Genomic DNA, 57,671 nt, shown 5'->3' with positions numbered 1-57,671 from the left:
ATGTTTAAAGTATCTGATACCCATTATGCAGCTACTTGGTTATTGCATGAAAATGCTCCAAAAATGGAAATTCCAGAGGCTGTAAGGAAACGGACACAAGGAGTGGCTAGTACTGGTGCATTCGGTGAAAATAGGGAAGGTGATACCAAATGAGCCAACCAAAAGAAAAGTTACTAGAAATTAAGGAATTAAAACAGCATTTTGGATCACGAGACAATGTAGTTAAAGCTGTGGACGGATTGACATTTGACATCTATAAGGGAGAAACCTTTGGGTTAGTTGGAGAATCTGGCTGTGGTAAATCAACAACAGGTCGGACTATCATCCGTCTTTATGATGCAACAGATGGTGAAGTCCTTTACGATGGTGAAAATGTGCATGGTAAGAAAAATAAGCAGGATATGAAGAAATTCAACCGTAAAATGCAAATGATTTTCCAAGATCCATATGCATCTCTTAATCCGCGTATGAAAGTAATGGATACCATTGCAGAGGGAATTGACATTCATGGTCTTGCAAAGGATTCAAGTGAGCGCCAGAAGATGGTAGAAGATTTACTTGTCACGGTTGGTTTAAATAAGGAGCATGCTAACCGGTATCCACACGAATTCAGTGGCGGGCAAAGACAGCGTATCGGAATTGCAAGGGCGCTAGCAGTAGATCCAGACTTTATCATTGCTGATGAGCCGATTTCTGCCTTAGACGTTTCTATCCAAGCACAGGTTGTTAATCTAATGAAGAAGCTTCAGCGTGATAAAGAATTGACCTATTTGTTTATTGCACACGATTTATCTATGGTCAAGTATATTAGTGACCGTATTGGTGTAATGTATTTTGGGAAGCTTGTAGAACTTGCTGATAGTGAAGAGCTATACAAAAACCCTCTACATCCATATACTCAATCCTTACTTTCAGCGATTCCATTACCAGATCCAGATTATGAGCGTAATCGTCAACGTAAAACGTATGATCCGTCGCAACATGATACTAGCGAAGAACCAGAATTTCGTGAGGTAACTCCTGGTCATTATGTATTATGCACAACGAAAGAATTGGAGCAATACAAAAAGCAAGTGAAATAGACCATAACAATCCTAGTGCACTGTTACAGTGGCTAGGATTTTTTTCAATGAGAAAGAACTAATACATTAAAGATGCTTTATGGGTAAGTTGATTGGACGTTAGGTAAATTCCTATTCATGTCTTCCAGTTGAGAATCTATCTTATTGAAACAACATGTAATAATGAGAGCTAAACTTAAGCCAGTTGATAGTACTTAATATGTTTCGCTTTGCTATAAATTTCATGCATAAGACAATCGTCTCAAAAATACAAATTAATAGGAAAAAATTTATAAAAATTTCCCATAAGCGAAAAGAAGTCTTTTATAATAGAGGTATAACATAAATAGGAGTCGATGCGTATATGGAGAAGAGACAACTTAAGAACATACTCGTGATAGGATTTCTCCTAATGAGTTTGAGTTTCCCGTTACATAATGTAGTTTCTGCTGAAGAAGGATCGCAGTCCGTTTCCTTCCATTCTGAGAATCAATTGTCGTTAGGGGAGCGACAACTTCCTGATCGAGTTGCTCGTTTTGTGTATGATTCTGGTCTGGATTTTGAGTATCCGGATGCTGTCAGAGGTATTTATGTGACTGGCCCGAGCGCAGGAGGAAGTCGCTTTGAAAAGCTGACTAAGTTTGTAAAGGACACAGAATTAAATAGTATGGTCATTGATATTAAAGAAGATGCAGGTATTTTGACTTTTCAACCACCTGAGGATTCTCCATACAAGGATATCGGGCGAAATTATATCAAGGATCCTCGAAAAATGTTGGAGAAGCTAGAGAAAGAGCAAATCTATCCAATTGCCAGAGTCGTTGTTTTTAAAGATAATGAATTAGCGAAAAAGCGTCCAGAACTTTCCTTTAAGAAAAACGGCAAGGTGTGGACTAATGGGAAGGGCGAAGCATTTGTAAATCCATTTATGAAGGAAGTCTGGGAATACAATTTAGAGATTGCGAAACAGGCAGCCGAGATGGGCTTCCAGGAAATACAATTTGATTATGTTCGTTTTCCAGAAGGTTTTGAGCGTAGAGATGAAGAGCTGACTTATAACGAAGGCAAATATAAGGAGCAGGACTCTAACAACATTCAGAAGAGGGTTACTGCAGTTACAGATTTTGTGGAATTTGCGAGAGAAGGACTGTCTGATTATGATGTAGATGTTTCGGTTGATATCTTTGGATATTCCGCAACGATTCCAGAAGCGCCAGGGATTGGGCAGAATTTCAGTAAAATATCTAGTAATGTAGATGTCATTTCGTCAATGATTTACCCGTCTCACTGGACATCTTATTTTGGTATCACTAAGCCGGACACAGAGCCTTATAAACTAGTGAAGGAATACGCCAAGGTTGAAAATGAAAGGTTAGGAGAATTGGAAGATCCTCCAACCTCAAGACCGTGGATTCAAGATTTTGAGGCACCATGGCTATACAGCGGTGCGACGAAACAATATGGTAAAGCTGAAGTAGAAGCACAAATTAAGGCATTGAATGAGCAAGGAATTAACGAATTTTTACTTTGGAATTCTGGCAATTCCTACACTGAGAATGTGGATTATACACCTTTAGATTAACTAAAAACGAATCAAAAAGCATGAAGGGGGCACGGTAAAGCAACCGTGCCCCCTTTTTTGTTGATGTTTTTTTACCAATATTTTTTTGTAGAGGCTTTTCCTACTTTTCGCCATGTAAACTGCATCTTTCTTGAAAAATCCTTATAATAAGTACGTTGCTTCCCACCTGTAATAAACGTCATAATTCCCTGTACAATACTAGCAAGGAATGCTGTAAGGATAATGATTCCACTGCCAACAAATAACATGTCCACTAGAAAAGAATGCATAAGTATCCCTCTCCTTTCTTTCCAGTCTATGTACTGCATGTTTAAATATATGCAACTTGGGAAAAGTATGGATTGTAAAAAAGCCCAACACCAAAATTTCACAAAACGTAGAATTTTCGTTATAATTAAATGGACTACACTAAAAGGAGTAGATCAATGAATTGGTATGAGAAGTTAAATGAATATTTCCCTATTGAGGAAATGAAATCCAGAGAGCACATGGAGTTGCTCTTAAAGGAAAAAAGTGATGTGTATATTAAGGATGAAAGTCCCGTACACGTTATGATGTATGCAGAGTTCGATACCTTTATCTTTATTGATTACGTGTGGGTATCTGCAAAAACACGTGGTCAGGGCCTTGGACATCAGCTTATGGAAAAGTTGAAAGAGAAAGGGAAGCCGATTATTTTAGAGGTAGAGCCTGTTGATTATGATGACACAGACACCGAAAAACGCCTCAAATTCTATCAAAAAGAAGGATTCGAGCATGCCAAATCCATTGGTTATTCCAGAAGATCACTTGCTACAAATGAATTGAACCAAATGGAAATCCTCTATTGGTCCCCAGAACACGAATCCGAAGAATCCATTTATGACAAGATGAAAGAAATGTACGTTAATATTCACGCTTATAAAGATAAAGAGTTGTATGGGAAGTCCTATCAACATGTTGATGAAGTTTTATCCATTGATGAGGATAGAGGAATAGATGACATTCTGGAAGCATTGCACGAAGAAGAAAAGGCATAATTTCAAATTTGGCAAGCAGGGAGTCTAGGAAGGAAGGTTCCCTGTTTGTATATGCTACGAAATGCACATGACAAAAAGGAAAAAATATTTTTATTGAAACCTTTCGTCTATACATTCGTATAAAAGGTAACGAAAAAAGATGTTTAACTTTCTCAATGAGTGGAATGGTACATATGTAAATGAATAATTGCATAGAATGATATTTGTTCTGCTTTCAAGCAAATTTATGTTAGCATCTACCCATTTAGGAAACTTTGTAGTATACTTAATTTAAGCGCTCTAGTTTAAAGTGATTTTAATTTAATAAGTATTTAAAAGAATTCTTGTTATAAATATGGATTGAGGAGTGAAGATTGGATGGTTACACTTTATACTTCTCCAAGTTGTACATCTTGTCGTAAGGCGAAAGCTTGGTTGGAGGAACACGACATTCCATTTGCTGAACGTAATATTTTCTCTGAACCATTATCGACTGACGAGGTTAAAGAAGTACTTCGTATGACGGAAGACGGAACGGATGAGATTATCTCTACTCGTTCTAAAGTTTTTCAAAGTATGGAAATGGAATTGGACCAGCTTCCGATGAAAGATTTGCTGAACATGATTACAGCTAATCCTGGGCTGCTTCGTCGTCCCATTATAGTAGATGATAAGCGACTGCAGGTCGGTTACAATGAAGATGAAATCCGCCGTTTCTTACCTAGAAAAGTTCGCACTTTCCAGCTTCAAGAAGCTCAACGTCTTGTAAACTAAACCATATAACATAGGGAAAGCCTTCTGCATAAGAAAAGCAGAAGGTTTTTGTTTAAAAAAGAAACTTTCCTATACCAGAAAGTTTCTTTTCTTTAATCATTATGCTGCTTGTCGTTTAGTTCGATTGAGAAAATATCCTGCTGCTAGCACTCCAACAATTGCTGCAATTGGCATGACCCATTCGAGGTATGCATAGGTATGAAAGAAGGACTCTAAGTTACCTTCACTTAATATCATTTCTGCAGCAGTGTAAGCTAGAATACCAGAGCCGATGTAGATGAGAAATGGAAATTTTTCCATTAGTGTTAGGATTAATTTACTTCCCCAAATTATAATGGGAACAGATACCAATAGACCAATAACCACCAGTAAGATGTTTCCGTGTGCTGCTCCAGCGATGGCGAGCACGTTATCAAAACCCATCACGATGTCTGCAAAAACAATGGTTTTAATAGCAGCTGCGAGGCTATCTTTGGCTTCAATCTCGGGTTCTTCCTCATTGTCCGATAGCAGCTTAACTGCGATATAAATGAGTAGTAACCCACCGATAAGTTGTAAAAAAGGAATTTTAAGTAAATAGACGGCGACGGCAGTTAATACCACTCGTATGCCAACTGCAAGGCCGGTTCCCCAGAAGATCGCTTTGTTACGCTGCTTATCAGGCAAATTACGACTAGCCAAAGCAATAACAATAGCGTTATCTCCGCCTAATACGATGTCAATTCCGATGATGACGAGTATATCCTTAATTAACTCCAGCTCCAAGGAAAAAAACCTCCTACTACCTAGTGACAAGGGTTACAAAATTCGCTAAAATAAGAAATTAACCTAAGATATTATTTTATCATTCCTGACTAAAACAATCTTAGTCGAAGGCATTACCATTGTCAAGAACTGGGTCATTCGTTTGTTTTTGACTTTTTGAGCAATTCTATTTTCAATATACCCTCAAGTATCATAAAATAGTAGTACATCACAAGAGGTTACAAACACATCCAGTGGTTATAAATACTCAATTCAGGGTATGTTGTTAGAAAGAACTCTTCTAAAGGGTTAAGTTATCCCTTCCACCAAAAAAATTATCTTGAAGGGAGCGAAGATTTATGGAAATAGAACGCATTAATGAAAATACGGTTAAATTCTATGTTACGTACATGGATATTGAAAATCGAGGGTTTGACCGAGAAGAGATATGGTACAACAGAGAAAGAAGCGAACAGCTCTTCTGGCAAATGATGGATGAAGTTAATGACGAAGCAGATTTTAATATAGACGGACCGTTATGGATACAAGTACAGGCTATGGAAAAAGGTCTGGAGATTGTCGTAACGAAGGCCCAAATTTCTAAGGATGGACACAAGTTGGAGCTTCCAACAGAAGATGGGAAAACCATTGATATGCCAGTTGATGAAAAACTGGAGTCCATGCTTGACGATGAAACGGCGAACAATAAAGAAGGCGAGGAAGACCAAACTGATGGTGCAGCTTCCTCAAGCGGTAGCTTAACCTTTGTTATCCGCTTTCAGGACTTCGAAGACGTTATTCAGTTAAGCCATTACTTCGATACTCCTGAGGGTGTTTCTGATCAACTTTACCACTTTGAAGATTCTTATTTCTTGTATATTGAGTTCACAGATGAAGAGATGCCTGATGAATATCAGGAAAACGTCCTTAGTCAGTTACTTGAGTTCGGACATGAATCTCCAGTTACGGTTTACCGTTTAGCTGAATATGGAAAGACTATCTTTAATGAGGATGCATTAGAACAAATAGCTTCCTATTTCCCAGAACAATAATAAGGATGTGTAGCGGCAACGAACTATCGGTTGTCGCTTTTTTACATAATTTATAGTGGGAATGTATCTACTACCTTTATCGTTCGTGGTATAGGGAATGGAAATAGTGAAACGGAAAGAGTCCCTTTATCGTACAATAGGTTAGACTCCCCGTTAGCAGAAAACGGTAAGAGAAGTAACGAACGAGAAAGGAACAGTACATATGTTTAAACGGATACAAATACTGGTGTTCTTAACCATAGTAGGCATCATTTTATTCCTAACGAAGGAGTATTGGCAAGGCTGGTTATTAGGAAGCGCCTCTATTCTATTTACTATTTCTGCTGTGTTTATAGGAATTGTCATTTTCTTTGAGAACCGACACCCATCCCAAACACTAACCTGGCTTGTAGTGTTAGCAGCCGTACCGATTATAGGCTTCTTTTTTTATATTATCTTTGGACAAAACTATCGAAAAAGAAGAATGTTCCAGCAGAAAGGGGAGCTGGATGAACAAGCTTTTCAAAAAATTGAGGGTGCTAGAAATCATCATCCATATGAAATGGAGCAGATGGGCGATCATCAGAAAATGTTATTTCAATTGGCACAGCGCCTGGCTCATTCGCCAATAACCTTTAATACGGATACGAAAGTACTGACAGATGGAAGAGAGAAATTTGATACGCTCCTGTCTCAGCTACGACAGGCAGCGCATCATATTCATATGGAATACTATATCGTTCGGCATGATGAAATAGGAAACGAGATAAAAGAAATATTAATGGAAAAAGCTCGCAGCGGAGTAGAGGTTAGATTTTTGTATGATGATGTAGGGAGCTGGAAACTATCTGGTCGATATAAGCGAGAGCTTCGGGAAGCAGGTGTAGAGGTAGTGCCATTTTCCCCAGTTCGCTTACCGTTTCTTAATAATAAAATAAATTTCCGCAATCATCGTAAAATCGTAGTCGTCGATGGTAACTCTGCATTAGTAGGTGGATTAAATATTGGTGATGAATATCTTGGTAGAGATGCCTATTACGGCTACTGGCGTGATACTCATCTATATGTGAAAGGAGAATCAGTAAGAAGCTTACAGCTTATCTTTTTGCAGGATTGGTATTACATGACAGGAGACGCCTATTTAACTAGTGAATATTTATCCCCTGATTTATCAGCATCTGAAAATATGGGGGGCGTCCAAATGATTGCGAGCGGTCCAGATAATGAGTGGGAGGTTATCAAGAACGTCTTTTTCTCTATGATTGTTTCTGCGAAAAAATCGATTTGGCTTGCATCCCCTTACTTTATTCCGGATGAAGATATCTTAACTGCATTGAAGGTAGCTGCCTTGAGTGGGGTGGACGTGCGAATTCTTGTTCCAAGCAAACCTGATAAACGAATTGTCTTTCATGCTTCTCGCTCTTATTTTCCAGAGTTGTTACAAGCAGGTGTTAAAATACATGCTTACCACAAAGGCTTTATGCACAGTAAGCTCATGATCGTGGATGAGGAATTGGCTTCCATTGGGACTTCCAACATGGATATGAGGAGTTTTCACTTAAACTTTGAAGTAAATGCCTTTCTATACAGGACGCAAAGTACCACTACGTTAGTAGAGGACTTTAAACGAGATTTACACCACGCTAAGGAAATAGACCTGGCCTCCTTTCGCAAGAGACCTATCTGGAAACGGATGCTGGAATCGACTGCACGGTTACTTTCCCCATTATTATAAACCCTCGATTAACAATCGGGGGTTTTGGGGAGGAATTTAGAGAAAGTTGTCGTATTTATAGTAGGAATAGATTTTAGGAGGTGCAGCATTCCATTGTTAAAAGCTCTAGACGAACAAGGGGAAGCAATTACTTTGTTCCAGCTCCCCCGTAGAAGTATCGATTTACTTCGCTCCACTTTATTCTTCTGTCCAGTTTGTGAACAGCCTTTAGTAATTAAAGCTGGATCTACGATGGTACCGCATTTTGCTCACAGAAGGGGAGCTTTCTGCACTGAATCATTAGGAGGTGAAGGACCCTATCACGAACAAGGGAAAATCCAACTCTATCAATGGCTGAAGAAACAGGGCTATAGTGTAGAGTTAGAGGTCTATCTTCCACAGCTGCAGCAAAGAACAGACCTACTTCTAACACTAAACGGTCGAAGAATAGCGATAGAATACCAATGCTGTCGTATTTCCCCGGAAATAATGTTAGCTAGAACAAAAGGGTATAAAAATGCAGGCATCACACCTCTTTGGATTCTCGGAGGGAATCGCTTAAAACCTAAAGGTGAAAATGCCATCTCTCTCTCATCATTTGAAAACCTCTTTTTCCACCAATTTCAATCTTCTGATTCACCTGCCGTATTTTTTTATTGCTCCCAGCAACAAACCTTTGCCACCTTTCAGCATCCTTACTATTATGGGAAACAGAAGGCTGTTGGAAGTTTACGTTATTTTCCTATGAAGCATTGCAGTCTACCTCAATTATTACAGTCTGTACAGCCCCCTTCTAGTCCCTTCCTTCACTCCTTTTGGCTACGTCAAAAGAAGCAGTTCCGAGGTAAACCTCATACTATCTTTAAACGAAGTCCCTCTTATTCTTTTTACCAATTTTTATATCTTAGAGGATATCATGCTAGCTTTCTTCCATCACTAGTCTATGTTCCCGTATATGGTTTATTAGACGGTAATGAGGCGCCTTATAGCTGGCAAGGGAAATGGATTGTGGAAACAGTTATACCGATGTCAATAATGGGAACGATAACAATAGAGTCCCATACGATTTCAACCTCGCCGCTACTTATGGAAGAGGGGCGGAGGAGTAATATTGCACAATACGCCCATGTATTAACCAAGCTTGGAGTACTAAGAAAAGTAAGTCATAATGTGTTTCAAAAATGTAAGGATATCTCTATACCTAAGACGATAGAAGAGGGATTAAAGGAGGATGAAATAGTACTTCAGAAACTATTTAGAGAACAATAGGAAGAAAGTTATCAAAAATGGCATTTCTTTCTGTAAATACGATATAATAAACGTATAAATAGTATGATATTTCAGAATAAACAGAAGGAGTCCTACTTTCTTCGAGAGGGGACAACTTCTGTTTAAACGGTTGACAAATAGGATGAAACAAGTGAACAAAAGGAGGAACAAGCTATGGCAAAGGAACTACCAAAGCGTGATGATATACCAGTAGAAAAGACTTGGAGACTAGAGGATATATTTGAAAATGATGAAGTGTGGAATAAAGAACTTCAAGCTATCAAGGAAAAAATACCTGAAATAACAGCATTTCAAGGAAAAATCAATGAATCTGCAGAGACGCTATACCAATTGTTGAAGCTGCAGGATGAAGTGGCCAATCGTGCTGGTAAGTTATTTACATACGCTCATATGAGATACGATCAAGACACGACTAATTCTTATTACCAAGATATGAATACGAGAGCAGAGTCGCTGCTTACTCAAGTTGGCAGTGCAATGAGCTTTATTGATCCAGAGATTTTGGCAATGGAAGAGGGAACGATTGATAAATTTTTAGCTGAGAAGGAAGAACTTAAATTATATCGGAAGGCGTTAAACGATGTAACCCGTCAACGACCGCATACGCTGAGTGAAAAAGAAGAGGAGCTGCTAGCTAAATCCTCCGAGGTTATGTCCAACCCTTCTCAAACTTTTGGCATGCTGAATAATGCTGACCTTTCGTTTCCTACTATTCAAGACGAAGAGGGGAATGATGTTGATTTAACTCATGGTCGTTACGTTCGATATTTACAATCAAAGGACAGGTCTGTAAGAAAGCAAGCTTTTGAGGCGATGTATGATACTTTTGGTCAATTTAAAAATACCTTTTCCTCCACCCTTAGCGGATCAGTGAAAAAGCACAATTTTACCGCATCCGTGCGAAATTATGATTCTGCTCGTCAAGCAGCACTTGATAGCAATAAAATTCCTGAAAAGGTGTATGACAACCTTATTGAAGCTGTACATGACCGTTTACCAGCCCTTCAGCGCTATGTGGACTTGCGTAAGGAGGTATTAGGTCTGGATGAATTGCACATGTATGATTTATATGCAGATTTGGTTCAGGATGTGGAGATGGAAATTCCATATGAAGAAGCTCAACAACTTGTCTTAAAGGGACTCGCTCCTTTAGGGGATGAATATGTAAATATTATTAAAGAAGGATATGAAAATCGCTGGATTGATGTCGAGGAAAACAAAGGGAAACGAAGTGGAGCATATTCTTCAGGGACGTATGGTACCAATCCATATATTCTGCTGAATTGGCAAAACAACTTGAACAATTTATTTACGCTAGCCCACGAGCTGGGGCATTCCCTACACAGTTACTATTCTCAGGCTAATCAAGCATTCCGTTATGGCAACTACTCAATCTTTGTGGCAGAAGTAGCATCTACATGTAATGAGGCACTATTAAATGATTATCTACTTCAAGAAACAAATGATGAGAAAAAGAAGCTCTATTTATTAAATCATTTTCTTGAAGGCTTCAGAGGCACTGTATTCCGTCAAACGATGTTTGCTGAATTTGAGCATGATATCCATAAACGTGCGCAAGAGGGCGAATCTTTAACGGCAGACAAACTCACAGAACTGTACCATGATTTAAATAAGAAATATTTCGGCAGCAATATCGTGGTAGATGATGAAATAGGGTTAGAATGGGCGCGCATCCCGCATTTTTATTACAACTATTACGTTTATCAGTATGCAACTGGCTACGCTGCAGCAACAGCTTTAGCAGCGCAAATTCAAAAGGAAGGGGACAGCGCTGTGGAACGCTATAAAGATTTCTTGAAGGCTGGAAGCAGTGATTACCCTATCGAAGTATTGAAGCATGCTGGTGTTGATATGAACTCTAAGCAAGTGATTGAAGAAGCGTTGGATGTATTTGAAGAGAAATTAGCAGAATTTGAAAAGCTAATTAAAGCATAAGAAAAGAGGCTATCTCCACTCGGAGATAGCCTTTATATATTATCGAATCCCTTTAAAGGATCGGCGGTGGGTAAGGGTGAATATAGTAAAGTATAGGGATACAAATAAAAGCGGCATGGTAAAGAACATAGGTATGAGGCGCATGAGTCCAAATAGATTTAACACAAGCGCAATAAGTGTGACAATCAACCAGAATATAGGCATCAACCTCATATAATCCCAATCCTCCCTGTGCTTTACTATTAGTATATGACGAGCCCGTGGATATATTGCATGGTATTCAAGAAAGGTCAGTGATATAGCATTTATGAATCAGGATTATATGGATAACCTAGAATCAACATTGGTCATTAACAAGAAGGCTTATATATAGGGTGGTGAAATAAGGAAAAGCTATGAATATTTTGTGACGTTATTCACAACCAATTGAAATGATAATTCTTCGACTGGTATAGTAGGGTTGTGAGATAATCACCAAACAAGTAAACTCTCTTTGTTTGAAAGGTGACGTTCTCCATCCCCCTTTGTCTAATAATGGTATAGACAATAATAAAAAACCAGGCTCTTTTGGGCCTGGTTTATTTTTGATTTATTTGCACGACAGAAAAGGACAGCTTTCAAAGTGACCAATTCTTTGGAAGCTGTCCTTACCTTCATATTATGATCGCTGGTATCGCCAGAACATATCATATTTAGCTGGATGCTGTTCTACCTTTTGCTTCAGCATGAGCTTTTTCATTTCGCAATTCGTTTTTTGCTCAGACCAATCATATACTTCAGAGATTTCTCTTGTTCCAACAAGTCCATAATGCTCGAGAAAGGATTCAAGCTCTGGTTTGGCTGCTGGTCTTGGTTTTCTCTGCAGCATCTCCTGGAGGACTTGCACGTAAATCTCATATGGGTAGAGACCAGTGATTTTAATTCCTTCATCCTCTTCTTCCTGGTTGAACAACACGATGGCAGGAATTTGCTCTACGTCCATTTCGCGAGTTAATTTCAAGTCGCATTGCAATGCGCGTTTGGCAGAATCGGAATGAATGTCATTATGAAATTCTTCCACATCTAAACTCACTTGTTTAGCACAGGATATGAGTATTTCTTCGTTTGAAATGTTTTCTTTGTTCAGAAATAATTGTTCTTGTACTTTTCTTAAAAATCTCATCCCAGCTTTACGACCTTGTAATTCAGCTGCTTTTATTGCTAGAGCAGTGATCCATGGAGAATTAATCGGATTCTCCAGCCATAAATCCCCATCACAACTCATGCCTGTTCTAGAAGCCACTTTCTCCCAGCCCTTTGCCAAATCTTCTGGCTTTTGCAGGGATTGGGTATGAAGCGATGTAAGTTTACCGCTAATAATCGGACGGATTGTAAAGAATCTTCCGTATTCAACTGTCAGCTTCTTTATAAAGGGCTCTAGTGACCAGCATTCTGGGCAAAGAGGATCTATAAATACATAGATCTCAATTGGCTTTTTTAACAGGTCGGAAAAACCATGCTGGGATGTTGTCGTCTGCTTCATGTTGGATGATTCCCCAGTCATATTCCAGCTCAAGTGGATTCTCCTTTCCTGTCTTCAGGTGTATTCATCATATGATGTGCTGTATGAGTTAAACGTTCCAAAATGGCGCTGTAATAAGGCTCTTCTATATTTACTTCACGAAGAGCCTCTTGCATGCAAGCCAGCCAGGCGTCTTTACGGGAAGGAGTTATTTCGAATGGTAAATGCCTTGCTCGTAACATAGGGTGTCCATGTTCTTCCGTATAATACGGGGGACCTCCTAAGAATTGAGATAAGAACTGTTCTTGTTTGCGCGCTGTTTCTGTTAAATCGTCTGGAAAGATCGGTATTAAATCGGGATGCTGTCCTACCCGCTTATAAAATGCTTGGACCAATTGGTGAACAGTTTCTCTGCCACCAATGGCATCATACACTGTTGCTCTGTTTTCATTCATGCATAACACTCTCTCGTTCGTTTCTCAACCGCATTGAACCAATTAAAGGCAACTTGGTGGGTCGAAAGCGCCAATCAATAAAGAAGACGTCTTTCATTTACTGTTATAGCACTGTATAGGTTTGTGGTGCAAGCTGTTTGCATCAGTCTTTCCACTTACCAAAGGATTATTACTATTACCAAGTTTCCTATATTGTAGCAACCTCTTTGTCTTAAACTCAACAAATCTGTTTAGGAGAAAGATTGGAAGAAGCGTTTAATTTTATTGGGTGTTTCTCTCTCTATGATATGAAAGTCCTGTAACAGCTGTTGAAACACCTGTTCACCGTGCTGCTTTTCTTTTGCTTCCAGCTCTAGTTCATAGTCTGTTTCATTATTATAATGGCTGCGGTCCAATACGATAAGCGTATCCTCATATTCTGTTTCCATCCGTTCGGTTACAAGTGCGCCTTTGAAGCGTAGTTCAGAATACATTATGCCAATGTTGGCTAATCGCTGCTCAATGTTTGGGGCACCAGCTATTTCATCGTTCATCCATTCATGAGCCTGTTCTTCTGTTAATATATCGTGTGTTTCTAATAGTCCATCCGTGTGGGGCTCCTTTAGTGTAGCTGTCCATGTATCCTCTTTTTTTCTTATACGAAGGGCACTGCCTTCTTCTCTTAAATCAAACTCGTCCGTCTCGAAATAATAATTAGTTTGTGTAAATCTATCTTCTGTTTGAAAGGGGAGGTCTTTTGTTAGTTGTTCATATTCCAGTTCTGTTAACAAATTTTTAAATTCGATTTCGATTTCCTGTGACATGTTTTGTCCTCCATTCGGTACGGTATCAGCTTATTCCTATTATTAGGGACAAAGGAAGAGATTGCAAACGTTGGTCATTATACCCGTTAGCAGCGGCTATAGAATCGCAATGCTTTACATATTTATGGTACAATATTATACGCAGGTAGACATGTTGTAAGTCTAAAGGTTTAGGCTCTGGTGTCACAATAAAAGGTGGTGCTTAGTTTTGATGAATTGGGAAATGTTTATGGCGCCTTATAATCAAGCTGTTGATGAATTAAAAGTCAAATTAAAGGGAATTCGAGCTCAGTATGAATATGGTTCGATGCATTCTCCTATTGAATTTGTTACAGGCAGGGTAAAGCCCATTAAAAGTATTCTGGCAAAAGCAAGGAAACGGAATGTACCGTACCATGCATTAGAAGAAGAGATTCAGGATATTGCAGGCTTGCGTGTCGTATGTCCGTTTGTAGATGATATCTACACGGTTGTCGGAATGATAAGGCAGCGTGAAGATTTTAATATACTGGAAGAGAAAGATTATATTACTAAGAAGAAAGAAAGCGGTTACCGCTCTTATCATGTCATCATTGAATACCCTGTGGAAACAATCCAGGGAGTTAAAAAATTATTAGCAGAAATTCAAATTAGGACGTTGGCGATGAATTTCTGGGCCACTAACGAACATTCCCTAAATTATAAATATAGCGGGCAAATCCCGATGGAAGTAAAAGCTCGGTTAAAGAAAGCAGCAGAAGCAGCATTTCAGCTTGACGAGGAAATGTCAAAGATTCGTAATGAAATACAAGAAGCACAGGCAATTTTTCGAAACAGGAATGATAGTGAAGCAACAAAGGACGATAACTAGAGTGAATGCAGAGGAGGTCTACATATTATGAAATTTGCCCTAACCTCAAAAGGGGACACTGTATCAGATGAAATTTTGGCAAAGATGAAAAATTACCTGACTGAATTTAATTTGATTCTGGACGATGAGGAACCAGATTTGGTCATTTCCATTGGGGGAGATGGTACATTATTGGAGGCATTCCATACATATATACACCGTCTCGATAAAACTGCCTTTATTGGCGTTCACACTGGGCACCTCGGATTTTATGCTGACTGGATGCCAAAGGAATTGGAGAAATTAATCATTGAAGTCGCTCGTACACCATTCCAAGTTGTAGAATATCCACTTTTGGAAATTACCATTCGCCCGAAAGGTGATGGACCAGAGGATCGGTACCTAGCCTTGAATGAGTGTTCTGTGAAAACGGCGGAAGGCTCTGTTGTATTGGATGTAGAAATTAAGGGAGAGCATTTCGAGACCTTTAGGGGAGATGGGTTATGTATCTCTACTCCTTCTGGAAGTACTGCATACAATAAAGCTCTAGGCGGTGCGATTATCCATCCATCTCTAGAAGCGATTCAAATAGCAGAAATGGCTTCTATCAATAATCGTGTTTTCCGGACAATTGGCTCCCCCCTTATTCTGCCAAAGCATCATACGTGTATGCTTAAGCCGAAAAATGAGAAAAGCTTCTTGATTACATTGGACCATATAACTCGCCGTTACTCTGATGTTAAATCCATTCAGTGTCGAGTGGCGAAGGAAAAAGTACGATTTGCACGCTTTCGTCCATTCCCGTTCTGGAAACGAGTACATGATTCCTTCGTAGCGGATGACCAGTAGAAAGAGGTGCAATGGTAAGTGAAATGGAAGATAGAGAAGCAACATGAAGGCATGCTCGTACGCGACTATTTACGTTACGTACGAGCATTTTCACGCACTATTCTAGTCGCAGTGAAAACGGAGGGGGGAATCTTTCTAAATGGAGAACCCATTCGAGTACGTGCTATGCTTTCAGAAGGCGATGAGTTGCACATTGTTTTTCCAAAGGAGGAGCGAGGTGTCCATTTAGAGCCCTCCTATAAGCCGATAGAGATTTTGTATGAGGATGAAGCTGTATTAGTGATTAATAAACCTCCTTATTTAGCTACCATTCCCTCTGTCCACCACCTTGAAGATACATTGGCCAACCGCATTATCGCCTATTATGAGGAAAAGGGAATTCCTTACACAACACATATTGTCACGAGGCTCGATGCAAATAGTTCTGGCATCGTCTTAGTCGCAAAGCACCGGCTCGCCCATTCCATCTTATCTACCCAGCAGGAGGCGAAGGAAGTGCAGAGGACTTATGTCGCACTTGTGGAAGGGAAGCTCAATCAAAAAAAGGGAAGCATAATAGCTCCTATCGGAAGAAAAGATACCTCCATTATTGAGCGTATAGTTCGGGAGGACGGTCAGCGAGCTGTCACGCATTATGAAGTAATGGAGGAGCAGCCAGAATACACTTTGGTACAGTTAAAGCTGGAAACTGGCCGCACACATCAAATTCGTGTACATTTATCTTCCATTGGCCATCCTCTTCTTGGAGACGATTTGTATGGTGGAAATCACAAAGTAATAGAACGCCAAGCACTTCATTGTAGCTCCATTACGTTTTCTCATCCTTTTACTAGAGAAAACATGGAGGTGCAAGTGGAGATAGCAGAGGATATGAGGAAGTACACAAAGGGTCTCTTTTCATAGAAAAGAGACCCTTACGTATTATAGATCGTAATAAGGAGGAGCGGTTAGGGGAATTTCCATATTCATAGAGAAGTAATTCAGCGTTTACTGGAAAGCTTGCTCCTGTTGCTTTAATCCTCAAACGTTCGAAATTTCTCTGGTACTTTCTCCTGATAGGACGGAACGGAAACAATGTCTTCTTCCGGAAGACGGAAGGAGGAGAGTGCCCCGCCAAAAATACAACCTGTATCAATGTTCACTGTCTTGTTTTTGAAGCGGGGTTTTTCAACAGGAGTGTGGCCATATATAATCCAGCGCCTGCCTGCGTAGTGAGCGGCCCAGTCTCGTCGAACGGGCATGCCGTTTGCATGAACTTCTCCAGTGACATCCCCATAGAGAACGAAGGTACGAGCTTCTTTGTTATGTTTTCCTATTAGATCTTCTCGAATACCAGCATGCGCGATGACTGCGTTTACTTTTGGCAGCTCAAGATATAGAGGGGATTGTTCATATAACTCCATGAATTTCCCTCGCACCTTTTCCTGCTCCTGAGCTGTTAATGCTTCGTATTCTGCTACAGTAGTTTCGAGCCCGTGAGTCTGCTGGACGTTGTTACCTTTAAAAAAGCGATAAAGCTTGTTGCAGTGATTGCCAGGCACATAATAGCCTTTTTGCTGAACCATAACTAGCTCATGAACGAGGTGAATGACTTCTAGTGAGTTAGGACCTCGGTCTGTTAAATCTCCTACAAAGGCTGGGAGTCTTCCATCTGGATGGATAGGTATCTCCTTCCTCCATTCATACCCAAGCTTTTGGAAGAGCTCCTTCAGCTCCTTCATACAACCATGCACATCTCCAATACAATCTATTTTCATTTTATTTCCTCCTTTTTGCAGCAATTATTTTCTTGGGAAAGGGTATATGTACATCTGACCGATTAAATAAAAAGGGTGGATGCTAATGATTAGCTTATCCACCCGGTGTCTTAATCAAACATATAGGTCCTTGTACGAGAGCGTACGTTTAAAATAATCCCTACTGCCAGCATATAGGTGATGAGGGAGCTTCCTCCATAGCTGAGGAAGGGGAGGGGAAGCCCGGTGATTGGCAGCAGCTTAATGCTCATGCCAATGTTTTGGAATACTTGAAAGGTAAATAAACCGATAATTCCTACACACAAATAGCTGCCAAATTGATCATTGCTTTCTAGTGCTGTGTGAATCATCCGATATATTAATAGGAAGAATAACGTCACCACGACACTTGCTCCAAGGAACCCAAATTGTTCAGCGATAGCAGTGAAAATCATGTCTGTGTGTCTCTCAGGAATATAGACTTCCATATCCATATAGCCCTTACCAAGCAATTGACCGGAGCCGATAGACATCATGGCTCTCGTCAGCTGATAGCCATAATCCTCATATTTTTCCGGCTGCAGCCAACCATAAAAGCGTTCTGATACGTGTCCAAAGGAGGATTCAGTTAAGAATTGCTCCATAGCTGTTGGAAACACGAGGTATATAGCGACGAAGGTAACCGCAGCGACGACGATGGCACCTACAATAGAAAGCAGAATACGCCAGCGAATACCAGACACGAGAATTAATGCACCGGTAATGGCGGCTAGCACTAGAAAGGTCCCAAGGTCAGGCTGCATGGCGATAAGAGCCATGGGAGGTAATGCGACACCAACTATTTTGGTTAATAGCCACACGTCATCTTTGATGGTCTTGGATGTTGGTCTTTTTTCAAAATGTCGTACGATAATGTGCGATTGAATGATAACAAGGAATACTTTCATGAACTCCCCTGGCTGGACGGTTCCGAATGGGAACTTAAACCAGCTGACCGCACCATTATTCCCATGAACTAGGTTTGGAGGAATATTGAGTTCCAGCATTAATAACGTCAGCACTCCAAATCCGTATATCCACCATGCAAATTGACGGAAGCGGTCATAATCAATGAGCATCACAACTGCTACCACTATGGATCCGAGAATGTACCACATAATTTGTTTTTCAAAAAAGTTTGAGCCGTCATACTTAGAAGGTAAAGAGGGCTCAATTGTATATAGAGCAAATAAACTTGCACTAGCCATAAGTAATATGATGAATATTAACGTTACGTCTATGTTGAAACCTTGATTTTTTTCGTTCATAGAGGATTCCTTTCTCGTATGTGTTAAGCAAGATGACTACAGTTGTTAGTAGTTCAGTTAGGTTAAGTATATACCTCTTTATTATCAATGCGTAGCAAAAAGAAAGTACAATGAAAAGTGTACACTATTCGAAGGGTTTTTTTAAGAATTTTCATGCCCATCTTTAAAATAAATGTTCTTTTTTATCGGGTGCTACTACCGATCAGAATATGCAGGAGAAGACATGTTTATTTAACATAATAAAGTTAATGATAAATGCCTCTAGTACCCACGAAGATTCGTTGACAAAACAGGATGTGACCATTACGATTAAACGGTCAAAAGACAAAATAGGTTGGACTCGTTTGTACACAGACGATAAAATAGAGTGTTAGCTTCGATTGGCGATAAGGAGGGATTTCCATGGAATACCTTGAAGAACATGAAAGAAGAGAGCTTTGGGGAAAGATACAGGACGCATTGTTTCAGGATAAGATTGATCAATTCCGGGCTGAATTTCTAGAAATGCACCCGTATGATCAAGCAAAAATATTCGAAGAACAAAGCACGGATGTGCGAATGCAAATCTATACGTACTTATCGCCCGAAGAAATAGCAGAAGTCATGGAGCATATTGATATTGAGGAAGTGGAGCATTATTTCACAGAAATGGACCCCCGCTTTGCCGCCCAAGTGCTAGCGGAAATTTCCACAGATGACGCTGCTGACATACTGAATGAGTTAGACAAGAATCAGGTTGCAAGCTATTTAACCATCATGGATGATGAAGCAGCCTCTGATATAAAAGAACTTCTATATTATGAAGAAAAAACAGCTGGAAGTATAATGACTACAGAATTTATTGTCATTCATGCTAACCAGACGGTGCGCGAGGCGATGCTGCATATAAAAAGGGAAGCTCCGGACGCTGAAACCATTTATTATTTGTTCGTAATAGATGAGGATAAGCATTTAGTTGGTGTTATCTCCCTCAGAGACATTATCATTGCAGAGGAAGATTGGCTGATAGCAGAAGTAATGAGTGACCGGGTTGTCTCTGTACAGGTTGGGGAAGATCAGGAAGAAGTCGCTCGTATGATGCGTGACTATGATTTTCTTGCCCTTCCCGTTGTAGACTTTCAAAATCATCTGCTCGGAATTATTACGGTCGATGACATTATGGACGTTATGGAAGAAGAAGCAAGCGATGACTATTCTAAGCTAGCCGGTGTCTCCGACATGGACCGTCCTGATGAGAACGCATTCGCCGCCGCAAGAAAAAGATTACCTTGGCTAGTGATCCTTCTCTTTCTTGGTATGGTGACGGCTACGCTAATGGGGCGCTTTGAAGCGACACTTAATCAGGTAGCTATTTTAGCCGTATTTATTCCACTAATTGCAGGAATGGCTGGAAATACAGGAACTCAAGCACTAGCTGTAGCCGTACGTGGATTAGCGACAGGGGAGCATGAGAAGGAGAACATGGCAAAGCTTGTATTACGTGAAGCTGGAACTGGTCTTATTACTGGAGCCACCTGTGGCTTGCTCATAACCGGCATAGTCTTTCTATGGCAGGGCAACATTTTCTTAGGTATTTTAGTCGGCATATCTATTATGTCCACCCTTATTGTAGCGACCATTGCTGGTGCTCTGGTACCTCTTATTATGCATAGATTGAACGTTGATCCAGCTGTTGCATCAGGACCATTTATTACTACCATTAACGATATCATTTCGATTTTAATCTATTTAGGTATGGCTACGACCTTCCTAAGCTTACATTTATTGAATTCATAGTTTTACAAAGGAGGGTCAGTATATGGAACACGGTTCAGCATCCGTAACATCCCTCGTCATTGTTATACTTGCTGCCTTTATAACACCAATATTACTGCATCGATTCAAGCTAAGAACCGTTCCTATCGTAGTTGCAGAAATTATTGTTGGTCTTATAATTGGAAAAAGCGGTTTTGACCTGATTGAATCTGGTATGTGGTTAGAAACGCTATCAACGCTCGGGTTTATTTTCTTGATGTTCTTGAGTGGACTTGAAATTGATTTCTCTGCCTTTGCTGGTGGACAAAAGAAAGAAAAAACATCAACAGGAGAGCTTACTCCAAACCCATTGAAGATAGCCTCCATCATGTTCGGCATCGTATTAGGGTTATCGCTTGGGTTATCCGCCATATTCGTATGGTTGGGCTTCATTGATAACGTATTTCTTATGACATTGATTATTTCAACCATTTCTTTAGGAGTAGTTGTACCAACACTTAAAGATGCAAACATGATGAAGACACACATTGGACAAATCATCTTACTTGTAACCGTAATCGCTGATTTATCCACCATGATCCTGCTTGCTGTGTTTGTGTCTATTTATGGGGGAGAAGACAGTGGAAGTATGTGGCTACTGCTCATATTGTTCGGAGCTGGTGTGATTATATACTTCCTTGGGAAGAAATTTCGTGATCAATCCTTTGTTCAAACTATGTCTAAAGGTACTGTACAAATTGATACACGTGCTATATTCACCATTATCATGGTGCTAGTCGGCATCTCGGAAACGGTAGGGGCAGAGAACATTCTCGGTGCTTTCCTTGCCGGAGTAATTGTAGCCTTACTATCCCCAAATCAGGAAATGGTCAAACGTCTCGACAGCTTTGGGTATGGATTCCTCATCCCGATATTCTTCGTAATGGTCGGTGTAGGGATTAATATTCCAGAGTTATTCCAGGATCCGCAAATCTTAATATTAATGCCATTGTTATTCGCAGCACTAGTCATTGCCAAAATGGTGCCTTCCCTCATACTGAAGCGCTGGTACTCGTGGAAGGAAGTATTTGCGAGCGGTTCTATTTTGACTGCTAAGCTTTCTCTTGTTATTGCTGCTGCCACAATCGGCGAAGAGATGGGACTCATATCAGCTCGAATGGAAGGAGCGCTTATTCTTGTTTCTGTCATTTCCTGCCTTGTAGCACCAGTTGTGTTTAAAAAGCTATACGATGAGTCTGATGAAGAGCAGGAGCATAAGTACACTGTTTCCTTTATAGGCTCCAATCAAATGACATTACCTGTTGTACGAGAATTGGACTCAAGCTTATATGAAACGTACCTCTATCATACAAAAGTGGAGAAAATCGACGAACGTATTTCAAGCTCCTGCTTTGAAATCAACGATGTCGAAAGCTATGATGTGGAAAGCCTGCATGGACAAGGTATTTTTGAGGTAGATATACTCGTTGTATCCACAGGAGATGAAAGGCAGAACGCCGACATCGCTAAATACGCAAAAGAGCGTGGAGTGGAACGTGTAATTGCCCGAGTGGAAACAGCAGATTTAGATCAGGAGCTGAAGGCAATAAATGTAGAAGTGTTCTCTGTCTATCTCTCGTCTAAGGCGCTGCTCAAATCGATGATTGTTGCACCAAGCTCAGTTGAGCTGTACACAAATCAAGAAAGCCAGCTGTATCAAATTAACATGAACAACCCAGAGTATGATAACGTGCATATTCGCAACTTCCCATTTACAGGGGATGTCATCATGGTTCGTATCTTTAGAGGGAATGATTCCATTGTCCCTCATGGGGATACTGAATTAAAAAGAGACGATCATCTCATTGTGACCGGCTCTCCGGAATATGTTCACGATCTTCGCAACATACTGGAATTTTGTGAATACTGCTAAGTACTAACCACGCCTGATTGGGCGTGGTTTTTTTCGTATAAGGGTATGAGCCTGAAGAGTTTGTGAGCTATCATGAAAATGCAGGACAATGTAACCGAATAGTACACATACTAGATGGATATACATTCCTTTCTCTGCATATGCTACATCTGTCCCATCACACGTGGTACTTGTATTTCGTTAGAAGTTCGTATAAAATAGTATCAGGTACTAATAACAAGTATTAAAAATAAAATCTATGATATGATGAATAGGACAAAAACCATGAGGAGGTAGAATGATGAATTTTTCATTAGAAGGACGTACATATGTAGTAATGGGCGTAGCGAATAAACGTAGTATTGCCTGGGGAATTGCTCAATCCCTTCATAATGCTGGAGCTCGTCTCATTTTCACCTACGCTGCCGAGCGTTTTGAAAAGTCTGTTCGTGATCTTGCAGCAACGCTTGAAGGTGGGGAAGAATCTCTCTTTTATCAGTGTGATGTAACCGATGATGAGAGCATCATGGAAACGTTTGAGCATATCCAAAAGGATGTAGGAATAATTCATGGACTAGCTCACTGTATTGCATTTGCGAACAAAGAAGAGCTAAAAGGTGATTTCCTTAACACAAGCCGAGATGGTTTTCTAACAGCACACAACATCAGCTCTTATTCTTTAACAGCCGTTGCCCGTGCTGCACAGCCTCTAATGGCTGAAGGTGGCGGGATTGTAACACTGACTTATCTTGGCGGCGAGCGCGTAGTGCCGAACTACAACGTAATGGGTGTAGCGAAAGCTAGTCTAGACGCCAGTGTCAAATATCTTGCGGAAAGTCTTGGTCAGCACAGTATTCGCGTGAATGCTATTTCTGCTGGACCAATTCGTACATTATCGGCTAAAGGAGTTGGCGATTTCAATTCCATTCTAAAGGATATTGAAGAACGTGCACCTCTGCGCCGACCTACCACGCAAGAAGAGGTGGGCGATACAGCCTACTTCCTATTAAGTGACTTTTCTCGTGGAGTGACTGGAGAAATTATCCACGTAGACTCCGGCTTCCACATTATTGGACGTTAATCCTACACCTTTCTCCCCCTGACTCCGTGCTGAGTGCAGGGGGTTTTTTGTGGTAATTCGCTCTGCTGCTTCATGGTGTATTTATTGGCTCTCTTTGGTGTATAAAAAAAGCACCCATGTTTGTAGCATTCGTGACTGCTTCTGTAAAAATAGGCACATATGGACTCTTCTATGCATATAGTAAAAAGAAGGATTATGTATAGGGGAGTGTGTTCAATGGCGAGAAAAGATGATAAAGCAAGAAAGCCGATGCTATATATCACTCAACCTGAATTTCAATCTAACGAACCTACCATGCAGTCCACTTATCGATCGGAACGTCCGAAAAAAATGTCGGCAAAGCGGGATACCAATAAGGAAGCAACAAACAAAGAGGAAAGTCCATCTCAAACAGAAACTGCCACTCATACAGTAGAACGGAAAAAGAGAAGAAGGTTTGATGGATATTTTGACCAGCCGGACCAGGGGAATAGCTTTTTCGATAATCCACCTGAGCAAACAAATCACGACCATAGAGATGTATTTGATGATTTCGATGTGACACCACCTACTATTGATTCTGAAGTGGAGCATGACGAAGAAGCGGAAGAGGAGTACGAGGCTGACGAAAGAAGAAAAGTCTCCTTCTCCAATCGAAAAAGACGAAGCAAGTTTAAAGAAATGGACTTGGAAGAGAAGATTGATTACTTCGTTAACCTACCTTCTCAAGTACCGAGAATGAAATGTGAAGTTGCTACAAGCGACAAAAACTACCGTGGTTGGATACAAGACTACCAGGATGGTGTCGTTCATATGAAAATCCTCCATCGTCCCTTCCGGATAGAGGTGCCTTTTGAGGAAATTAAAGATATTGAGTTAAAGGGATTTTAGCTGCAAATAAGCCAGTCTCCGCTAGATGGGAGGCTGGCTTTTTCCATTGATGAGTACATTCTAGTGCGCCTCATCCGGTAGGACAATGCGCCTTGTCTTGGTACTAAGATGTTTAGCATTAGCGTTCTCCGCCGTTCGATTAAGCGCGAGCGTTAATAGCTGGAAGGCAAGTGATATGGCAGAAGCAGCTTAGATCTACTGTAATGCAGATGCCTGTTGCACGAAGGTTATCTGTTTTTTGTTTGCTTGGAGATTTTGGATCGTCATCTTTAGCATCTGGATCGATTAGCAGCTCAAGAAGCGCACATTCGCAATCTTCGTCTACTTCTTTCACACGGAAGTAGAAGCTTTCTAATACGTCACCGATGTTATTACGACGTGCACCGAACCCTTTGAAAGGTTTGCAGTCTTTGCAGTATAGAAGCACTGGTACTGTGTCTTTGTTAGAACCTCCAGTGTCACCTAGCAAGTCATTGATTGATTGCTCACAGCTTGAGTTACAATCATCAGATACGTCGTTTTGTGCATCTACGATCTCTTTAAGGATGTCACATACGCAGCCTTCAGAATCAAACTTTTTGCCACAACCCATGTGTCATTTCCCCTTTCTTGTGTAATTGACTTATTGTCTTTAATAGAATATGTGCTACTACCCCTTTTGTGTGGGCGAAAGCCTGTATTTTTTCACGGTATCGGGCGAATGTAATACTTTTTTTTAGGGAGATGTCCAGCGCCATCCACTCGGGCTCTTTTTTCTGCTTATTCCGCAATGAAGCATACATAATGAAAAAAAGAGGCACGCGCCCATACCATAGCTGGGTTATTTACATAGGATAGTATCGATTAAGTCATCAAAAGGAGTGATATGGCATGTCTGAGAAAAAAAGAGTCATTAAAGTAGATGAAGTTATCATTCAAGCGGATAATGTTGTAATAGAGCCAACGCGTAAGCGGTATGATCGGGAAGAAGAAGCAGAAGACGATCGAGAATATCGTCGTGGCCCGTTTGATAACTTATTTGGACCTGGACCACGTAGCGTAGAAGCAGCAGAAGCTGAGGAAGAAGAGAAGGATGAAGTGGAAGAGGTTGAAGAAGACAAAGGAGACGACGAAGAGCCAGAGCGCCGTCCGTTTTCCTGGATATAACCCCCTAACATCTATCGTGTTTCGGACGTCCTGCTATCCATCCAATAGCAGGATTTTTTACATATCCCCTTAAAAAAAGCTATCAAGTTCTTTCTATATAAGACATACACTACAAGGAAAGGAGGATTACCCTTTTGGTATTTACGTGGATGGAGCTAGTTATATTAATCTTGGCAAGCTACCGGGTTACCAATCTCTTAGTCTATGACACCATAATGGACTGGATGAGACGTCCTTTTCATAACACCATTCGAAAAGAAAACGCTCAAGGTGAAATAGAGGAATACATTGAAGTGAAAGGGGCAGGCCTTCAAGCATTCATAGGGGAGTTGTTAAGTTGTCATTGGTGTACAGGCTTCTGGGTGTCTGTTGTCATCCTGTTGACCTTCCTATATGCTCCCCCTATACAGCCCCTAGTGGTAATTTTTGCTGTTGCTGGCGGTGCCTCGTTATTAGCGCATATTTTTCCGAGGGAGTAGGAAAGCAACCCAGACATAGAGAGGAACGGAGACATACACTAGAAGCGTAGGATTTTTCTTTGTGAAAGGATGTGGGGACCATGAGAGTCAACAGGAAGGTACTGACGAAGAACGCTACTCATTCTGCAAACCAAACACAGGAGCGGCCAAATGCGAATGCACCGAAACCACTAAAGAAGAAAAGTGGCTGCGGTTGTGGAAAGAGGCGGAAGTAATTCACTATGGGACGCATAAGAATTTTCGAACCTCGTTGGATGAAGCCGTTTCATGACATTAATAAACATCTTGGGGAAAAGGAAAGCTGGCTCCAATTTCCTGAACGAAAGCACCAGAAGTTCGAAAAGGACTTTGATCAATGGCATGAGGATTGGCACCCTGATTTTGATAAAGCCATGAACAATATTGAAAAGAGTATGCAGGAGTTAGAGAAAAAGATGGAAGAATAACGCTTCTTGAGCTAAGGCTTAGGAAGCTCTTTTGTGTTGGCTCTATTCTGAAATGCGACTTTGACTTCAAATTTGAAAAAAATGATTACTTGGAGGGGTCAGCTCAACACTAGGGCTTTCAGTCTTAACAAAGACCTCTATGTTAAATTTTTTAGCAGCAGAGCAGGACTTTCCTACAGGATAGAGTATTAAATATAGTATAAAAGTGTTGTAAGCGCTTCATACGAAAGTTCTGTTTTTCGGGTATTGCCCATTTTGAGTAGGGATTACCGAATGAAAGAAGAATAGATAATACAGGAAACGGGTATTAGAAAGATAGTAGGAAAGATGAGGAGGAGAAGGTATGGGATACATTCTACCAATTACACATCAACAGTATAATGACTATCGAAATCGTATGGAGCCTGTAAAGCCTGATCGTTTTTACATTGATCCTCTTGTACGGCTAGACCTGCAGGAGTACTTGCGTGATAAAGAGCCAAGAGAAGAGGATAGGAAGGAATATCAGCATTTTAGCGAACAAATTAGTCACCACAAACCGAAACCAGAAGCAGCAGAGAATCGAATTTTCACTCCAAATAGCTCCCATGCTGGTAAATCTCACAAAATTTACGCAGACTTAACAGGAATCGGTCGGCATTTTAACGAAAGTGTGTAACAGTGGGATGGACAGCGCTTCTACCACGGTCAGATGCGCTGAACACACATACTTTCAAACATGTCGAAGGGGTTGTTTAGCCTATGGAACTAAAACAAATTAATGATTATTGTTATTATTTCAAGGGTGCTGTGAACATAGGCTATGTCCGTAAAGGTGATTCGGGTATGCTTGTCGATGCCGGAATTGATACCCAAACGATGAAAAAAGTATTAAGACAGCTTGATGAGCAATCACTGCCGGTAACGCATCTCTTTATCACCCATGCTCATTCCGATCACTATGGGGGAGGCTCTTACCTGCAGCAGGACCGATCCATTTACACATTTGCTCCTTATTACGAAGAGGCAATCCTCCGTAATCCTTCTTTAGAGCCTCTTTACTTATTTGGGGGCAACGACCCTCTACCAGAGCTTCGCAATAAGTTTCTGGAGGGAAAGCCGATATTTATTGATGAGGTACTGCAAGAAGGTGTATATGAGCGGGATGGATTTCATTTCACCACCTATATGATGCCGGGCCATAGTTATTATCAACTTGCTGTCTTAATTCATGACACTTTATACGCAGGCGATGCCTATTTTAGTGAAGATAACTTACAAAAGCATGGAATACCTTTCTTAACGGATGCGTATCATACAATTCAAAGCCTATACAGAGTCAAAGATATACAATGTGATGGAGCTGTGCCTGGACATGGCGAGTATGAGATGGATTTCCATCCGACAGTAGATGCTAATATTGCATACCATCACGAGCTGTTACATATGATGATGCAATATATTGAAGACCATGAGCCTGTTAGTCATGAGGCAATTATTGCTTATATGTGCGAAACTTTCCAGGTTCGTGTGAAGGAATTAGCTCAATGGCTCTTGTTCCGGACGGCTGTTACTGGTTATTTAATAGCGCTATTGAAGCAAGAACGAGTGGAATACTCAATAGATCAATACCGCTGGATGTTCCAACTCAAAAATAAAGAAAAAAGAGAAGCTTAGTATGGAACGACATACAAGGCTTCTCCTTTTTTATATTCTGCATATAGGACATCTGAAACATCATATAGTTGATGGATTGCAAGCTCTCCCATAATCCATTCCTTTGTCAGACCTGCTTCCCTTATGTTGTCCCATATAAATTCTCCATCTGTTATAATCCCCCGAGGAAGGGGGACGGGCTCTGGCTGCATATCAAAGTCTCCACGAGACGGTGTTTGCTGCAGCGATTTTTTCAATACGGATACTGTTCCATCTGTTTCTAATACCGCGTACTCGACCTCTTGAATGGAAAAGACCTCTTTAGAACGAAGTAGATGCTGTAGCTGATTTATATCTAACTTTCCTTTGGTAAGCTGCTCCTTTTGGATGTGACCCTGGTAGATGATTATGCTCGGTCTTCCTTCTAACAGCCCCCTTGTCCCTTTAAACTTTTGGGTGATCATTTCCGTTGTATAAATGAGAAGTCCCCAAAGGAATACGGCAAACAGCACTTGCCGTATCCCCACCTCTTGATCATAAAGCGCGTTTCCGACCAGCTCCCCAAGGACAAGCGCAGCAATGAAATCGAATGCTGTTATTTGTGTTATTTGAGATTTTCCCAGGAATTTAGTCAGTACAAATAAGCACAAAAAGCCTATTAGCGTCTCTACAAATATTTGTCCGTAAATCAATGTCCCCCTCATCCTTTCTGGCCGATTTCATAGACACTACTTATACATCATTTCATTGTCACCAAAAAGAGGAGAGAACATACTACAGATAATAAGTTTTGCTTTTTACGATAAACCTGTAAGAGGAAAAAGGTAACATTAAAAAACGCCCGAAGTGCCTATACACTTGGGCGTTCTATATTAGCCGAGCTTTTTTACCATAGTCTTGTGAGGAATACCTGCATCCATGAATTCCTCTGAAATCACTTCATAGCCAAGAGATTCGTAAAAGCCGAGCGCCCTAGTTTGGGCATTCAGCTTAGTGTGCTCATAGCCTTGCTGCTTCACGTAGTCTTCCATATAGAGAATCATTTGCTTACCAAGGGAAGTTCCTCGCAGCTCTTTTATGACGCAGATTCGCTCTAGCTTGCCATAATGGTCAACGAAGCGAAGGCGACTGGCTGCCACAGGTTCGACTCCTTCATATCCAACAAAATGCTCGGCAACAGGGTCGAAATCATCCATTTCTTCATCCAAAGAAACGTTTTGTTCTTCTACAAATACTTTTTGTCTTACGTAGTAGGCATCTTTAATGTTTTCTGCATTCGTTACTCTTTCTATTATCAAGTTAACTTACCCCTCACCAATACGGAATGTTTCAAATACTGTCCATGATCCATTCTCTAGCTGATACAAGAGCTGAAAGCGAGTAACTGTTTCTTCAAACTCAAAGCCTTGCATTTGTAAGCTTCCATATACATCAGAATGTTCGTCATCTGAGAGCTTCTGCGCAATAGTAATGTGCGGGACAAAGGAGAAAGAATCCTCTTCCGGGATGGGATCAGCTTTGTTCAAACGCTCGTGCAGGTTCATTAATTCTTCTACCTGTTCCACTTTCATGTAAATAGTGTTGGTTACAGGGGAGAAGGTGCTTAGTTTATGAATCATAAGGGAAAAAGGCTTTGTGTTTTTTGCTACTTCTGATAGCTGCTTGACAACTTCTTCTATATCTTCTTCCTGTAGTTCAAAAGCCTCTTTAATGGTGATGTGTGGCGGAATTAACGCATAATGCGGGTCGTAGCGTTTCCGATAGGAATTAGCTACATCCTGAATCTTTTTCGACGGGAAAATGGCAACACCATATTTCATTCGAATACCTCCTATATTATGAAAAGATCGTTATGTCGTGTTAGATGAATGAGAATGTACTCTATTATATCAAATTTTCTGACAGTTAGCGTGTGAAAATTTACTGATTTTCAGCACTAAACATAGTTGGAAGTGCTCGTTTTAAGTCCTTTTGCCAGAATTTCCATGTATGTTCGCCGTCAAGCTCATGATACGTATAAGCAGAGCATTTCTCCTCCAAGAGCTGCTTGAGCTTACGGTTCGGAGTTAGAAAATCCTGATACCCATCGCTTGTGGTAGGTACCTCTGTTTCTTCTGTACCAATGGTATGGTAAATGTCTATCGTACCAATCTCCGTACTCTCTTCTACCTGTTCCATGACATAGTTATTCACGAGTGGAGATTGCATTATCACTTTTCCAAACGTGTTAGGGTATTTAACCGCTGTCATAAGTGCCATGGTTCCACCGAGAGAGTCGCCCATTAATGCTCGCGAACCACCCATGTGATACGTAGGAAGCTCCTCATCCAATAACGGGACAACTTCATTTACTAAAAATTTCATATAAGCAGTGAATTTTTCCCCATCTGGATGATACTTTTCCCGACGGTCATATTTATCCTGATAATGAATACCGACAAAAATAGTATTTTCTATTGAACCGTCCTCATGGAAGCGGTCACTTAAGGTAGCAATTCGTCCGAGCTGCATATAATCATCCCCATCTTGCATGATACACACATGATACTTATATAAAGGGGAGAAAGAGGACGGCTTGTACACTTTTACCGTTAGAGCTTCGTTTAAGTACTGACTGTCGATGGTGTAATCCACCATGGTTCCATCTCTTCCCATACAATTATTTCCTCCTTCCAATAACCAGGAAGTCATCCTACACCCTTCCCGTAAAATCTATACTATAAACGCTCAATACCTCTAGTGTATCATAAACCAATCCAATAGAAAGAATGCAGACTTTTTACAATGCAGCAAGACATTACTATGATAGACTAGGAGTCAACATAAAAAGGGGAGGACGAAATCGTGGCACAAGTAAATAACGAACAAGTTCACAGTAAAGATGTAGAGTCAGCGGCGCGTGCTTTATTAATGGAAAGAGGAGTAACGGTAGAAGACATAGCTCGTGTGGTTTATGATATGCAAGCCGAGTATAATGACACCTTGTCTATGGATGATTGCTACGAAAGCGTCGATCGTGTATTAGAAAAGAGAGAAATACAACATGCTATATTAGTAGGTGTGGAATTAGATAAATTAGCAGAAAATAATCAGCTGTCCCAACCGCTTCAGCAAATTGTTGAATCAGACGAAGGCTTATTTGGAATTGATGAAACGATAGGTTTGGGAGCAGTATTTGGCTATGGTAGTATCGCCGTCACAACATACGGCCACCTTGATAAGCAGAAGATTGGTATTATCAAGCGCCTCGACACCAAAGTTGTCGATGGGGTTCATACATTCCTAGACGATATTGTCGCAAGTATAGCAGCCAATGCATCTGGTCGTATTGCACATCGGCAACGGGATCATGATGAACACTTGGAAGATGAAAAACGTAAAAGGCGTGATGAGGAAGATCTCTTGAGTTAGTAGTATAACAGCTCCCTTCATTAATGGGGAGGGAGCTGTTTCATTCGAATAAAATTAACCATTATGCACCTAAAGGAAAACGGGAGAGAATTAGGCTGTTATATTCTTAAATAGCATGGCATAATCATGCAAAAGGTGATAAGATAATTAGAAAGAACTGGATAATGAAAGATGGCAAGAAGTGTCAACGTCGGGGAGTGATGCCTTTTAAGAAGGTGTGCCAAAAAGATAATAATTTTGGTTCCAAGAAAGGGACAGGATCTTCTGTCAAGCATTTAATTTTGCACATAAATATTGTTTTTTATGTACAACCTTGCTAAAATACTCTAGCGACGACTATTATTTAAGGGGGTCTTTATATGATGAAGAAAAAAGGATTCTTTAGCTTATTACTTATGTTAGCGCTTTCTTTAGTGCTCGCGGCATGTGGCGGCGGTACTTCTGATGGCGGAGACGAAAGCGGTGGAGATGAAGGCAGCGGAGACAGTGGCGAAAAGCAATTCGTCAGCATTCTGACAGGTGGTAACCAAGGTACATATTATCCACTTGGCGGAACCTTTGCAACCGTAATCAATGACAATGTTGATAATGTAGATGCCAACGCTACTTCCTCTGGTGCTTCTGTTGAAAACATGAAAAAGCTCGCAGATAAAGATGGAGAAATTGCTTTTGTTCAAACGGATATTGCGGCTTATGCAGCAGAAGGTAAGCTAATGTTTGAAGATAATCAAATTGATAATGTACAAGCTATTGGCTCTCTTTATCCAGAGACAATTCAAATTGTAACAACGAAGGATTCTGGTATTGAGTCTGTAGAAGACCTAAAAGGGAAAACGGTATCCATCGGTGCTCCAGGCTCTGGAACACGTGCTAATGCAGAGAACATCCTTGAGATTCATGGAATGAGTGTAGATGACATCGATGCGCAGAATCTTGATTTTGGAGAATCCACTTCCGGTATACAAGATGGGAACATTGATGCAGCATTCATTACCTCTGGTACTCCAACTGGCGCGGTAGAAGGATTAGCTGCCACTACTGATGTGAACATCGTACCAGTAGCCGAAGAGAAAATTAATGAGTTGAAAGAGAAATATCCTTATTATGCACAAGATTCTATTAAGTCTGGGACATATGGCTTGGAAAGCGAAGTAACAACCGTGGCAGTTCAAGCTATGCTCGTAACCCACAAAGACTTAAGTGAAGATCTTGTCTACAACATGACGAAAGCCATCTACGAAAACACAGATGCTATCTCCCACTCTAAAGGGGAATTCATCACTGCTGATAGCGCTCTAGAGGGAGTAGGAATTGACCTTCACCCAGGCGCGAAGAAGTATTTTGATGAAAAAGGTATCAGCAAAGAATAGAAAAAATGTGAGTAGTAGAGAAGAGATAGGCCAATATGTTTGGTCTATCTTTTCCTGCTATAAAGAGGGACAGGGAATGAGACGACAGACATACAGTAAGTGGGGAATAATCATATCGATAATTCTAGTAATTATCACGGTGCTCTCCGTATTTATCTTTTATCCTAACCACTATGTACTTTCCCTTCAAAAGCAAAGAACGGGTCAGCTTCTGGCCTATCTCCCAGTGAAAGAAAACACAACCTTTCAAATCCAATATACCCACTCTGTACACCTATCTGGCGTTTCAGAGTATTATCAGGCTAAAGGGAATTCCTTGCAGCCTACCAAGCTTGTGTATGAAGATACAGCTATTGGTATGCCCTCCGATGCTCATGGTGATGACGTCTTTAAGATGGAGGATGGCAAATATATCATTGAAAAAAGTGAGCATGCAAAGCCCTTTGATGAGTTAAACTTATCAGTGGGCCAAGTTAGGGCCGACCATCAAATTATCTACCAAAACCAATCCTATCTATTAAAAGAATTCGTTGGAGCAGGAACCGATGTGATAATCGACGCAAAGCGATTGAACAGGTGGCAGCTCTGGAAAGGAGTGAGTATGCTTGAGTAATCAAGATCCGTCCTTCTCACAGGACCAGCAAAAAGAAATCCTAAGTAAATACGACAAAGAATCCGGCTCACGCGAGCTTACTGGCCTTTTAGCTAAAATCGTCTTTTTTGGCCTATTGGCATTCTCCTTATATCAACTATGGTTCACTGTATTCGACCGTCTGCCAGCTCAAATTCACCGCCCAATACACCTTGGCTTTGGATTAGGCTTAATCTTTCTCCTATTTCCAGCTACGAAACGGAAAGCAGCTAAAGGAAAGTTAAGCTGGTATGATTACATCCTTTCCGTTCTTGGCATAGGTGTCGGTGCTTACTGGCCTCTTAAGTATAATGAACTCATTCAAAATGCTGAGATATCCCAAATGGATTTTTATGTTGGGGTATTAGCAGTTGTACTTATTTTAGAAGCAACTAGGCGTGCAGTTGGTCTCCCAATCACTATTATAGCTGCGCTGTTTCTTGCGTATGCCTACTGGGGCCGTCAGATGCCTGGCTTCCTTGTTCACAGAGGAGTCGACTTAGATAATCTGGTACAATCCATGTACTTTACAACAGAAGGAATACTTGGAACACCACTTGCGGTGTCCTCCACGTTTATCTTCTTATTTCTATTATTTGGGTCCTTCCTTGTCAAAACAGGGGTTGGGCAATATTTCAATGATTTAGCAGTCACGCTTGCAGGTAAACGTACAGGAGGACCGGCAAAGGTGGCTATATTTTCCAGTGCACTTCAAGGTACGATTAGCGGAAGCTCTGTTGCGAACGTAGTGACGTCTGGTTCTTTCACAATACCAATGATGAAGCGACTAGGCTACCGTAAGGAATTCGCTGGTGGGGTTGAAGCAGCGGCCTCTACTGGAGGACAGCTCATGCCGCCGATTATGGGAGCAGCAGCCTTTCTAATGATTGAATTCATCGGCATTGACTACTGGACCATTGCGAAAGCAGCTGCCATTCCTGCAGTGCTTTACTTTACTGGTATTTGGATTATGACCCACTATGAAGCGAAGCGCTTAGGCTTACGCGGCATGGCCGATGAAGAGCTGCCGGATCGAAAAGAAGTATTCAAGAAGCTCTATTTATTAGCGCCGATCTTCGCTATTATTTTCTTCCTAGCATCCGGTTTAAGTGTAGTAATGTCTGCATTTTACGGCATCCTAACAACGATTGTTGTCGGCTTGCTTCGTCCTGAACGCTTTCGTAAATTGTACATCGGAACGTTTGTCGGGGGAGCTGTTGCCTATCCTGTAGTAAAGCTAGTGACAGACGGAGGAATTCCTGAAGCAGTCATCTCCAACAGTCTTGTGTGGGGCGCGATGGTTACCATTTTAGTAAGCTATTTATTTGATGGCAACTTTAAGGATTCAGTAGAGGCCCTTGTGGATGGTGCACGGACCGCACTAGGCGTAGTAGCCGCCACCGCTGCAGCTGGTATCATTGTTGGGGTGGTTACAAAAACGGGACTTGGACTGAAGCTTGCAAACAGTCTGGTAGACCTTGCCGGCGGTAACCTATTACTAACATTATTCTTTACGATGATTGCAGCGATTATCTTAGGAATGGGCTCTCCAACCACGGCCAACTATGTAATTACATCCACCATTGCAGCACCAGCCATAATTCTGCTTGGTATTAATGATCTACCAGCACATCTATTCGTATTCTACTTTGGAATAGTGGCAGATATAACACCACCAGTTGCCCTGGCAGCCTTTGCAGCAGCAGGGGTTTCCGGCGGAGAGCCAATACGTACAGGAGTCAACGCGGCTAAGCTAGCTATAGCAGCGTTTATCATTCCATACATGTTCGTATTGAGCCCTGAACTGCTTATGATAGATACAACGATTCCAAGGCTCATATGGGTTCTATTCACAGCACTTACAGGTATGATGGCCATAGGAGCTGGAATGATTGGATACTGGTATCGTAAAACGTATTGGATTGAACGAGTTCTTGCTGTTGCAGCAGGTCTTGCGCTGATATATCCTAACATTGTTTCTGACATAGTGGGTCTTGCTGGTTTCACGGCACTCATTGCTGCTCAGTTCCTTTATAAAAAGGATATGATTGGTCAGCCGGTTATTAAACCAACGAAACAAGAAGCATAAGCATAAACGCATGTGTCTCTCATTGCAGAGCACATGCGTTTTTTTAGGGATAACGATTTTCAGGACCAATTTTATGTACATTGAACGATCTAGTCTTGGGACAGTGGGTTGTTGCTGTTATCTTAGGAGACTTATTTGGTATGGTATGTATATCATTGATGTGGAATAGGTGATGGAGAGAAATGATTGAATGGGAGCCTATCGTCTGTAATATGCTCCTGAACAAATTGCAGGAACGCTTCTCCTGACAAAGGAATTTGATGCTTCTTATAAATAGAATAAAGAGATCGTTGAAGTGTTATATCGTCTATACTTAATTGGTGTAAGGACGGTAAGGTTAATTCTTTTTGAACAGCTGCTTTAGATAATATGGAAATCCCCATTCCGGACTCTACTGCTGATTTGATGGATTCGGTATTTTCTAGCTCCAGTATCGTTTGTAGTTTCGCGGGATTCAGTTGGTTCTGTTTTAGCGTTTCTTCCATTACCTGCCTCGTCCCTGAACCCTTTTCTCTAATGATAAAGGGAATGGAGAACAGCTGCTCCGGTGTAATATATTCATTTTTAGTCCATGGTTTTGTACAGGAGGAAATGATCACTAACTCATCCTCCATGAATGGCTCCTGGACAAATTCAGGATAAGAAATCATTGATTCAATGAACCCAAGGTGAATTTCTCCATTATCTAGCTTCTTAATAATTTGCTCTGAATTGTATATCTTCAAAACGATGGTAACGTCTGGATATTGTTGTTTAAAGGCACCAAATAGATAAGGAAGAATATGCTCACCGATTGTGAGACTGGCTCCGATAATCAAATTTCCATGGATTGATTCGGAAAGTTGCTGTAATTGTTTTCTTGTATCATGGACCTTGTTTAAGATTGCCTCAGCGGATTGAAACAACAATTCACCGGCTGGGGTGAGATAGATCTTCTTTGTAGTACGTTTAAATAATACTGTATTTAATGACTCTTCCAGCTGTTGGATGTACATACTTACGCTTGGCTGGGACATATGGAGCGTCTTGGCAGTTTCAGAAAAATTCTTTTTAATAGCTGCAGTATGAAATATTTCTAACTGAGTAAAGTTCAATAGCATCTTTCCTTTCCATTCCAAGAGAATAGCAGGTTTCCCCCCTGTTCACCCTATTCTCTTTTTTTGTTTCAAATCCCTTTAATCTTTTTACAAAAGAAAAAAAGTGAGAATGGATAACAATACGGAAGTACATAGCATAGCTAAAAAGGGTCGAAGTGCCTTTAATCGAATGGCTTTAAAGCTTACATTCAAACCTAGTCCGACCATTGCCATTGTTAGAATGAAGGTGGACATGTTATTGATTCCGGATAGAACGTTCTCTGAAATAGGGATATAGGTACCAAAGACGTAGCTACCTAGTAGACTCGTTCCAATAAATCCCAATAAAAACCAAGGAAAAGGTACAGGTGTTTTATCCTGATCAGAAGAATGCTGCTTTCTTTTCATCCAATACACCATTATGAAGCATAGGGGTACCAGTAAAAAAACACGGCCAAGCTTCGCAAGTAACGCCATAGCCAAAGCATCTTCACCTGCGGGAGCGGCTGCCAAGGCAACATGAGCAATCTCGTGTAAGCTAATGCCAGACCATATTCCATAGTCTACCGCGCTTATGGGTAGTATATTGCGTACTAAAGTGTATAGAAGAGCAAAGACCGTACCGGCTAATGCAATGATTCCAACCCCTATTGCTGTATCCTCTTCCTTCGATTTTAAAATAGGGCTGACAGCGGCTATAGCGGCTGCACCACATACCCCAGTACCAACTCCTAGCAACATAGAAATCGTCATATCTGCTTTGAGCCAGCGTGCAATGAGCATAGTGACGCCAATAGAAAAAGCGATAACTCCCACATCTCTTGCCATCAATGGCATCCCCTCTTGAAAGACTACTGACATATTGAGCTTGAGCCCATATAGAATAATGGCAAATCGGAGCAACTTCTTTGCAGAGAATTCAATACCGGAGCGGAGTTGTTCCGGATAGCTCCAGATTTGACGACACGTTATGGCAATTACAATGGCACAAGCAAGTGGACCTACAAAGGAGAACCCTCTTAACTCAGCTAACCCATACCCTAGCATGGCGATGAAAAAAGTAAAGACAATTCCTCCTGCGAAGGGAAGTATTTTTTTAAAGCGCTCTGCATTGGTTGAACCAATTTGATGATGCTGATTATGGTAATTATATTCTGTTTGTTCCATTTCACACTCTCCTTTTCCTCTCGGTAGTGATTACATTTAACGTACCATAGATTTACAGAATGCGATTATATCAATTCCTAATGCAGTTTATTATGAATTTTGATAAATGACAGAACTTGAATATATTAAAGTATAAAGAAAGGGAGGAGTACTTGCATAAATGAGTGTGAAATCATGGATCAATAGTTAAACACTGAAAACTTAATCTGTGTTGGATATCTACTTATTGTTATTTATCAAAAAAACATATAGCATTTATTAATAATGCAAATAACAAAATATTCAGAAATTAATTGAGGTTTTTAACTTCTTGTGTTTAAATGAATGTAATTCAGTAATCAAGACTTTTTGGGAGGAACGCTATGGTCCACACAGACAGTCCAATTCCACTACATATTCAAATAAGCACCATATTGGAGAAAGAAATTAAGAAGGGACTATATCAAGAAAAAATCCCAAGTGAACGAGAATTGATGGAGCGCTTTTCTGTAAGTCGTACGACAGTGAGGGAAGCGGTCTCGAGATTAGTTCAAGAAGGGACGCTAAAAAAGATTCATGGTAGAGGAACCTTCATTTCTGAAAAACCACCTGTACATGAATGGCTATCCTCATTAAACAGTTTTACAGAAACAGTGGAAAACATGGAAATGAGTGCTGGAAGTAAATTATTGTTTGCGGGAGAGGAAACAGAGGAAGATATTGAGGGTTTATTTGATCACGATGACATATTTCGAATTGAGCGTTTACGATATGCGGATGAGAAGCCAGTAGCTGTTGAAAAGCATTATTATCCTATCTCAATTGGAAAGAAGCTTTCGGAATATGATTTAGAGTACTGTACTATATACGATTTATTGGAGCAGGAGCTTGATATTAAGCTTGCAGAAGCAGAGCAGTTTATCTCCAGTGAGATTGTTCAACCTAACGAGAGTAAACATTTAGAAGTATCACCGCAATCTAGTGTTTTAAAGGCAGAACGTGTTATTACAGATCCATTTGGGGAAGTTGTTGAATATTACCGAGCTTATTTTAGACCAGATATGTACGTATTTAGAATTAAGACAAAACGTATGGGGTAAACAAGAATAATTTTTGTTAATACTGGTCCGTACGTCATAATGAGTAAGGACAAAATTGTAAGCGTTATCATTCAAGGGGGGAACGACTTGAAAAAATGGGTTAACAGCTATGCTGTAACGATTACAATTATAGTAGCCTTTAGTATGTTGCTAGTTGGATACGGTATGAATCGTCAAGATGCAAAGGCATCAGGAGAAACAATCGTTTTGAGACTTGGTCAATCCAAAGCTGCCAGTCATCCTGTGTCCAAAGGTATTGATAAGTTTGCTGAAATAGTAGAAAAGAAATCAAATGGAGAAATTGAGATAGAGACTTATCATGATGCGGTGTTGGGGAGTGACCGGGAGGTGATAGAAGGAGCACAGCAAGGCTCATTGGATTTAGCGAGTTCCTCCACTCCTAACATGTCTAGTTTTACAAAGCTATTTAATGCGTGGGATTTACCCTATATCTTTGAGTCAAAAAAAGAGGTGTATCAAGCTATTGATGGTGAACCAGGGGATGTTATACGAAAGGCATTATCAGAAAAAGGTTTTCAAGTTATTTTTTTTCCCGATTATGGATTTAGACAGATTGTAAATAATGTGAAGCCTATACAGGTACCCTCTGATTTAGAAGGTTTGAAAATTCGAACCACTAGCTCACCAATCGAGCAAGCAGATTTTGAAGCATTTGGGGCAAACCCTACCCCGATTGCATGGCAAGAAGTATTTACTGCTCTCCAGCAAGGTACAGTGGAGGGAGAAGGGAATAGTTATTCCTTATTATGGGATACAAAACATCAAGAGGTATTACAGTATGCTACTGAAGTGAACTATAATTACAGCTCTGATATCGTCCTTATGAATAAGGAAATTTTCAAGAGCCTTTCTGAAGAACATCAACAAGTTATTATGGAAGCTGGAGAAGAGGCAGTTAGTTGGCAAAGGGAACTTGCAAATATGGAAGAAGAAGAAGCAAGGAAAAAATTTCAACAGTTTGGAATTGAAATATACGAGCCCACAGAAGAACAAATGAAGATATGGCATCAGTCAATTAAGCCAGTTTGGAAGGAATTTGTACGAGAAGGAAAAGCAGATCCTGAATATGTGAATCTCATCCTAAATACATTAGGGAAGACCAAAAAAGAAGTATTCCAAGAATGAAAAATCACAAATGAGGTGATGGAATTGAATGAAGGAGGTTCTTATGGACAGCAAACTAGTAGTAGTTATCCTATAAATTACAGAAAACAACACTTTGCGAAAAAGTTAATTCAATTGGTAAATGATAAGTTTGAAGAAGTGTTTATTGTTGGAGGTTTTCTTTCCTTTATTATTTTGATTAATTTACAAGTTTTAAATCGCTACATACTCCCTTTTGTAGAGATTGGAAATATAACTACTTGGACAGAAGAAGTGTCCCGTTATATGTTCATATATATATCCTATCTTGGAGCTAGTCTAGCAATAAAAAAAAGAGAGTCTATTGAAGTGAACATATTGGTTCAACGACTACCTTATCATTTACAGCAGTCTCTATCATTCGCCACTTCAATATTCATGGGTATTTTTAGCGTGGTTCTTATTTACAAGGGATTTCAGATGATCTTGATGCAAATAGAGATGAATCAAACCTCTCCAGCTCTAGGGATGTCTATGGCTATACCTTACAGCGCTGTTCCCATTGGATTTAGTGTACTATTAATGCGAATCATCCAGATTGCATGGGAAGATGTTCAGAAAATGGTATGGAAGGATGTAGGGATTTCTATCCTTATTACAAGTGCTTTATGTCTACCATTTCTAACATTAGGACCGTCTGAAATCGTTGTATTGTTGTTTGGCTATTTCATTATTTTTATTCTAATTGGAATGCCTATTGCATTCGCGTTGGGGATTTCTACACTGGCAACGGCAATGGCTACAGGAGCTATTCCACTAAATTTCTTTTCTCAAGCAGCTTTTACTAGTATTGATAATTTTCCAGTCATGGCTATCCCATTTTTCGTAGCTGCTGGAATTCTCATGGGGGGCGGGAAGATAATTCAAAAGCTGTTAAAGCTCTCTGACGAACTACTAGGTTTTCTACCAGGAGGTCTCGCTTTAGTAGCGGTGGTAACGAGTATGTTCTTCTCGGCGATAAGTGGTTCAGGCCCTGCAACCGTAGCTGCAATAGGAACCATATTGATCCCAACTATGGTTAAGCAAGGATACAGTATCGCATTCTCAACGGCTATTATTGCAACTGCAGGTTCAATTGGGGTCATTATTCCACCTAGTAACCCTTTTGTTATTTATGGTGTGTCTGCCCAACAATCTATTTCAAAATTATTTATAGCTGGCATATTTCCAGGTCTTCTAACAGGAGTTGCATTAATGGTCGTCAGCTTTTTGATTTCCAAAAAGAATGGATGGAGGGGAGAAAGAACAACCTTCTGCCTACGGTCTGCATTCACTGCATTTTGGGATGCGAAACTAGCATTAATTGTCCCTTTTATTATTTTAGGAGGTATTTATGGAGGGGTTATGACACCTACAGAGGCTGCTGCAGTGGCGGCTGCTTACGGGTTAATTATAGGAATGTTCGTTTATAAAGATTTAAATTGGCGTTCTCTTTACACGAGTTTATCTAAAGCAGGGGTAACATCCTCCGTTATTATTATGCTGATTGTTATGGCTACTTTGTTTGGCAGGCTCATTACACTTGAGCGGATGGCTGAAATTGTAGCGACATTTGTGCTCGGAATCAGTGAAAATACTATCGTGATACTTCTGCTTATTAATCTATTTCTTTTAGTTGTTGGCTTTGTATTAGAGGCATTGGCAGCTATTGTAATACTGACACCAATTTTAATGCCTATGGTAATAGAGCTTGGAATAGACCCAATCCATTTTGGGATTATCATGGTATTTAATCTTGCCATTGGATTTATTACCCCACCAGTTGGAGTAAATCTATTTGTTGCGGCGGGAGTAGCTAAGATAAATATTGAGAAAGTAATTCATGCTGTAATTCCTCTACTACTAACTATGTTGTTTGTATTAATTATTCTAACGTATATCCCTTCTGTTAGCTTATGGTTAGTTAGCTTTATGAAATAAAAGATAGAAAGGAGCATAGTAATGAGTCTATGTCATAGTAGGAGAAGCCCTCCAAATAAGCTTCTCTCTATATTTTATAAGGAGGTAGTATATGAGTTCATTTACGTTGCCAAAACATCTTGAATTAGGAGCAGATAGTATTCAAGAGTTGGGGAGACTTGTACAGGAACTACAAGGAGAGCATATTTTCGTCATTATGGATTCTTTTCTCGCCAGCTCGACCATGCAGTACAAGAAAAAAATTCAAAATATTGCGAAAGAAAATAGTCTACAATGTACAGTTTTCTCTGATTATCAAGGGGAACCTACTACGGATCATGTAAAAGCAGCGTTAAACAGATTGAATAAGGTAGGTGCTGATTGTGTTATAGCAATCGGGGGAGGCAGTACCATAGATTTAGGGAAGGCTGTTGCCGTTTTTGGCTATAGTCAAGATACTTCTTATGGTGATATTCCATTTCAATTGAAAGTACAACGACTTCCTTTGTTAACTATTCCGTCTACTGCTGGAACAGGGTCTGAAGCTACTAAAGTCATGGTTATAACTGATTCTATTACTTCAATAAAGATGAATCCAGGTCATAAGGATTTAGTACCAGATGGTGCTATATTGGACCCTAATTTATCAAAGTCACTTCCAAAATCTATTACTGCATATACAGGATTAGATGCTCTAACACATGCGATGGAAGCATACGTATCCAATCGCGCAAATGAGGTAAGTGATCACTTTGCAATAACAGCTATGAAGTTAATTGGGGAAGCACTGCCAAGAGCATACGAGGAAGCGGAAGATATGGAAGCCAGAACAAATATGCTGCTTGGTAGCTGGTATGCTGGAATTGCTTTTTCGAACTCTTCTACAAATTTAGCCCACGCCGCAGGTAGGGCACTGGGTGCTAATTTTCATGTGCCACATGGCTTGAGTGTTGCATTGTTATTGCCATACGTAATGGAGTTTGGATTAGAGGTAGCGACAGATAGGTACGCTAAAATTGCTACTGTTCTAGGAGAAGAAAATCATCATGATAAGACCTACTTGGCTAATAGCGCAGTGGTGAGAATAAAACAATTCAATGATAGGTTTCATATTTTTGAAGACGGTTTGAAGTTCATTAATATAGAAGAATTGGAGGCTAATATTTCAAATCTTGCTGACAAAGCGTTAAGTGGAAATGGAATACAAACCAATAGGAAAATACCTACAAAACAAGATGTTGAAGATGTCTTTGTTGCATTGTTAGAGAAACTGAAAGAAACCAAACTGGTCCGTACGTCACGATAAGTTAAGGTAACCGAATGAAGGAGGAGATACAATGGTACAAGTGACAAATCGTAAACAAGAAGTAAAAGGTCAAAAAGTGAAGATGACGCCTAGTGAGGCAATTGTTGAGACACTCGTAGCAGAGGGGGTTTCTCAAGTTTATGGTATTCTTGGTTCAGCTTTTATGGATATGCTTGATTTACTTCCAACAGCAGGAATTAAATTCTTGCCAGTCCGTCATGAGCAGTCAGCAGCCCATATGGCAGATGCTTATACACGAGTTTCAGGTGTAGCAGGGGTTGTAGTAGGGCAGAATGGTCCAGGCATTACAAATATGGTTACTTCCGTAGCTGCAGCAAATCAGGCTCACACTCCGATGGTTGTTATTTCACCGTCTGCTGGTACACCAACAGTTGGATGGGACGGTTTTCAAGAGTGTAACCAAGTCTCTGTATTTGAAAGCATTACCAAGGAAACTGTCCAAGTTCCACACGTAAGCAGGGTTGCAGATTGTTTGAGAACAGCATTTCGTATTGCTTATGCAGAGAGGGGTCCTGTGTTATTTGATATCCCGAGAGACTACTTCTACGGTGAATTAGAAGACAGAATTCTCGAGCCATATCAATATAGAACCGATTCGAGAGGAAGCGGTGACCCTGTATTAGTTGAACGTGCTGTAGAAATGTTAAAGAATGCTAGATATCCAGTCATTATTTCTGGTAGAGGAGTAGTGGATTCTGACGGTATAGAAACTGTTAAGCAAATTGCTGAGCATGTAACCGCTCCTGTGGCCGTTTCCTATATGCACAATGATGCTTTTCCAGATAATCATCCATTATCGGTCGGACCGATTGGTTATATGGGTGCCAAATCGGCGATGCACACATTAAAGAAAGCAGATGTGGTCTTAGCAATTGGAACAAGACTTTCAGTGTTTGGTACCTTACCTTGCTATGATATTGACTATTTCCCAAAAGAAGCAGATATCATTCAGGTAGACATTAACCCGAGAAATATCGCCAGGACTCATCCAGTAGAAGTAGGTATAATTGGGGATGCTCGGGCAGCGAGCGAAGCAATACTTCATGGTTTGCAAGGTCAAATGCCTCAACCTGCAAATAACAATGAGCGTATAAAGGAAATTACTACCTTAAAAGAAGAATGGGAGAACGAGCTAGTAGAACTAGCAATGGAACCTGGCAGCCCAATTAACCCAAGGAGAGCTCTATTAGAATTAATGCGAGCTGTACCAGAAGGCACGGCGATATCAACAGACATCGGAAATGTATCATCCACCGCAAATGCTTATTTGAAGTTTAACAAGGGGAGAAAGCATATAGCTGCACTTACTTTTGGTAATACAGGTTTTGCATATCCAGCAGCACTTGGGGCAAAGCTAGCAGATCCAAACAGCCCTGCTGTGGCTATTGTAGGAGACGGGGCATGGGGAATGAGTCTCCATGAAGTAAGTACTGCAGTAGAACAAAATATAGGAGTAATTGCTTGTGTGTTTAACAATCATGCATGGAGTGCAGAAAAGAAGAATCAAGTGGATTATTATAACAACCGATTTGTCGGAGCTGACATTGATGCACCGGATTTTGCGGAAGTGGCCCAATCTATGGGAGCGCAAGGCTTTCGAGTAGATAAACCAGAAGACGTTGGACCGACAATTGCAAAGGCAATTGAATCAGATAAACCAACTGTTATAGATATCCACGTTGATGGCACCCAACTAGCACCTCCGTTTAGAAAGGATGCTCTTAAGATGCCGACTCGCTATCTATCTAAATACAAGCACTTGGATTATAGTGAGTGGGGAAAAGAATAACATATGACAAGTGGCCTTATGTATCATAAGGCCACATAATATTTCGTTTTAGCAGTAATAATTTAATGTTACTTAATAATACACAAAACAATCTCCTAAACCCTAGAGGTAAATAGTCTCTCCAGTTTCTGCGGACTTGTATATTGCATCTACTAGTTGAGCAACTACAAGAGATTGGTGAGGGGTTACAAGAGGTGATGTATCCTCTATGATGGCATTAATCCACTGAGAGAGCTCTCTATCTGCTACTGTGTTGGTTTCTGCTTGATTAAAATCTATATCTGCAGCATGTTGGAATCTTGTTTCATAAAGGTGCTTGTGTTTTTCGCCATTCAAGATAAGTTCATTGTGGGTACCGCATGAGGTTCTTTGCATCTCTGCCCCACCTTTTGTACCAAATAGGGTGGTCATGGCCTCTCGTTCATCTAAAGTATTTAAAGCCCAGGCCGTTTCCAAATAGATGATAGCTCCATTTTTCATTCTAATAAATGCAAATGCAGAATCTTCTACATGGAAGGTTTCTGGCTCCCATGGACCAAAGGGGTTAGTGAGGTTTTGTTGTTTTAGCTCATGGAAAGTAGAAGCTGTAACAGAATGTACCTCATAATTATTCATGCACCATAAAGTCAAATCGAGTGCATGAGTTCCAATATCAATTAATGGTCCACCTCCTTGTAACTCTTTGTCCATAAAGACTCCCCAGGTTGGTACTCCTCTTCTTCTTACTGCATGAGCTTTAGCTGCATAAATATCTCCTAACTCTCCTGTTTCACATGATTGTTTCAAGAGTAATGCATCTTCTCGGAAACGATTCTGGAATGCTATCGTTAACTTTTTACCTGATTCCTTTGCAGCCTGTACCATCTCTGCTGCTTCTAGAGCATTGATAGCCATTGGTTTTTCACACATGACATGCTTTCCAGCTTGCAATGCCGCAACAGTGATAGGGCTATGATACAAGTTGGGTGTGCAAATATGCACCACATCTATATCTTTGTTCGCAAGTAAGGAATGATAGTCAGAATACACTTGTGCCTCTTTAATGTGAAATGCTTTGGCTATTTGTTCTGCTTTTTTCCTATCCCTGTTACAAAATGCGATTACCTCAACCTGATCCTTCTTTTTCATAAGGGCGGGCATGTGTTTGTTTTTGGCGATAGCCCCGCAGCCTATAATTCCAACTTTCAGTTTACTCAACCTTTATTCACCAACCTTATTTTATTTGGAGCATGCGTGTCCTAATATCTCGTTTTCTAGTCTTTATTCGTTCTATATCGTAATGAAGTACCAATGAAGCTATTTGAGAACAGAATCTACACTTCGCGTGTATATGGGTTTTGTGAACATGCGGCACCTGTAATAGATTAATACCTTGTACGACATGCTTAGGGCAAACAAATATCATCCTGCTTCCTCCCCAATTCTTCTGATAGGTGATGGCACTAACCTTCCCTAATTAACAAGCTCTTTTGAGGTTGTATTTTCTTCTACGTTATTTTCTTGATTACTAACCTTGTCATGGAAGAAGAATAAGAAGATTAGAGCTACCACTAGTGCAATGGAAGCCGGGTATAACCAAAAGGAATTCCATTGAGAGAGTAAGCTTCCTCCTTCTCCAGTTACAGTATTATTGTAAAGGAAGCCAGACACAGCGCCACCGATGAACATACCAAAGCCTTGCGTGAACATAATGAGCAGTCCTTGGGCTTGACTTTTCATATGAGGACCTGCTTTCTTTTCTGTGTATATGTATCCGTTTACAAAAAAGAAATCCCAACATAGCCCATGAAGTGCTATCCCAGCAAAAATTAGAGTAACGACTTCACCCGATGCACCAAAGGCAAATAAAACACATCGTAATAGATGAGCTGTAATACCAATGATAAACATATATTTAAATCCGAGGCGTTTGAAGAAGAGAGGCATTAGTAATAAGAAAAGTATTTCAGACATTTGACCAATGGTTAGTACAGAAGCAATGTTACTCACTTGCATATCGCCTAATAAGACAGAGGCATAGGATTGATAGGCAGCTTTAGGGATAAATAACAGCACTGTTCCTAATATGAAAATGAAGAAATATTTCTTTTTTAATAATGAAAAAGCATCAACACAGAAAATATCTCGAATCGATAAAGGTTTTCCCTTGGCTGGAGGGGGAGTATCAGGCAAGGTAAAACAATAAAGCCCTAGTAATGCAGATATGACTGCTCCAATCTGGATAGATATGGGGCTGTTGGAGTAACCAAGTGTTCCGATAAACAGGCCTGCCACAATAAAGCCGATTGTGCCGCAAACTCTAATAATAGGAAAGTATTTAGTAGTGTCTTTGATGTTCTGGAAGCTGACATTGTTGGTTAACGAATACGTTGGATTGTAGCACAGCATGTAACAAAACATTAGAATTAAAAAAATCGAAGCGTTACTATTATAGATTTGCTCGGGCATAATCCAAAGTACAACAGCTCCTAATAGATTAACTACCCCTAGTACCTTTTGTGAGGAAAAGAAACGATCGGTAATCATACCGATTATAATTGGAGACAAGATGGCAGCGATGCCTCCTACAGAGTATGCTGTTCCGACAATGGTCGATAATCCATGGCTGCTAAGGATAAGTCCTATAGTGGCAAACCAGGTCCCAAGTACGAAATATTGAAGAAACATCATAGTAGATAGTCGAGGAATAACTAGTGCTTTAGAACTCAAATCATACACTCCTTTTTTTAGTTGTACCTTCTGTTAAGGGGGAGGGTCTCCGCAATACAATAGCGAAGACCCAGCATCCCTTGCTACTTATTCCATCTTTTTAGCCCCAACAATTTCTCTCCAAGTTCGGTTAATTCTGCTCGTTCATATTTTTCCTGCTCCCAGTTTCGTGGGTCACCTGGAAAGGCATCTCCTTGTGGAGGGATACGATCGTTCCAGGAAGAGATACGCTCTTGTCTAAGCTCTTCATTATCCTCCTGTGCAGGGAACATAGAAATGTACTGAGCGATTCTAGGCTGGTCGGCAAGATTTGGTCTTATCCCATGAGGCTGCATGGAGTTAAAGATTAGTAAATCTCCTGCCCGTTGAACGACTTTCGTAGGCTCATACCCAGTGGTATCAGGATGGTAAGGGTCCCGATCTTCTGGCTGGTTTTTCACCCATTCTGGGAAGTCACGATAAAGTTCAGGAATACACTGGAATCCTCCCATTTCTGTAGTGGTATCTACTAACGAAAGCACTCCTTGTACATTTTGTGGTAACGGTTCCTGACTCGTATCAACATCCCAGTGAATGAATCCACCAGTAGCGGTTTTATCTTTTTTCGGCATATTCAAATTACAACGGTCAATGCTCGTCCACAGCTTTTCCGTTCCCCAAATATCCACAAAAGCGTCATATACTCTAGGGTGCATACGGTTATCCCAAAGATATTGATGGTTATAAACCTCGACCATACCAGTTCCTTGCAGCTCCTTCATTTTCATTTCTGCGCGGGGTGGGGCATACCATGTGGAGGAATCTTGTGGATCCTTCTCATCGAATTCCCAAATTAAATTCTTCAGTCTTTCCACATTCTCTTGTGGTACAGCATTTGGAATAATGATGTACCCATTCTCTTTCCAAAATTGCCAATCCTCTTCGCTAAGAACTCGAAGGGGTTCATTGTTGAGTCGTTGATTAAGCGGCTGTGTGATCTGTAAGGAATCATGGTTTCCTTTGTTTTTCGTTTGTTTGCTCATATAATCTTCCTTTCCTTTTGAGTGGTTTGTGTTGCTATAAATAAACGATAATGTATGAAACGCGTTTCAGGTCAAATAGTATTTAGAAAAAAAAGAATTTTCTATACACCCTTTTCGAAATGCTCTAAAATGGAATAAGTTGGGTGAGGATGTATTTGATAAGTAAAAGTGCCAGAATATGTGGTAAGCTAAAATATAGTCTAGGAGCTTAAAGTTTTATGAAAGATAGAGTACATAGTATTTCATTATTATAGTGATAGAGGTGACTCATGTGAGTGCAGTTAATGGAAACGAGGAATTGATAGCAATAGGAAACATTATAGAAGAAAGAAAGCATGATAGTGCAAGAGCAATGAAAGAGAACGAGCAGGAGAGTGAACAAGCAGAAGTAGTTCGGGCCGAGCTGTTTCAGCTGTTTGCTGATGGGTTGAAATACGGAAAGGATGCGACCTTTCCGAATATAACAGAATGGGGGAAGCGGATAGGGCGGCTGGCCATAGAACATGGTGTGCAATTAGAGCAATCTCTATTAGGAACGACAACCTTCAGAACATATGTATGGGATATGCTCGAGGATGTATTCCGTGAGAACCAATTTTCTTCTCAAACTGTTTTTCAAGTAGCTCGCATTATTGATCCTCTGTTAGATCAAGCCGTGTATGCGTATAGTACCTCCTTTATTTATGCTTACAAGGATGAACTAGATGAAGCTCATGATGAATTCTTGAAATTGTCTGCTCCTGTAGTTCCAGTTTTAGATGGGATCGCTATACTGCCTATTATAGGAAGTGTGGATGAAAAACGAGCTTTCTATTTAATGGATACGACTCTTCAAGAAGCAACGCAAAAACAATTAAACTATCTATTTATTGATTTATCTGGCGTGACGATTGTGGATACGATGGTAGCAAATAGTATCCATAATATTATTCAGTCGCTAGAGTTAATCGGGGTGAAAGCCATTCTCTCAGGCATACGTCCGGAAGTGGCTCATACAATGGTGAGTTTAGGTATTAATTTCTCTGATATTCAAACCTACAATTCTCTTCAGCAAGCACTCTCTATGCATGCTTTTGATCAGTAGAATAATAGATTGAAACGCCTTTCCTTTGGGAGGGTGTTTTTGTTTGGGGAGATTGAAGGGATTAATCGGCAATCAAGCTATATATTCGATTCTTAAATCAAAGGACCAGTCGTTAGAACAGAAAGAGCATCCCTTTTAGCCTAAATATTCCTTGTTTATGAAAGGGTCAGTATCAAAGAAGCCCAGATATAAGGCGATAACATACAAAATGAGAACAATAAGCACGATAATCATAAGGGGAATGTGAGCATCTTTATCTTGCTGTCTTTTAAGTCGTTCTTTTCGGTACTTCTGTTGTATGGAAGACTTGTATTTTTTGTATTTCAAGAGTAAGCCCCCTCTTTTTTTCACCTTAAATTTTCCCCACTGCAATGGTTAGCTACAGTTTATCATAAATTTCAAAATTTGGAATTCTACTTCCTTTCCCGGCTCTTTATCTACATAAACAGGATTAATCCAACCTGTTATCCATGTTAAGATAATACAAAACGACCAATGGGGAATCTCGATGATTATATCTAATGAAGTGGCGCAATCAATTGTAGAAGAAACGCAGACTATTATGAAGCGGAACATTAATTTCATGAATCAGGACGGAAGAATCATAGCAAGTATGGACCGGAATCGAATAGGGGATTACCATGAAGGAGCAGAGCAGGTGCTCCAACAACAGCAAACGGTTATTATTTCCTCCAAGGAGCAATATAAAGGAGCAAAGCCGGGAGTGAACTTGCCTGTCCATCTCCACGAGCAGGTGGTGGGGGTGATTGGAATTACTGGCGAGCCTCAGGAAGTAACGCAGCTCGGGGAGCTTGTGCAGCGCATGACAGAAATTCTAATCAAAGAGGCTTATTTAGAAGACCAGATAGAACTGGAGAATAGAGCTAAGGAAACCTTTATTAATGAATGGATTGCAAATGACTTTGAGGATGAGAAGCTATTCGCAACAAGAGGGATGATGTTTGACATTAACATTCATCAGCCGCGAGTTGCGGTTATATTAGAGCTGCCTGCCTTACAGGAGGTATTTTATGAGAACTTTACGAATGCGACTTTGGATGTGAGGGAAGAAGTGAAGCTGCAACGGTTTCGGCGTGATATAGAACGTCTAATCCAGCAGCATTTTCCAGAGCCTAATGACCACGTGCTTCTTCCATACGGAAGCTCCAGGTATTACATTCTGCTCTCTGTTAATGGACGGATTGACTCAAAGGCTCGTAAGGAAAAGATTACGTATCGAATGAATAAAATTCAAGAAGGGTTGTTTCACACCTACCATCAACCTAGCGTGGTTGGTATTGGCAGGCTGTGTCTCTCCCCGCCATCCATGAAGTATTCTGTAGAAGAAGCAAAGCGAGCTCTTCGCTATGCGGTGGACCACAGCAAGCCTTTATTTTATTTCGAAGATCTTGGAATAGAATCATTTTTGTATGATATTTCCCCTTCTGTTCGAGCAGACTTCCTGGAACGAATTCTAAAGCCGGCTGAGCTAACGAAAATTCCATCTATTCTCGAGACACTGGAGGTGTTTTATCATAACAATGGGTCAATTACCGAAACGGCGGACAAACTTCACGTTCATAAAAACACCCTTCAGTATCGCTTAAAGAAGGTAGCGGCTATAACGGGATATGATCCCCGTCAATTAAAGGATTCGACGTTGCTGCAAATTGCCTTATCATTTTATAAAGCTAAGGAAAAGGACATCTAATCAGGTGTCCTTTTTGTTATTAGTAACAAATATAGAAAATAGAAAACGGTTTATTTTATGCTTTGTAACATAGTAAAACGCTTACTTTTTTCTTATGATAACGTTAACAACATATAGGAGGTCGACAGGATGTCAAACCAAGCACTTATTCAAGCTAATCTTCATTTCGTATATGGAGAGGAAAAAGGCAATCGCATTATAAAATCTATAGAAGAAATGATAGATACCTATACACAACAAATACAGCCACAATCGAAGCGGTGGGTCGATGAAGAGGACGTTATGCTTATCACTTACGGTGATTCCATTAAAAGCGGGCAAGCACATCCACTTCAAGATTTAAAAGAATTTTTAGAAGCCCATGTAGGTAATACGATTAATTCCGTTCACCTTCTACCTTTTTATCCTTTTACATCAGATGATGGCTTCTCTGTACAGGACTATCTAGCTGTAAACCCAGAGGTTGGAACATGGGAGGATGTAGAAAGCTTATCTAACTCTTATGACTTAATGTTTGACGCAGTGATAAACCATATTTCCAGTAAGAGTGAGTGGTTCACAGAATACTTAAAAGGTAATGAAGCATATCAGGATTATTTTGTAGAGGCTGATCCTGAAGCGGATTACAGCTCGATTGTTAGACCCCGCGCTCTTCCGCTGCTTACAAAGGTGGATCATGTAGATGGAGAAAAGCACGTGTGGACAACCTTCAGTGAGGATCAAATTGATTTAAACTATGAAAGTGAAGCGCTGTTCCTTCATGTACTCGACATACTCGCCCAATATGTAGCCAAAGGAGCACGCTATTTACGCTTAGATGCGATTGGCTTTTTGTGGAAGCGTTTAAACACGACAAGCATTCATTTAGAGGAAACACATCGTCTTGTACAGGTTATGAGAAGTGTATTAGAGGAAATTGCCCCAGGCACCATTATCATTACCGAAACAAATGTGCCGCACAAAGAGAATATTAGCTATTTTGGTGACGGGTCTAATGAAGCCCATATGGTGTACCAATTCCCGCTGCCACCCCTAACCCTTCATGCTTTAATGAAAGGAAACGCTCGTCACTTAACAGAATGGGCAGATTCATTAGAACCGACTACAAGTCATACAAGCTTTTTCAATTTCCTTGCCTCTCATGATGGAGTAGGTCTTCGTCCAGTAGAGGGGATATTATCCAGTGAAGAAGTTAATCAGATGGTGGATCAGGTGAAGGAAAATGGCGGACTCGTATCCTACAAGGCTAATGGCGATGGAACCGAGAGCCCTTACGAATTGAACATTAATTATTTTAGCGCTCTAGCGAAAGATCAGGATACTATGGAGCAAAATATCAACCGCTTCCTCGCAGCCCAAACAATATTACTCTCCGTTCAGGGGGTGCCTGGTATTTATATTCACAGCCTACTTGGCTCTTTTAATGATTTAGAAGGTGTAGAGGCAACAGGCCGTAACCGATCCATTAATCGTGAAAAGTTAAATAGGAGTGAGCTAGAGAAAGAATTGACAACAGAAGGGACAGTACGCCATCGAATGTTCCATACCTTCTTAAATCGCATCGATAGACGGAAGCAGGAAACTGCTTTTCACCCGAATGCAGATCAGGAGGTTCTTGTCTTAGATGAAAGGCTATTTTCCATCGTCAGAACGAATCGGACAACAGGAGAGAAAATCCTCGTCCTCATTAATGTATCTGAAGAAACAGTGCGTGTTAAGGAGGAGGCAGTAACAGACTACCTAAACACCAACCATGCTACAGATATCCTGTCTGGAAGCGCCGTAACTCTAACAGAGGATGATATTACGATTCAACCGTATCAAGCCCTGTGGTTAAAGGAGGTGTAGACCTTGAAGATTATTGTCGCACCTGATTCGTTTAAGGGGTCTATCTCCAGTACAGAAGCCGCAGCAGCCATTCACCGAGGGCTGCTTGCCGGCTCTTCTAATCTAGATATAACGTCCATCCCAATGGCAGATGGGGGAGAAGGAACGGTAGAAGCCTTAACGATGATTTTAGAAGGAAGGCTGATTAAAAAAGAGGTAACAGATCCACTAGGAAGAAGGGTTAATGCTAGCTATGGCTGGGTGGAATCATCGAAAACCGCCATAGTAGAAACAGCAGCAGCTTCAGGTCTGCCGTTATTAACCAAAGAAGAGCTTCACCCGTTATCCGCTACCACCTACGGAACGGGAGAGCTGTTAGAGGATGCATTAGACAGAGGTGCAGAGACTATTATCCTTGGACTCGGTGGCAGTGCGACTGTGGATGCTGGTACAGGATGCTTTCAAGCACTAGGGGCTACGTTTCATAATGCCAAAGGGGAACGACTCGACATGAATGGACGGGAGCTAGGTAATGTTGCATCGATTAATACAAACCAACTTCACAATAGAGTTCAGAATGTCCATTGGATTATCGCCTCTGATGTTACCAATCCGCTCCTCGGTGAAGAAGGAGCAGTCTCCGTTTTTGGACCTCAAAAAGGAGTACAGCAGGAACAGCAGGAAGCCTTCGAAAGCAATATGACACACTATGCTGATGTTCTCGAAGCACACCTTGGGCAGAAGCTTCGTGATAAGGAAGGAAGCGGAGCAGCAGGAGGATTTGGGTTTACCCTATATGGTTTATTACCGCATTCAACGGTCCAGAGCGGCTTTCAGCTTATCGCTCAATGGAGTCATTTGCATGAAAGAATTAAAGGGGCAGATCTCGTCCTAACAGGTGAAGGGAAGCTGGATGAGCAATCACTATACGGCAAAGTCCCAGTGGGCATTGCTCGTATCGCAAAAACCTATAACGTACCTTGCGTTGCTTTCGCCGGTACAATCGAGGGGGATGTATCAGGATCGAAGCAAGAAGGCTTATTAACCGTTTTACCAATCGTAGATGCGCCCATGTCACTAGAGGAAGCAATGGAACGTGGCGACATGTTGTTACAACGAGCTGCGACACGCTTTATGGAAATTAGGAAGCTAGACACAAACAACACATTAGGGGAGGTTACACCATGAGCAGTTTTACTATAATAGACTACGTGATTTTCATTGTGTACATTCTTGGAACCGCTTTAGTTGGAGCGGCATTCGGCAAGAAGCAGAAAACGACGAAAGACTATTTCCTTGGAGGCAGAAGCATACCATGGTGGGCAATCGGCTTATCCGTTATGGCCACGCAAGCTAGTGCGATTACCTTTATCGGCGCACCAGGCTGGGGATATGACGGCGGTTTAACGCGAATGACAACGTTTATTAACGTCCCGCTGGCCATGGCGTTCCTCATCGCAACAATCGTACCCTTCTTCTATAGAACAGAAGTGTACACAGCGTATGAGTATTTAGAACGTCGCTTTGATGTCAAAACAAGAACACTAACCGCCGCACTATTTCTCATAGCACGCGGACTTGGCACAGGAGTTGTGTTATACGCACCAGCGCTTGTTCTATCTGTTGTGACCGGCATGGATGTGAGCTTGACCATTATCATTATGGCAGTACTAGCTGTTTCCTACACCGTCCTTGGGGGAATTAGTGCTGTTATATGGACTGATGTTATCCAAATGGTTGTCCTATGGATTGGCGCTGGACTAAGCATTTTCGTGATCTTTCAGGACGTACCAGGAGGCTGGGGAGAAGTAATGAATACAGCAGCCAACACGGGTATGCTTAATTCCTTGGATTTCTCCTTTGATTTATCAATTGAATATACTATTTGGGCAGGGGTTCTCGGTGGCTTCTTCCTGCACGCTTCCTATTTTGGTACAGACCAAAGCCAAATTCAGCGTGTCTTGACGAGTAAGTCTATCCGTGAAAGTAAACTATCGCTCGTATTGAGCGGAGTACTCATGATCCCACAAATGCTATTATTCTTATTAATAGGTGTTCTACTATACATCTACTACCAATACGCAGGAACACCAGACGTCGAAAACTTGAATGAGCTCTTCCCTAAATTCGTTGTGAATGAGCTTCCAATCGGTATATCGGGACTAATAATGGCAGGGGTATTCGCCGCAGCCATGTCCAGTCTCGACTCTGCCCTGAACTCCTTATCAGCCGTATCCATTCGAGACTTTTATCGAAAGTTTTATAAGAAGAATGCATCGGAAGAACATTATCTAAAAGCATCCCGTTACGCTACTGTTTTCTGGGGAATCTATGCTACTATCTTTGCCTTCTTCGCTGGCAATCTTGGACCTGTTATTGAAGCAGTTAACAAGGTCGGCTCTTATTTCTACGGTGCATTGTTAGGAGTATTCATTCTAGCTATTTTTACCCGCCGTGCCAACGGAACAGGGGCCTTTATCGGAGTAATCGCCGGCATGGTCTCCGTATGGATGGTAACCACCTTTGCAGAGGTGTCTTGGCTATACAACAACCTGGTTGGCGCTGTTGTTGCAATAACTCTCGGCTATTTAGCTAGTCAAGCGTTTGCAAAGCCAACAGCCGAAAAAGTGGAAGGGCTTACCCTGGAACGAAAAAGCGAGATACAGGACAAGCTAGCATCTCGTGCTGAAGCAGCAAGCTCCATCAGTCAAGAAGAGTACGAGGAAGCACAAAAAACAAAAAGATGGCCGTTATATCTGGTGCTCTACTTCTTTGCCGTAATCGCCTTTCTCTTATACTTGCAAAACCTATAAGGAGGCATTTTAATGAATCATTATCTAGCATCCACCATCACGAAGCAACAAGCAACGACCAACATAAAAGCCCATTTGCAATCAAACTGGTGGAAAAAAATACGCAACACCAACAGACTCGTGTCCATCGAGCAGATGCATATCCCCTTCTGTTGCTCTGACTATCACGCAGCCACACACAGCATTCAGGAGGGCATGGAAGGCAGAATCGCCATTGAACCAATCAACAACATCAAAGCAATCTTACCAGTAGACTACGAGATTCATACAACACAGCAACAACGAGGCTTCTTCCCGACTCATCACCCCATCACCAAGGAAGAAGCCCATAACGCCATCTACTGGGAGTTATTCACAAAGGAAAAGAAACGCCAGCACATTAACGTCAGCATACAGAATCAATGGACCCTGCACGTCCCTTATTGGATTGGCTATATTCATAACAAACACAACACCTATGACATCATCTGCGTGGACAGCATTACTGGGAAAATAGACTTAACCATTAAAGATACTGTACTAACCTATATCGCAGAAAATGGCACCACAAAAGCTGTTAGCCAATAGCCAGCAAGCATCCGGTGCCCACACCCACCGGATGCTGCATATTACAGTAACCATATCGAAATCTATTGACACCAACGAAAGAAAGCGGTATATTAATAAATGTCTTAATAAAAGCAAAGCACCATAATTTCCCACACGATTCCGTAGCTCAGCTGGGAGAGCGCTACCTTGACAGGGTAGAGGTCGCTGGTTCGAGCCCAGTCGGAATCATACAGTAAATCCCTAGAGCCTTTAAGGCTTTAGGGATTTTTTATGATGTGTCATAAGATTTATGGAAACAGAATGATTATTTCTAGTTATTGGAATAAGGATGAACAAGGAGGACATCCCATAGTAGGATGCCCCTTTGTATGTTAATTACGCTTCCTGTTGCTACGAACACTACCTTACATATCTAAATAATTCTGTTCCTCTTGCAAAATAAATATCACCATTATCATCCATTGCAAACAAGCTTGCATTTGGCTCCAGTACTCCATATTCCCAAGTATCAGGGTTGAAGCGGAATATACCTTCCTGGGTTCTTCCATAAAATTGACCTTCACTCTTATCATACTCTAAATGAGCACTTCTCCATGAGTGGCTTAGCTGATCCCAGTTAAAATTAAATAGTTTCTTCGATTGGACGATATCTTTCGTTTCTGGATTAAATTTGAAGATCGTATTAATTGTAATGCCCCAAAGGTACCCGTCATCATCGAATGCTACTTCGGTTACAGCTCCATGACCGGGAATAGGTACCGTTTCGTAGGTTTTCGATGCAGAAGCTGGATCCCAAATGAAAAGCTTCCCGTTTTCTTCTGTTGGTTCTACACCAAGCCCTCCCCAAATACTTGTTCCGCCGTAGACAATACCATCCTGATAGGTGAGGGAGATGATGCTTTGGTTATCTACGATGTTATAGTACGTGTTATGCGTACCAGATGATTCGTCGATAGTACTCAAAGAACCACCTAGTTTATCGTAGTCTGGTACGGTGCCGACAAATACATTTCCATCTCCT

At 40.8% G+C, this 57,671-nt stretch carries 57 protein-coding genes and 1 tRNA gene (2 of these 58 cut by a window edge); 38 read left to right on the top strand and 20 right to left on the bottom strand.

Features of this window, described 5'->3' with window-relative positions; genetic code table 11:
- The 3 genes from ACFFGV_RS14375 to ACFFGV_RS14365 all read left to right on the top strand — a co-directional run.
- On the top strand, nucleotides 1-153 hold the 3' portion of the coding sequence (locus ACFFGV_RS14375) for an ABC transporter ATP-binding protein (protein WP_377349117.1). It extends 915 nt beyond the left edge of the window; only the last 153 of its 1,068 coding nucleotides appear in the window; its start codon lies beyond the left edge, outside the window; it ends in the stop codon at nucleotides 151-153.
- Nucleotides 150-1,082 (top strand): oligopeptide ABC transporter ATP-binding protein OppF, encoded by a 933-nt coding sequence (locus ACFFGV_RS14370; protein WP_377349115.1) that lies wholly within the window; start codon nucleotides 150-152, stop codon nucleotides 1,080-1,082. The genes ACFFGV_RS14375 and ACFFGV_RS14370 overlap by 4 nt, the downstream gene beginning before the upstream one ends.
- Nucleotides 1,083-1,473: 391 nt before the next feature.
- Nucleotides 1,474-2,643, top strand: coding sequence for a putative glycoside hydrolase (locus tag ACFFGV_RS14365; protein WP_377349113.1), 1,170 nt, complete (start codon nucleotides 1,474-1,476; stop codon nucleotides 2,641-2,643).
- Nucleotides 2,644-2,714: 71 nt separating this feature from the next.
- Here ACFFGV_RS14365 and ACFFGV_RS14360 read toward each other — a convergent pair whose 3' ends face one another.
- Nucleotides 2,715-2,912: a hypothetical protein gene (locus ACFFGV_RS14360; RefSeq protein WP_377349111.1), complete on the bottom strand. Its 198-nt coding sequence runs from the start codon at nucleotides 2,910-2,912 to the stop codon at nucleotides 2,715-2,717.
- A gap of 156 nt (nucleotides 2,913-3,068) precedes the next feature.
- On the opposite strand from ACFFGV_RS14360, the gene ACFFGV_RS14355 reads away from it, so the two are divergent.
- Together ACFFGV_RS14355 and spxA are read left to right on the top strand one after the other, a co-directional pair.
- Nucleotides 3,069-3,662 carry a GNAT family N-acetyltransferase gene (locus ACFFGV_RS14355; RefSeq protein ID WP_377349109.1) on the top strand — a complete coding sequence of 198 codons (594 nt, stop codon included), beginning with the start codon at nucleotides 3,069-3,071 and terminating at the stop codon, nucleotides 3,660-3,662.
- A 357-nt stretch (nucleotides 3,663-4,019) separates the two neighbouring features.
- Nucleotides 4,020-4,415, top strand: coding sequence for a transcriptional regulator SpxA (spxA, locus tag ACFFGV_RS14350; protein ID WP_377349107.1), 396 nt, complete (start codon nucleotides 4,020-4,022; stop codon nucleotides 4,413-4,415).
- A 99-nt stretch (nucleotides 4,416-4,514) separates the two neighbouring features.
- Here spxA and ACFFGV_RS14345 read toward each other — a convergent pair whose 3' ends face one another.
- Nucleotides 4,515-5,180, bottom strand: a complete 666-nt coding sequence (locus tag ACFFGV_RS14345) for a TerC family protein (protein ID WP_377349104.1) — start codon at nucleotides 5,178-5,180, stop codon at nucleotides 4,515-4,517.
- A gap of 338 nt (nucleotides 5,181-5,518) precedes the next feature.
- Here ACFFGV_RS14345 and mecA point away from each other — a divergent pair, with 338 nt between their 5' ends.
- The 4 genes from mecA to pepF all read left to right on the top strand — a co-directional run bounded on the left by mecA (nucleotide 5,519) and on the right by pepF (nucleotide 11,150).
- Nucleotides 5,519-6,211, top strand: a complete 693-nt coding sequence (mecA, locus tag ACFFGV_RS14340) for an adaptor protein MecA (RefSeq protein ID WP_377349102.1) — start codon at nucleotides 5,519-5,521, stop codon at nucleotides 6,209-6,211.
- Between the two features lie 202 nt (nucleotides 6,212-6,413).
- Entirely contained in the window at nucleotides 6,414-7,925 is a 1,512-nt protein-coding gene (gene cls / locus ACFFGV_RS14335; protein WP_377349100.1) for a cardiolipin synthase, read from the top strand.
- Nucleotides 7,926-8,018: 93 nt separating this feature from the next.
- The gene (locus ACFFGV_RS14330) at nucleotides 8,019-9,173 is read left to right on the top strand and encodes a competence protein CoiA (protein ID WP_377349096.1); all 1,155 of its coding nucleotides are present in this window, start codon (nucleotides 8,019-8,021) and stop codon (nucleotides 9,171-9,173) included.
- A gap of 174 nt (nucleotides 9,174-9,347) precedes the next feature.
- The gene (gene pepF, locus ACFFGV_RS14325; RefSeq protein ID WP_377349093.1) at nucleotides 9,348-11,150 is read left to right on the top strand and encodes an oligoendopeptidase F; all 1,803 of its coding nucleotides are present in this window, start codon (nucleotides 9,348-9,350) and stop codon (nucleotides 11,148-11,150) included.
- Between the two features lie 39 nt (nucleotides 11,151-11,189).
- Here pepF and ACFFGV_RS14320 read toward each other — a convergent pair whose 3' ends face one another.
- The 4 genes from ACFFGV_RS14320 to ACFFGV_RS14305 form a co-directional block, all read right to left on the bottom strand.
- On the bottom strand, nucleotides 11,190-11,363 hold the full coding sequence (locus ACFFGV_RS14320; RefSeq protein ID WP_377349091.1) for a hypothetical protein: 174 nt from the start codon (nucleotides 11,361-11,363) through the stop codon (nucleotides 11,190-11,192).
- 445 nt (nucleotides 11,364-11,808) lie between these two features.
- Nucleotides 11,809-12,705, bottom strand: coding sequence for a ClpXP adapter SpxH family protein (locus ACFFGV_RS14315; protein ID WP_377349089.1), 897 nt, complete (start codon nucleotides 12,703-12,705; stop codon nucleotides 11,809-11,811).
- The gene (locus ACFFGV_RS14310; protein WP_377349086.1) at nucleotides 12,702-13,106 is read right to left on the bottom strand and encodes a globin domain-containing protein; all 405 of its coding nucleotides are present in this window, start codon (nucleotides 13,104-13,106) and stop codon (nucleotides 12,702-12,704) included. Before ACFFGV_RS14310 ends, ACFFGV_RS14315 begins: the two co-directional genes overlap by 4 nt.
- Nucleotides 13,107-13,336: 230 nt before the next feature.
- Complete coding sequence (locus tag ACFFGV_RS14305) at nucleotides 13,337-13,909, bottom strand: CYTH domain-containing protein (RefSeq protein WP_377349084.1); 573 nt, start codon at nucleotides 13,907-13,909, stop codon at nucleotides 13,337-13,339.
- A 211-nt stretch (nucleotides 13,910-14,120) separates the two neighbouring features.
- On the opposite strand from ACFFGV_RS14305, the gene yjbM reads away from it, so the two are divergent.
- Genes yjbM through ACFFGV_RS14290 form a run of 3 tightly spaced genes read left to right on the top strand, consistent with a single transcriptional unit; the run spans nucleotide 14,121 to nucleotide 16,490 of the window.
- Nucleotides 14,121-14,759 carry a GTP diphosphokinase gene (gene yjbM, locus ACFFGV_RS14300; protein ID WP_377349327.1) on the top strand — a complete coding sequence of 213 codons (639 nt, stop codon included), beginning with the start codon at nucleotides 14,121-14,123 and terminating at the stop codon, nucleotides 14,757-14,759.
- A 27-nt stretch (nucleotides 14,760-14,786) separates the two neighbouring features.
- Nucleotides 14,787-15,587 carry an NAD kinase gene (locus ACFFGV_RS14295; RefSeq protein ID WP_377349081.1) on the top strand — a complete coding sequence of 267 codons (801 nt, stop codon included), beginning with the start codon at nucleotides 14,787-14,789 and terminating at the stop codon, nucleotides 15,585-15,587.
- Nucleotides 15,588-15,605: 18 nt separating this feature from the next.
- Nucleotides 15,606-16,490 (top strand): RluA family pseudouridine synthase, encoded by an 885-nt coding sequence (locus ACFFGV_RS14290; protein WP_377349079.1) that lies wholly within the window; start codon nucleotides 15,606-15,608, stop codon nucleotides 16,488-16,490.
- A gap of 110 nt (nucleotides 16,491-16,600) precedes the next feature.
- Here ACFFGV_RS14290 and prpE read toward each other — a convergent pair whose 3' ends face one another.
- Together prpE and ACFFGV_RS14280 are read right to left on the bottom strand one after the other, a co-directional pair.
- Nucleotides 16,601-17,344 carry a bis(5'-nucleosyl)-tetraphosphatase PrpE gene (prpE, locus tag ACFFGV_RS14285; protein WP_377349077.1) on the bottom strand — a complete coding sequence of 248 codons (744 nt, stop codon included), beginning with the start codon at nucleotides 17,342-17,344 and terminating at the stop codon, nucleotides 16,601-16,603.
- Nucleotides 17,345-17,454: 110 nt separating this feature from the next.
- On the bottom strand, nucleotides 17,455-18,630 hold the full coding sequence (locus ACFFGV_RS14280) for an FtsW/RodA/SpoVE family cell cycle protein (protein WP_377349075.1): 1,176 nt from the start codon (nucleotides 18,628-18,630) through the stop codon (nucleotides 17,455-17,457).
- A gap of 402 nt (nucleotides 18,631-19,032) precedes the next feature.
- Between ACFFGV_RS14280 and mgtE the strand changes: the two genes are divergently transcribed.
- The 4 genes from mgtE (at nucleotide 19,033) to ACFFGV_RS14260 (ending at nucleotide 24,227) form a co-directional block, all read left to right on the top strand.
- Nucleotides 19,033-20,406, top strand: a complete 1,374-nt coding sequence (gene mgtE, locus ACFFGV_RS14275; protein ID WP_377349072.1) for a magnesium transporter — start codon at nucleotides 19,033-19,035, stop codon at nucleotides 20,404-20,406.
- Nucleotides 20,407-20,428: 22 nt separating this feature from the next.
- Nucleotides 20,429-22,297, top strand: a complete 1,869-nt coding sequence (locus ACFFGV_RS14270; RefSeq protein ID WP_377349068.1) for a cation:proton antiporter domain-containing protein — start codon at nucleotides 20,429-20,431, stop codon at nucleotides 22,295-22,297.
- A gap of 280 nt (nucleotides 22,298-22,577) precedes the next feature.
- Nucleotides 22,578-23,357, top strand: coding sequence for an enoyl-ACP reductase FabI (fabI, locus tag ACFFGV_RS14265; RefSeq protein ID WP_377349065.1), 780 nt, complete (start codon nucleotides 22,578-22,580; stop codon nucleotides 23,355-23,357).
- 216 nt (nucleotides 23,358-23,573) lie between these two features.
- A complete protein-coding gene (locus ACFFGV_RS14260) occupies nucleotides 23,574-24,227 on the top strand; it encodes a CotO family spore coat protein (protein ID WP_377349062.1) in 654 nt (217 codons plus the stop codon).
- A 139-nt stretch (nucleotides 24,228-24,366) separates the two neighbouring features.
- Here ACFFGV_RS14260 and ACFFGV_RS14255 read toward each other — a convergent pair whose 3' ends face one another.
- Nucleotides 24,367-24,819, bottom strand: a complete 453-nt coding sequence (locus tag ACFFGV_RS14255) for a CotY/CotZ family spore coat protein (protein ID WP_377349059.1) — start codon at nucleotides 24,817-24,819, stop codon at nucleotides 24,367-24,369.
- A 278-nt stretch (nucleotides 24,820-25,097) separates the two neighbouring features.
- Here ACFFGV_RS14255 and ACFFGV_RS14250 point away from each other — a divergent pair, with 278 nt between their 5' ends.
- From ACFFGV_RS14250 to ACFFGV_RS14225, 6 genes are all read left to right on the top strand, one after another.
- Complete coding sequence (locus ACFFGV_RS14250; protein WP_377349056.1) at nucleotides 25,098-25,373, top strand: hypothetical protein; 276 nt, start codon at nucleotides 25,098-25,100, stop codon at nucleotides 25,371-25,373.
- Between the two features lie 134 nt (nucleotides 25,374-25,507).
- Entirely contained in the window at nucleotides 25,508-25,852 is a 345-nt protein-coding gene (locus tag ACFFGV_RS14245; protein ID WP_377349052.1) for a DUF1360 domain-containing protein, read from the top strand.
- Nucleotides 25,853-25,932: 80 nt separating this feature from the next.
- Nucleotides 25,933-26,067 carry a hypothetical protein gene (locus tag ACFFGV_RS14240; protein WP_377349050.1) on the top strand — a complete coding sequence of 45 codons (135 nt, stop codon included), beginning with the start codon at nucleotides 25,933-25,935 and terminating at the stop codon, nucleotides 26,065-26,067.
- Between the two features lie 6 nt (nucleotides 26,068-26,073).
- Nucleotides 26,074-26,298: a hypothetical protein gene (locus tag ACFFGV_RS14235; protein ID WP_377349047.1), complete on the top strand. Its 225-nt coding sequence runs from the start codon at nucleotides 26,074-26,076 to the stop codon at nucleotides 26,296-26,298.
- A gap of 343 nt (nucleotides 26,299-26,641) precedes the next feature.
- Entirely contained in the window at nucleotides 26,642-26,956 is a 315-nt protein-coding gene (locus ACFFGV_RS14230) for a hypothetical protein (protein WP_377349045.1), read from the top strand.
- Between the two features lie 83 nt (nucleotides 26,957-27,039).
- Nucleotides 27,040-27,954, top strand: coding sequence for an MBL fold metallo-hydrolase (locus tag ACFFGV_RS14225; RefSeq protein WP_377349042.1), 915 nt, complete (start codon nucleotides 27,040-27,042; stop codon nucleotides 27,952-27,954).
- On the opposite strand, the gene ACFFGV_RS14220 is transcribed toward ACFFGV_RS14225, so the two are convergent.
- The 4 genes from ACFFGV_RS14220 to ACFFGV_RS14205 form a co-directional block, all read right to left on the bottom strand.
- Complete coding sequence (locus ACFFGV_RS14220) at nucleotides 27,951-28,625, bottom strand: DUF421 domain-containing protein (RefSeq protein WP_377349040.1); 675 nt, start codon at nucleotides 28,623-28,625, stop codon at nucleotides 27,951-27,953. The genes ACFFGV_RS14225 and ACFFGV_RS14220 overlap by 4 nt on opposite strands.
- A 180-nt stretch (nucleotides 28,626-28,805) precedes the next feature.
- Nucleotides 28,806-29,231 (bottom strand): GNAT family N-acetyltransferase, encoded by a 426-nt coding sequence (locus ACFFGV_RS14215; RefSeq protein WP_377349038.1) that lies wholly within the window; start codon nucleotides 29,229-29,231, stop codon nucleotides 28,806-28,808.
- Nucleotides 29,232-29,237: 6 nt separating this feature from the next.
- Complete coding sequence (locus ACFFGV_RS14210; RefSeq protein ID WP_377349036.1) at nucleotides 29,238-29,753, bottom strand: YjcG family protein; 516 nt, start codon at nucleotides 29,751-29,753, stop codon at nucleotides 29,238-29,240.
- Between the two features lie 100 nt (nucleotides 29,754-29,853).
- Nucleotides 29,854-30,588: an alpha/beta hydrolase gene (locus ACFFGV_RS14205; RefSeq protein WP_377349033.1), complete on the bottom strand. Its 735-nt coding sequence runs from the start codon at nucleotides 30,586-30,588 to the stop codon at nucleotides 29,854-29,856.
- A 255-nt stretch (nucleotides 30,589-30,843) separates the two neighbouring features.
- Here ACFFGV_RS14205 and ACFFGV_RS14200 point away from each other — a divergent pair, with 255 nt between their 5' ends.
- The 4 genes from ACFFGV_RS14200 to ACFFGV_RS14185 all read left to right on the top strand — a co-directional run bounded on the left by ACFFGV_RS14200 (nucleotide 30,844) and on the right by ACFFGV_RS14185 (nucleotide 35,434).
- Complete coding sequence (locus ACFFGV_RS14200) at nucleotides 30,844-31,344, top strand: phosphatidylglycerophosphatase A family protein (protein WP_377349324.1); 501 nt, start codon at nucleotides 30,844-30,846, stop codon at nucleotides 31,342-31,344.
- A 362-nt stretch (nucleotides 31,345-31,706) separates the two neighbouring features.
- Nucleotides 31,707-32,714 (top strand): TAXI family TRAP transporter solute-binding subunit, encoded by a 1,008-nt coding sequence (locus tag ACFFGV_RS14195; RefSeq protein ID WP_377349321.1) that lies wholly within the window; start codon nucleotides 31,707-31,709, stop codon nucleotides 32,712-32,714.
- A gap of 76 nt (nucleotides 32,715-32,790) precedes the next feature.
- Complete coding sequence (locus ACFFGV_RS14190) at nucleotides 32,791-33,327, top strand: DUF1850 domain-containing protein (RefSeq protein WP_377349030.1); 537 nt, start codon at nucleotides 32,791-32,793, stop codon at nucleotides 33,325-33,327.
- On the top strand, nucleotides 33,320-35,434 hold the full coding sequence (locus ACFFGV_RS14185) for a TRAP transporter permease (RefSeq protein ID WP_377349027.1): 2,115 nt from the start codon (nucleotides 33,320-33,322) through the stop codon (nucleotides 35,432-35,434). The genes ACFFGV_RS14190 and ACFFGV_RS14185 overlap by 8 nt, the downstream gene beginning before the upstream one ends.
- 152 nt (nucleotides 35,435-35,586) lie before the next feature.
- Here ACFFGV_RS14185 and ACFFGV_RS14180 read toward each other — a convergent pair whose 3' ends face one another.
- Nucleotides 35,587-36,528, bottom strand: a complete 942-nt coding sequence (locus ACFFGV_RS14180) for a selenium metabolism-associated LysR family transcriptional regulator (protein ID WP_377349025.1) — start codon at nucleotides 36,526-36,528, stop codon at nucleotides 35,587-35,589.
- A gap of 90 nt (nucleotides 36,529-36,618) precedes the next feature.
- Nucleotides 36,619-37,677, bottom strand: a complete 1,059-nt coding sequence (locus ACFFGV_RS14175; protein ID WP_377349023.1) for a YeiH family protein — start codon at nucleotides 37,675-37,677, stop codon at nucleotides 36,619-36,621.
- 362 nt (nucleotides 37,678-38,039) lie between these two features.
- On the opposite strand from ACFFGV_RS14175, the gene ACFFGV_RS14170 reads away from it, so the two are divergent.
- From ACFFGV_RS14170 to xsc, 5 genes are all read left to right on the top strand, one after another.
- The gene (locus ACFFGV_RS14170; protein ID WP_377349022.1) at nucleotides 38,040-38,756 is read left to right on the top strand and encodes a GntR family transcriptional regulator; all 717 of its coding nucleotides are present in this window, start codon (nucleotides 38,040-38,042) and stop codon (nucleotides 38,754-38,756) included.
- A gap of 87 nt (nucleotides 38,757-38,843) precedes the next feature.
- The gene (locus tag ACFFGV_RS14165) at nucleotides 38,844-39,902 is read left to right on the top strand and encodes a TRAP transporter substrate-binding protein (RefSeq protein ID WP_377349020.1); all 1,059 of its coding nucleotides are present in this window, start codon (nucleotides 38,844-38,846) and stop codon (nucleotides 39,900-39,902) included.
- A gap of 24 nt (nucleotides 39,903-39,926) precedes the next feature.
- Nucleotides 39,927-41,840 carry a TRAP transporter large permease gene (locus ACFFGV_RS14160; RefSeq protein WP_377349018.1) on the top strand — a complete coding sequence of 638 codons (1,914 nt, stop codon included), beginning with the start codon at nucleotides 39,927-39,929 and terminating at the stop codon, nucleotides 41,838-41,840.
- A gap of 91 nt (nucleotides 41,841-41,931) precedes the next feature.
- Nucleotides 41,932-43,125 (top strand): iron-containing alcohol dehydrogenase family protein, encoded by a 1,194-nt coding sequence (locus tag ACFFGV_RS14155; protein WP_377349015.1) that lies wholly within the window; start codon nucleotides 41,932-41,934, stop codon nucleotides 43,123-43,125.
- 31 nt (nucleotides 43,126-43,156) lie between these two features.
- Nucleotides 43,157-44,935: a sulfoacetaldehyde acetyltransferase gene (gene xsc / locus ACFFGV_RS14150; protein WP_377349013.1), complete on the top strand. Its 1,779-nt coding sequence runs from the start codon at nucleotides 43,157-43,159 to the stop codon at nucleotides 44,933-44,935.
- Nucleotides 44,936-45,037: 102 nt separating this feature from the next.
- On the opposite strand, the gene ACFFGV_RS14145 is transcribed toward xsc, so the two are convergent.
- The 3 genes from ACFFGV_RS14145 to ACFFGV_RS14135 all read right to left on the bottom strand — a co-directional run bounded on the left by ACFFGV_RS14145 (nucleotide 45,038) and on the right by ACFFGV_RS14135 (nucleotide 48,666).
- Nucleotides 45,038-46,132, bottom strand: a complete 1,095-nt coding sequence (locus ACFFGV_RS14145; RefSeq protein WP_377349010.1) for a Gfo/Idh/MocA family protein — start codon at nucleotides 46,130-46,132, stop codon at nucleotides 45,038-45,040.
- 255 nt (nucleotides 46,133-46,387) lie between these two features.
- Complete coding sequence (locus ACFFGV_RS14140; protein WP_377349007.1) at nucleotides 46,388-47,644, bottom strand: MFS transporter; 1,257 nt, start codon at nucleotides 47,642-47,644, stop codon at nucleotides 46,388-46,390.
- Between the two features lie 83 nt (nucleotides 47,645-47,727).
- Complete coding sequence (locus tag ACFFGV_RS14135) at nucleotides 47,728-48,666, bottom strand: phytanoyl-CoA dioxygenase family protein (protein ID WP_377349005.1); 939 nt, start codon at nucleotides 48,664-48,666, stop codon at nucleotides 47,728-47,730.
- A 271-nt stretch (nucleotides 48,667-48,937) separates the two neighbouring features.
- Between ACFFGV_RS14135 and ACFFGV_RS14130 the strand changes: the two genes are divergently transcribed.
- Nucleotides 48,938-49,750 (top strand): STAS domain-containing protein, encoded by an 813-nt coding sequence (locus tag ACFFGV_RS14130; protein WP_377349003.1) that lies wholly within the window; start codon nucleotides 48,938-48,940, stop codon nucleotides 49,748-49,750.
- A gap of 135 nt (nucleotides 49,751-49,885) precedes the next feature.
- Here ACFFGV_RS14130 and ACFFGV_RS14125 read toward each other — a convergent pair whose 3' ends face one another.
- Nucleotides 49,886-50,077, bottom strand: coding sequence for a hypothetical protein (locus tag ACFFGV_RS14125; protein WP_377349000.1), 192 nt, complete (start codon nucleotides 50,075-50,077; stop codon nucleotides 49,886-49,888).
- Nucleotides 50,078-50,258: 181 nt separating this feature from the next.
- On the opposite strand from ACFFGV_RS14125, the gene ACFFGV_RS14120 reads away from it, so the two are divergent.
- From ACFFGV_RS14120 to ACFFGV_RS14095, 6 genes are all read left to right on the top strand, one after another.
- Entirely contained in the window at nucleotides 50,259-51,461 is a 1,203-nt protein-coding gene (locus tag ACFFGV_RS14120; protein ID WP_377348998.1) for a CdaR family transcriptional regulator, read from the top strand.
- Between the two features lie 129 nt (nucleotides 51,462-51,590).
- The gene (locus tag ACFFGV_RS14115; protein ID WP_377348996.1) at nucleotides 51,591-53,309 is read left to right on the top strand and encodes a sugar phosphorylase; all 1,719 of its coding nucleotides are present in this window, start codon (nucleotides 51,591-51,593) and stop codon (nucleotides 53,307-53,309) included.
- 3 nt (nucleotides 53,310-53,312) lie between these two features.
- Nucleotides 53,313-54,476, top strand: a complete 1,164-nt coding sequence (locus tag ACFFGV_RS14110) for a glycerate kinase (RefSeq protein ID WP_377348993.1) — start codon at nucleotides 53,313-53,315, stop codon at nucleotides 54,474-54,476.
- Nucleotides 54,473-56,101, top strand: a complete 1,629-nt coding sequence (locus ACFFGV_RS14105; RefSeq protein ID WP_377348991.1) for a sodium:solute symporter family protein — start codon at nucleotides 54,473-54,475, stop codon at nucleotides 56,099-56,101. The genes ACFFGV_RS14110 and ACFFGV_RS14105 overlap by 4 nt, the downstream gene beginning before the upstream one ends.
- A 12-nt stretch (nucleotides 56,102-56,113) precedes the next feature.
- Entirely contained in the window at nucleotides 56,114-56,668 is a 555-nt protein-coding gene (locus tag ACFFGV_RS14100; protein ID WP_377348989.1) for a hypothetical protein, read from the top strand.
- Nucleotides 56,669-56,805: 137 nt separating this feature from the next.
- Nucleotides 56,806-56,878: transfer RNA gene (locus ACFFGV_RS14095), tRNA-Val, on the top strand.
- A gap of 171 nt (nucleotides 56,879-57,049) precedes the next feature.
- Here the strand turns inward: ACFFGV_RS14095 and ACFFGV_RS14090 are convergent.
- A protein-coding gene (locus ACFFGV_RS14090; RefSeq protein WP_512700587.1) for an outer membrane protein assembly factor BamB family protein crosses the window boundary here: on the bottom strand, nucleotides 57,050-57,671 show its final stretch. 1,355 nt of this gene lie beyond the right edge of the window; only the last 622 of its 1,977 coding nucleotides appear in the window; its start codon lies off the right edge, out of view; it ends in the stop codon at nucleotides 57,050-57,052.

It is taken from the genome of Pontibacillus salicampi (genome assembly GCF_042434395.1).
In the GTDB taxonomy this organism is placed as follows: Bacteria; Bacillota; Bacilli; order Bacillales; family BH030062; genus Pontibacillus; species Pontibacillus salicampi.
This window is presented reverse-complemented; position numbering and strand designations above follow the sequence as displayed.

Bases quoted from the DNA above. Each gene is read 5' to 3' on its own strand.
- ACFFGV_RS14370 (WP_377349115.1), top strand. From the start codon at position 150: ATGAGCCAACCAAAAGAAAAGTTACTAGAAATTAAGGAATTAAAACAG.
- ACFFGV_RS14365 (WP_377349113.1), top strand. From the start codon at position 1,474: ATGAGTTTGAGTTTCCCGTTACATAATGTAGTTTCTGCTGAAGAAGGA.
- ACFFGV_RS14360 (WP_377349111.1), bottom strand. From the start codon at position 2,912: ATGCATTCTTTTCTAGTGGACATGTTATTTGTTGGCAGTGGAATCATT.
- ACFFGV_RS14355 (WP_377349109.1), top strand. From the start codon at position 3,069: ATGAATTGGTATGAGAAGTTAAATGAATATTTCCCTATTGAGGAAATG.
- spxA (WP_377349107.1), top strand. From the start codon at position 4,020: ATGGTTACACTTTATACTTCTCCAAGTTGTACATCTTGTCGTAAGGCG.
- mecA (WP_377349102.1), top strand. From the start codon at position 5,519: ATGGAAATAGAACGCATTAATGAAAATACGGTTAAATTCTATGTTACG.
- cls (WP_377349100.1), top strand. From the start codon at position 6,414: ATGTTTAAACGGATACAAATACTGGTGTTCTTAACCATAGTAGGCATC.
- pepF (WP_377349093.1), top strand. From the start codon at position 9,348: ATGGCAAAGGAACTACCAAAGCGTGATGATATACCAGTAGAAAAGACT.
- ACFFGV_RS14320 (WP_377349091.1), bottom strand. From the start codon at position 11,363: ATGAGGTTGATGCCTATATTCTGGTTGATTGTCACACTTATTGCGCTT.
- ACFFGV_RS14310 (WP_377349086.1), bottom strand. From the start codon at position 13,106: ATGAATGAAAACAGAGCAACAGTGTATGATGCCATTGGTGGCAGAGAA.
- ACFFGV_RS14305 (WP_377349084.1), bottom strand. From the start codon at position 13,909: ATGTCACAGGAAATCGAAATCGAATTTAAAAATTTGTTAACAGAACTG.
- yjbM (WP_377349327.1), top strand. From the start codon at position 14,121: ATGAATTGGGAAATGTTTATGGCGCCTTATAATCAAGCTGTTGATGAA.
- ACFFGV_RS14295 (WP_377349081.1), top strand. From the start codon at position 14,787: ATGAAATTTGCCCTAACCTCAAAAGGGGACACTGTATCAGATGAAATT.
- prpE (WP_377349077.1), bottom strand. From the start codon at position 17,344: ATGAAAATAGATTGTATTGGAGATGTGCATGGTTGTATGAAGGAGCTG.
- ACFFGV_RS14280 (WP_377349075.1), bottom strand. From the start codon at position 18,630: ATGAACGAAAAAAATCAAGGTTTCAACATAGACGTAACGTTAATATTC.
- mgtE (WP_377349072.1), top strand. From the start codon at position 19,033: ATGGAATACCTTGAAGAACATGAAAGAAGAGAGCTTTGGGGAAAGATA.
- ACFFGV_RS14270 (WP_377349068.1), top strand. From the start codon at position 20,429: ATGGAACACGGTTCAGCATCCGTAACATCCCTCGTCATTGTTATACTT.
- fabI (WP_377349065.1), top strand. From the start codon at position 22,578: ATGAATTTTTCATTAGAAGGACGTACATATGTAGTAATGGGCGTAGCG.
- ACFFGV_RS14260 (WP_377349062.1), top strand. From the start codon at position 23,574: ATGGCGAGAAAAGATGATAAAGCAAGAAAGCCGATGCTATATATCACT.
- ACFFGV_RS14255 (WP_377349059.1), bottom strand. From the start codon at position 24,819: ATGGGTTGTGGCAAAAAGTTTGATTCTGAAGGCTGCGTATGTGACATC.
- ACFFGV_RS14250 (WP_377349056.1), top strand. From the start codon at position 25,098: ATGTCTGAGAAAAAAAGAGTCATTAAAGTAGATGAAGTTATCATTCAA.
- ACFFGV_RS14240 (WP_377349050.1), top strand. From the start codon at position 25,933: ATGAGAGTCAACAGGAAGGTACTGACGAAGAACGCTACTCATTCTGCA.
- ACFFGV_RS14235 (WP_377349047.1), top strand. From the start codon at position 26,074: ATGGGACGCATAAGAATTTTCGAACCTCGTTGGATGAAGCCGTTTCAT.
- ACFFGV_RS14230 (WP_377349045.1), top strand. From the start codon at position 26,642: ATGGGATACATTCTACCAATTACACATCAACAGTATAATGACTATCGA.
- ACFFGV_RS14225 (WP_377349042.1), top strand. From the start codon at position 27,040: ATGGAACTAAAACAAATTAATGATTATTGTTATTATTTCAAGGGTGCT.
- ACFFGV_RS14210 (WP_377349036.1), bottom strand. From the start codon at position 29,753: ATGAAATATGGTGTTGCCATTTTCCCGTCGAAAAAGATTCAGGATGTA.
- ACFFGV_RS14205 (WP_377349033.1), bottom strand. From the start codon at position 30,588: ATGGGAAGAGATGGAACCATGGTGGATTACACCATCGACAGTCAGTAC.
- ACFFGV_RS14200 (WP_377349324.1), top strand. From the start codon at position 30,844: ATGGAAAGAGGAGTAACGGTAGAAGACATAGCTCGTGTGGTTTATGAT.
- ACFFGV_RS14195 (WP_377349321.1), top strand. From the start codon at position 31,707: ATGAAGAAAAAAGGATTCTTTAGCTTATTACTTATGTTAGCGCTTTCT.
- ACFFGV_RS14190 (WP_377349030.1), top strand. From the start codon at position 32,791: ATGAGACGACAGACATACAGTAAGTGGGGAATAATCATATCGATAATT.
- ACFFGV_RS14175 (WP_377349023.1), bottom strand. From the start codon at position 37,677: ATGGAACAAACAGAATATAATTACCATAATCAGCATCATCAAATTGGT.
- ACFFGV_RS14170 (WP_377349022.1), top strand. From the start codon at position 38,040: ATGGTCCACACAGACAGTCCAATTCCACTACATATTCAAATAAGCACC.
- ACFFGV_RS14155 (WP_377349015.1), top strand. From the start codon at position 41,932: ATGAGTTCATTTACGTTGCCAAAACATCTTGAATTAGGAGCAGATAGT.
- xsc (WP_377349013.1), top strand. From the start codon at position 43,157: ATGGTACAAGTGACAAATCGTAAACAAGAAGTAAAAGGTCAAAAAGTG.
- ACFFGV_RS14135 (WP_377349005.1), bottom strand. From the start codon at position 48,666: ATGAGCAAACAAACGAAAAACAAAGGAAACCATGATTCCTTACAGATC.
- ACFFGV_RS14120 (WP_377348998.1), top strand. From the start codon at position 50,259: ATGATTATATCTAATGAAGTGGCGCAATCAATTGTAGAAGAAACGCAG.
- ACFFGV_RS14115 (WP_377348996.1), top strand. From the start codon at position 51,591: ATGTCAAACCAAGCACTTATTCAAGCTAATCTTCATTTCGTATATGGA.
- ACFFGV_RS14105 (WP_377348991.1), top strand. From the start codon at position 54,473: ATGAGCAGTTTTACTATAATAGACTACGTGATTTTCATTGTGTACATT.
- ACFFGV_RS14100 (WP_377348989.1), top strand. From the start codon at position 56,114: ATGAATCATTATCTAGCATCCACCATCACGAAGCAACAAGCAACGACC.